This is a genomic window from Bacillus cereus group sp. MG4, from assembly GCF_040460055.1.
Lineage (GTDB): Bacteria > Bacillota > Bacilli > Bacillales > Bacillaceae_G > Bacillus_A > Bacillus_A wiedmannii.
Genome location: NZ_JARVGZ010000001.1, coordinates 3,048,371 through 3,106,041, shown reverse-complemented (window position 1 = coordinate 3,106,041; position 57,671 = coordinate 3,048,371). Strand labels below are relative to the sequence as shown.

Genomic DNA, 57,671 nt, shown 5'->3' with positions numbered 1-57,671 from the left:
TTAATCCACCTGCGCCAAGTTTGATGCCACCAAAATAGCGTGTGACGACAACGACGGTATCTTTTAAACCGCGTTTTTTTAGTACCTCTAACATAGGTACGCCAGCTGTGCCGCTAGGTTCTCCATCATCATTTGCTTTTTGGATTTGATCTTGTTCGCCAATCAAATACGCAGAACAATTATGTGTGGCATTCCAATTTTGTTTTTTTATTTTTTGTATAAATTCTTGAGCTTCTGCTTCGGTTGTAGCTCTGCTAACGTAACAAATAAATCTTGATTTTTGAATGACAATTTCGTGCTCACCGTAGTCTTTGATTGTTAAATATTGTAATAACACTCGTATACGCCCCTATCTACCAAAATGACTAGTACTTTACATTTTAAAAGCGAGCGTTTTTATATTCAAACATTTTTTATAAATAAGTTGAAATTTTTGGTGAGTATTTCACCTTTTTGTTGTAATTTGTCGAGATGGTAAGTGTTATTTCAAATTGGCATTTTCATGTATGGATGCACCATTTTTAGTTTTCGTGTAAACTTAGGGAATAAAAACTTTTTTATAAGGCAGGTACGCAAATGAAAACAGCTATTGTTACTGATAGTACAGCATATATACCGAAGCATATTCGTGATGAACTCAATATATATATGATTCCATTAAACGTTGTGTTTGGAACGGAATCTTATCAAGAAGAAGCTGAAATTTCAGTAGATGATTTCTATGTAAAAGTACGTGAGCAAGAAGAACTTCCGAAAACTTCTCAGCCAGCAATCGGAAAGTTTGTTGAGTTATTTGAAGAACTATCTAAGGATTATGATGCGGTTATTAGCATTCATCTTTCAAGTGGGATTAGTGGTACATATCAAACGGCAACGACAGCCGGGCAAATGGTAGAGGGTATTGATGTATATACGTACGACTCTGAAATTAGTTGTGAAGTACAAGGATTCTATGTACGTGAAGGGGCAAAATTAGCAAGCGAAGGAAAAGATCCGAAAGAGATCGTTGCCCGTTTTGATGAAATGAAGAAAACGATGGACGCTTATTTTGTAGTGGATGATTTACATCATTTACAACGTGGAGGACGATTAAATAGTGCACAAGCTTTCATTGGTAGTTTGTTACAAGTGAAGCCCGTTTTATATTTTAGAGATAAAATCATTATTCCATTTGAAAAGATTCGTACACGTAAAAAAGCGTTAAAACGAATTGTTGAAATTTTTGATGAGCAAGCAAGTCAAGGTGTACCTATGGAAGCAGTTATCATTCATGCACAACGTGAAGAGGAAGCGAATGAATGGAAGGCAGAATTAGAAGCAAAATATCCTCATGTTACAATCCGCACAGGTTATTTCGGTGCTGTAATCGGTACGCATTTAGGTGAAGGTGCACTAGGACTTGGATGGTATACGAAGTAATAAGATATAAAAAGCTCTCTTTTTGAAGAGGGTTTTTTTACGGATATTTTACGTGTAGTTGACAAGTTAATATTTGGAAATGGTAAAATGTACGTAAAATAAAATAATGAGGAAAGTTTTATAACTTACTTTTTACAAGAAACTATATTATAATAGAAGAGAGGTGAAACATATGGAGCATAATTCTTGTTTATGTCCAAAGTTTGAGTCAGCTTTTACTTTGCTTAGTAAAAAATGGACTGGCTTAATTATTAAATCTTTGCTTGAAGAGTCAAAACGTTTTAGAGAAATCGCAGATATTATACCGAATATGAGCGATCGTATGTTATCAGAGCGTTTAAAGGAATTGGAAAGTGAAGGCATTGTAGTTCGTAATGTTTATCCAGAAGTACCAGTTCGAATCGAGTACGGCTTAACTGAAAAAGGGAAAGCATTAGAAAGTGTTATGGATGAAGTCCAAAATTGGGCTGAGAAATGGATGAAATAACGTTTTAATTTCATTCGTATTAGTGTATGTAACAAAACGTAAGGGAAACCTTGCGTTTTTTCTTTGCTTATAAAAAGCTTTTAAAATTCTACACATATATACAAAAATATGCATATTTTGCGATAGAGTTACATATAATATTACATTTGTTTTACAATAGCGTAACATTAGCAAAAAAAATCCCGAAATATGGTATAAATTTTATAGGTTATATACGGAAAAAAGACAAAAGAAAGCGGTGTAAAAAATAAAATGAAAAAGCTAAAAATGGCATCTTGCGCATTAGTTGCAGGGTTAATGTTTTCAGGACTAACACCAAATGTATTTGCAGAAGATAAAATTTCTGACGTGAAATCACAAATTAATACACAAAATGACACTTTACATAAACAACAACAAGAACGTGATGTATTACAAAAGCAAATGAATGACTTAAACAAAACAATTCAAGGTTTGGATAAATCTGTTCAAGAGAATGCTTCAAAACTTGATGAAACAACGAAAAAAGTTGCGGATACTGAGCAATTAATCGAAAATAAAAATAAAGATATTGCAGAACTACAAACGAAAATTGCAAAACGTGAAGAGTTATTAAGAAAACGTTTAGTTGCACTTCAAGAGCAACCAAACACGAACGTTGTAACAGAAGTTCTTGTAAACTCTAAAAACGTTGCAGATTTAGTTGATCGTTTAACTTCTGTTTCTAAAATTCTTGAGTCTGACGAAGATATCATGAAAACACAACAAGAAGACCAAGCGAACGTGAAAAAAGATGTTGAAACGGTAAAAACAAAGCAAAAAGAACTAAAAGAAGCACAAGCTCAAATTGAAACTGCTAAGAAAGAACTTGACGCTGAAAAAGCGAAAAAAGCAACAGCAGTAAACGATTTAAGTGGTAAAATGGATACAGTTGTAACTTCAATGACAAGTACGGAAAGTCAATTGAAAGATCTTGAAAAACAAGCATTACAATTACAACGTATTGCTGAACAAGAAGCACAAGAGAAAGCGGCACAAGAAGCTGCTGATCAAAAACAAGCGGAACAAGCTGCTAAAGATGCGCAAGCACAGCCAGCACAAGCACCTGCTCAGCAAGCTGCACCAGCAAACAACGGTGGACAAGCTCAAAAAGAAGAGCCTAAAAAGGAAGAACCTAAAAAAGAAGAGCCTAAAAAAGAAGCACCTAAGCAAGAAACGAAAAAACCAGAGCCAGCACCAACTCCAAATGCGGGTGGCGTAATTGGTAAAGCACAAGGTTACTTAGGCTTACCATATGTTTGGGGAAGTGCATCTCCATCAAACGGTGGTTTTGACTGTAGTGGATTCATTTCTTACATCTATGGTGTAGGGCGTCAAGACGTTGCAGGTTACTGGAATTCAGTTTCTCGAGTAAGTAGCCCACAACCTGGAGATTTAGTATTCTTCCAAGGTACTTATAAACCAGGTCCATCTCACATCGGTATTTACGTTGGTAATGGCCAAATGATTCATGCTGGTGATAAAGGGATTGCTTACGCTAGCTTAAGCAGTAGTTACAACCAAAAACATTTCTTAGGTTACGGAAGATTATAGGATTATAATTTAATAAAAAAACGTGTATAAAGTCGATAGCTTACTATTTTATAAGTAGGTTATCGACTTTTTTGAGTTTTTACGAGATTATGAGAAAGGTTTATAGTAGTGCTGGAGGTGGTTGCTGATGTTAGCAGGGAAACAGTTACTATTAGAGGAACTCTCTTCAGATTTACGGGATACATTACAAGATTTGAAAAAGAAGAGGGAGGTCGTATGTGTACAAGGTGTAAAAAAGAAAGCTTCTAAATATATGTGTCAGCGCTGCGGAAATATAGAGCAGCGACTATTTGCGTCATTTTTATGTAAAAGGTGCAGTAAAGTATGTACGTATTGCCGGAAGTGTATAACGATGGGGAGAGTTAGTGAATGTGCTGTACTCGTTCGTGGGATCGCTGAAAGAAAAGGAGAAAAAGGTTTAAATTCGTTACAGTGGAACGGGGTCTTGTCTACTGGTCAGGAGTTGGCGGCGCAAGGTGTTATAGAAGCTATTAAGAAGAAAGACTCTTTTTTTATTTGGGCTGTGTGCGGGGCTGGAAAAACTGAAATGCTATTTTACGGTATTGCAGAGGCACTTCAAAAAGGAGAAAGAGTTTGTATCGCAACACCAAGAACAGATGTTGTACTAGAATTAGCGCCGAGATTACAAAAAGTGTTTCCAAATGTAAATGTAGCGTCCTTATACAGAGGAAGTGAAGATAGGGACAAAGATGCAGCGTTAGTCGTTGCAACGACTCATCAACTGTTACGTTACTATAGAGCGTTTCATGTCATGGTTGTAGATGAGATAGATGCCTTCCCGTATTATGCGGATCAAATGTTACAGTATGCAGTGCAACAAGCGATGAAAGAGAAAGCGGCGCGTATTTATTTAACGGCAACTCCCGATGAAAAGTGGAAACATAATTTCAGAAGTGGTAAACAAAAAGGTATCATTGTCTCTGGACGATACCATCGTCATCCGTTATCAGTTCCTTTATTTTGCTGGTGCGGAAATTGGAAGAAAAGTCTCCACCATAAAAGAATTCCTCGAGTGTTACTACAATGGTTAAAAATGTACGTAAGCAAAAAGTATCCCATTTTTTTATTTGTTCCTCATGTGCGATATATAGAAGAATTGAGCCTGATATTGAAAACGTTGGATCCTAGAATCGATGGTGTACATGCAGAAGATCCGATGAGAAAAGAAAAAGTAGCAGCTTTCAGAAAGGGAGAAATTCCGTTATTAGTTACAACGACAATTTTAGAGAGAGGAGTAACTGTGAAGAATTTACAAGTTGCGGTGTTAGGGGCGGAAGAAGAAATCTTTTCAGAAAGTGCGCTCGTACAAATTGCCGGCCGAGCAGGTCGTAGTTTTGAAGAACCTTATGGCGAGGTCGTTTATTTTCATTGCGGTAAGACAGAGGCGATGGTACGTGCGAAAAGGCATATTCAAAGTATGAACAAAAAGGCGAAAGAACAAGGATTAATCGATTAATGCATTGTCTACTTTGCGATGAGTATATGTTGGAAACAGTTAGTTGGTACACCTTCTTTGTAAAGTCTCACAAAAAATATATATGTGATAGGTGTGAGCGGAAACCTTCCTATATTATAGGAGAGATTTGCATGGAGTGTGGGCGACCTTTAGAGGACTTGACTTCCGAATATAAAGAAAATGATATTTGTGTGGATTGCATAAGGTGGATAAAAGAGGAGAAGTATCGTCCTTTTAAAAATCGTTCTTTGCACGTGTACGATGATGAGATGAAAGAAATATTAGCACAGTTTAAGTTTCGGGGAGATGCGGAGTTAGTTCATATTTTTTATCGATCCTTTCGGGAGCTGTTTCAAAAGCATTTTACGAGTATTTCAAGTGTTATTGCTGTTCCGCTTAGTAGGGAACGGGAATATGAACGTGGTTTTAATCAGGCAGAGTTATTAGCAGCTTGTTTGCCTGTCAAAATTTCTTATCCCTCATTAAGAAGAAGGGAAACAGAAAAGCAAAGTAAGAAGACACGTAAAGAAAGGCTTTCGGGAAGTAATCCTTTTTATTTTCAGGGAGAAGAGATGTTTCATGATCAACATATTTTACTCGTTGATGATGTATATACGACAGGAATTACAGTTAGACAAATTGGAAGTCTTTTATACGATAGAGGAGCAAAGGAAGTTTCTAGTTTGACGCTCTGTAGAAGTTGATCTGTAACTGTCGAAAGGGATAATAAAAAGACGATAAGTCTTCTTTGACTTCGTAAGTTGTCATTCGTTATAGTCAAAGTATGGGGCGAATGCCCTGATTTTTAGAGTGAAGGGAATGGAATGAACATGCAAGGAAGAGTGAAATGGTTCAATGCAGAAAAGGGATTTGGGTTTATTGAGCGTGAAGATGGTGATGATGTGTTTGTTCATTTTTCTGCTATTCAACAAGATGGATATAAGTCATTAGAAGAAGGGCAACAAGTTGAGTTTGACATTGTAGATGGAGCACGTGGGCCACAAGCAGCTAATGTTGTAAAACTGTAGGAATATTGTTTTTGGGTAGAGAAAGCTGCGTTTGTGGCAACGTTATATATATGTAGTAGAACCTCCTGTTTTTTGCAAGAGGTTTTTGTTATGAATCAAGTTGTCAAAAAGTTGTTTCTTTTCTGTAACGAATTGTCCACAGTTATATTCGTTATTCACGATGTTAATAGGATAAAATAAAGATAGAAACGATGCATCTTTTCATTTCAACAAAAAACGATAAAAAAATCGCAATTCCACTAATTTTTTTAAAAAAGTTAGAAGGAGTTTTTAAGCCAATGTCGAAATTATAGTACATAGGCTTGAAAGGAGGAATTCATCTATGAAATTCAACATTCGTGGTGAAAATATTGAAGTAACTCCAGCATTAAAGGAATATGTAGAGAAAAAACTAAGTAAGTTAGAGCGTTATTTTGATACATTCCCAGAGATTAAAGTTAATTTAAAAGTATACTCTGACAAGCAACGTGTCGAGGTAACAATTCCATTTACTGATTTATTACTTCGTGCAGAAGAAACTAATAGCGATATGTACGCTGCTATCGATTTAGTAGTTGATAAACTTGAGCGACAAATTCGTAAACATAAAACAAAGGTAAATCGTAAGTTACGTGAGAAAGGTTCTGTGAAAACGAACTTTATCCTTCCAGAAGCAGTAGCTGTTCTGGATGCGGTAGAAGAGGATGAATTAGAACTTGTACGTACAAAACGATTTGATTTAAAACCGATGGACGTTGAAGAAGCGATCCTACAAATGGATATGCTAGGGCATAATTTCTTCGTCTTCACAAATGCTGATACAAATGAAACTAATGTTGTATATGGCCGTAAAGATGGGAAATATGGTTTAATCGAAACTAAATAATAATTCAAAAGCGCAGCCGAAATGGCTGCGCTTTTTTTGCTGAAAATAGATTTTTTTTAAAAGTTTTCTTAATTTAGAACGAGACATTCGGCTGATTGTTGTCATAGTTATAAGACAAGTGTTACAATTATCATTAGGTATATACATTTTAGTTTTTTTAATTAGGAGAAAAATTGGCATAACATACATTTGATTTTTATAACGACTGATTGTAATAGAAAAAGAAAAAACAATCGGAAGTTTTATTTTAATAAAAAAGAGGAGCGTATTTCCTATGATCGGTATTTTAAAAAAGGTATTTGATGTAAATCAACGCCAAATTAAACGTATGCAGAAGACAGTTGAGCAAATTGATGCATTAGAATCATCCATTAAGCCACTAACAGATGAACAATTAAAAGGAAAGACGCTTGAATTTAAAGAACGTCTGACAAAAGGTGAAACAGTAGATGATCTACTTCCTGAAGCTTTTGCAGTTGTTCGCGAAGCTGCGACTCGTGTTCTTGGAATGCGTCCGTACGGCGTACAGTTAATGGGTGGTATTGCCTTACATGAAGGGAATATCTCTGAGATGAAAACGGGTGAAGGTAAAACGTTAACATCTACATTACCTGTATATTTAAATGCTTTAACAGGAAAAGGTGTTCACGTTGTTACGGTCAATGAATACTTAGCACAACGTGATGCGAGCGAAATGGGACAACTTCATGAGTTCCTTGGCTTAACAGTAGGAATTAACTTAAACAGTATGTCACGCGAAGAGAAACAAGAGGCTTATGCTGCTGATATTACGTATAGCACAAATAATGAGCTTGGATTCGATTACTTACGTGACAACATGGTTTTATATAGAGAACAGTGCGTTCAGCGTCCACTTCATTTTGCTATTATCGATGAAGTTGATTCTATTTTAGTCGATGAAGCACGTACGCCGCTTATTATTTCGGGACAAGCTCAAAAATCAACAGAGCTATACATGTTTGCAAATGCATTCGTTCGTACATTAGAAAATGAAAAAGAGTATTCATTTGATGTGAAAACGAAAAATGTAATGCTAACTGAAGATGGTATTACGAAAGCAGAGAAAGCTTTCCATATTGAAAACTTATTCGATTTAAAACATGTCGCACTTCTTCACCATATTAATCAGGCGCTTCGTGCACACGTTGTTATGCACCTTGATACAGATTATGTTGTACAAGAAGGCGAAATCGTAATTGTAGACCAATTCACTGGTCGTCTTATGAAAGGTCGTCGCTATAGCGAAGGTTTGCACCAAGCTATTGAAGCAAAAGAAGGCGTAGAAATTCAAAATGAAAGTATGACACTCGCAACAATTACGTTCCAGAACTATTTCCGTATGTATGAAAAGTTATCTGGTATGACTGGTACAGCGAAAACGGAAGAAGAAGAATTCCGTAGTATTTACAATATGAATGTTATCGTAATTCCAACGAACAAAGATATTATTCGTGATGACCGTGCTGATTTAATCTTCAAATCAATGGAAGGCAAATTCAATGCAGTTGTTGAGGATATTGTAAATCGTCATAAACAAGGGCAACCTATTCTTGTCGGTACAGTTGCAATTGAAACGTCAGAGCTTATTTCAAAAATGTTAACACGTAAAGGTGTACGCCATAACATTTTAAACGCGAAAAACCATGCGCGTGAAGCAGATATCATTGCAGAAGCTGGTATGAAAGGTGCTGTAACGATTGCGACGAATATGGCTGGTCGTGGTACGGATATTAAGCTTGGAGACGATATTAAAAACGTTGGTCTAGCAGTTATCGGTACAGAGCGTCACGAAAGCCGTCGTATTGATAATCAGTTACGTGGTCGTGCTGGTCGTCAAGGGGACCCTGGTGTAACACAGTTCTACTTGTCTATGGAAGATGAGCTAATGCGCCGCTTCGGTTCTGATAATATGAAAGCGATGATGGATCGTCTTGGTATGGATGATTCACAGCCGATTGAAAGTAAAATGGTTTCTCGTGCGGTAGAATCTGCACAAAAACGTGTAGAAGGAAATAACTATGATGCACGTAAGCAGTTACTGCAGTACGATGATGTACTTCGTCAGCAACGTGAAGTTATTTACAAACAGCGTCAAGAAGTAATGGATTCTGAGAACTTACGCAGTATTATTGAAGGTATGATGAAATCTACAGTAGAACGTGCTGTTGCGCTTCATACACAAGAGGAAATTGAAGAAGATTGGAACATTAAAGGTCTTGTTGACTACTTAAATACAAACCTTCTGCAAGAAGGCGATATAAAAGAAGAAGAGTTACGTCGTCTTGCTCCAGAGGAAATGAGCGAGCCAATTATCGCGAAATTAATAGAGCGTTACAACGACAAAGAAAAGCTTCTGCCAGAAGAGCAAATGCGTGAGTTTGAAAAAGTTGTTGTATTCCGTGTAGTAGATACGAAATGGACAGAGCATATCGATGCGATGGATCACCTTCGTGAAGGTATTCATTTACGTGCTTACGGTCAAATTGATCCACTTCGTGAGTATCAAATGGAAGGATTCGCAATGTTCGAATCGATGATTGCTTCTATTGAAGAGGAAATCTCTCGTTACATTATGAAAGCTGAAATTGAACAAAACTTAGAGCGTCAAGAAGTTGTTCAAGGTGAAGCTGTTCATCCATCTAGCGATGGCGAAGAAGCGAAGAAAAAACCAGTTGTAAAAGGTGACCAAGTAGGCCGCAACGATTTATGTAAATGTGGTAGCGGTAAAAAATATAAAAACTGCTGTGGTATCGGGAAGTAATACAGGGCGGTAGCCCAAACTGCTTTGCAAACTTTTACATCAAAAATGTATAATTAAGAAAGATTAAACTCTCTCCGTCATAAGTGGAGAGAGTTTCCCTTGTTTTCATACGAAAGTAAAAGCAATTACATAGAGGTGAAGGAAATGGAATTAGTAGAAATTAGACAAGAATTAGAGAAAATGGCTAAGAGATTAGCGGCTTTTAGGGGGTCTCTTTGACCTTCCTACTAAGGAAAAACAAATTGCAGAGTTAGAAGAGAAAATGATGGGCGCGGGATTTTGGGATGATCAACAAGGCGCACAAACTGTAATTAATGAAGCAAATGCACTAAAAGATATGGTTGGAAAGTTCCGTCAGTTAGATGAGACATTCGAAAATTTAGAAATCACGCATGAGCTTTTAAAAGAAGAGTATGATGAAGATTTACATGAGGAGCTTGAATCAGAAGTGAGAGGCTTAATTCAAGAAATGAATGAGTATGAGCTTCAGTTACTACTAAGCGATCCTTATGATAAAAATAACGCTATTTTAGAATTACACCCAGGTGCTGGTGGAACAGAGTCACAAGACTGGGGTTCTATGCTATTACGTATGTACACACGTTGGGCTGAAAAACGTGGGTTTAAAGTAGAAACGGTTGACTACTTACCAGGTGATGAAGCTGGTATTAAGAGTGTTACTTTATTAATTAAAGGTCATAACGCTTACGGTTATTTAAAGGCAGAGAAAGGTGTACATCGTCTTGTACGTATTTCGCCATTCGATTCTTCAGGCCGTCGTCATACATCGTTCGTATCTTGTGAAGTTGTACCTGAGTTCAATGATGAAGTTGAAATCGAAATACGTTCAGAAGACTTAAAAGTTGATACGTACCGTGCAAGTGGTGCAGGTGGACAGCATATTAATACGACAGACTCAGCAGTTCGTATTACACATACACCAACAAACACAGTTGTAACATGTCAGTCAGAGCGTTCACAAATTAAAAACCGTGAGCACGCGATGAAGATGTTAAAAGCAAAATTGTATCAAAAGAAATTAGAAGAGCAACAAGCGGAGTTAGATGAAATTCGCGGTGAACAAAAAGAAATCGGATGGGGTAGCCAAATTCGTTCTTACGTATTCCACCCGTATTCTCTTGTGAAAGACCACCGTACAAATACAGAGGTTGGTAACGTACAAGCAGTTATGGATGGAGAAATTGATCCATTTATTGATGCTTACTTACGTTCTCGCATCTAATAAGCGAAAAAAAGCCAACAAAGTTGTCGGCGTATGCTGAGGATAATCGAGGATATAAAGAATTTGATTTTATTTCTATAGATGAAGTAAAGAGGAAGAGAAGTTGGAAACGACAACTTCTCTTTTTGATGAGATTATATGTAGCATACAATGTTGTATATTGTATTGTAAAAAGTAGAGAATAGTAAAACAGAGCGGCAATAGAGTAAGACTTGAACAGAACTTTTCTGATTTTCTGTTCAACAAGAATTCTTTATAGAAGTTTTTACGTTGTTCACAGAATTGAAACAACTTATGAAAGCTCTATATTATCAGGGTTTTTACTGTGTTTTTGAAAAATATGAAATATACCTTAGTTTTTCTATATAAAGATAATGCTTATAATGAAAATGAGTGTGTTAGGAATGAAAAGAATATCAACAATGGGGAGCGATAGAAGTGAAAAAGAAATTGTTGGCTATTGCGTTAGGAACATCAGTCGTTTTTGCTTTAGGAGCATGTGGAAATAAAGAAGAGAGTAAGCCTTCGAAACAATCTGCAAGCACAGATAGCGCAGAGCAAATTTACCAAAAAAGTTGTATAGGCTGTCACGCGAAAGATTTATCGGGAGCAACTGGACCGGATTTACGAAAAGTGGGACAGAAATATGATGCAGCAGAGATTGAAAAGATTATTGAAAAAGGTCGCGGTTCCATGTCACCAGGAATTATTCAAGGTGAGGATGCGAAAAAAGTAGCTGAGTGGTTAGCTGAACATAAATAAAAAGGGTGAACTGGACGAGTTGGTTATATAATCTTATCCCAAAATGATTTTGGGTAAGAACTATGACAACTCGTTTCTTTTTCTGGAGTGTAACATAACTGTAACAAAAATGTATCCGAACTGGAAACCGTTTGATGTTACAATGGGGTTTGTAGAATTTTGCTGAAATATATTACATAGAGTAGCGCTGCTAATAAAAAGCATGAATGGAAGCTACCTTCAACAAGAGTGGTTAAGTGAGAATAAAGTTTTTATTTTCAGATGTACAGAAAAGTATTTCGAAAAAAATCATTAAGTATTGGGTGATAAATAATGATAAAAATGACGAATGTTTATAAGGAGTACCCGAATGGTATGAAAGCCATTGCTGGTCTTACAGTTAACATTAAACAAGGTGAGTTTGTATACGTAGTTGGACCGAGTGGAGCCGGGAAATCTACATTTATTAAAATGATGTATCGTGAAGAGAAGCCATCTACAGGATCAATTAATGTAAATGGTCTTACTATCGAGTCGTTAGCAGAAAGAGACGTTCCATATTTCCGTCGTCAATTAGGCGTAATTTTCCAAGACTTTAAATTACTACCTAAATTAACGGTATATGAGAATGTTGCGTTTGCCTTAGAAGTAATTGAAGAAGAGCCAGATGCAATTCGTGAGCGTGTAACAGAAGTGTTAGGTCTTGTAGGTCTTGAAGATCGTGCAGACGCACTTCCAGGCGAACTTTCAGGCGGGGAGCAGCAACGTGTTGCGATTGCGAGAGCAATTGTTAATAGACCAAAGGTTGTAATTGCCGATGAGCCAACAGGTAACTTAGATATTGAAACAGCTCTTGATATTATGAAGATTTTTACGCGTATTAACGAGCGTGGTACAACGATTGTTATGGCGACGCATAACTCAGATATCGTAAATACAATCCGCCATCGTGTAATCGCGATTGAAGGCGGAAAAATTGTTCGAGATGAGATTGAGGGAGGATACGGATATGAAGGCTAAGACCCTTAGTCGACATTTGCGAGAAGGTGTAAAGAATCTATCACGTAATGGATGGATGACATTTGCTTCTGTTAGTGCAGTAACAGTTACATTATTACTTGTAGGTGTCTTTTTAACAGCGATTATGAATATGAACCATTTTGCGACGAAAGTAGAGCAAGATGTAGAAATTCGTGTACACATTGATCCAGCAGCAAAAGAAGCTGATCAAAAGAAATTAGAAGATGATATGAGTAAGATTGCGAAAGTAGAATCTATTAAATATTCTTCTAAAGAAGAAGAGCTAAAACGCTTAATTAAAAGCTTAGGTGATAGCGGAAAAACGTTTGAGTTATTTGAACAAGATAACCCACTTAAAAACGTATTTATTGTAAAAGCAAAAGAACCAACAGATACAGCGACAATCGCGAAAAAGATTGAGAAAATGCAGTTTGTAAGTAATGTTCAATATGGTAAAGGCCAAGTTGAAAAATTATTTGATACTGTAAAAACAGGACGTAATATCGGGATTGCGTTAATTGCAGGTCTTTTATTCACAGCAATGTTCTTAATCTCTAATACAATTAAAATTACAATTTATGCTCGTAGTACAGAAATCGAAATTATGAAACTGGTAGGTGCGACAAACTGGTTTATTCGTTGGCCGTTCTTATTAGAGGGATTATTCCTAGGAGTATTAGGATCAATTATTCCAATTGGCTTAATTCTAGTTACGTATAATTCACTGCAAAGTGTGTTTAACGAAAAACTTGGCGGAACAATTTTCGAACTTCTACCATACAGTCCTTTCGTATTCCAATTAGCTGGTTTACTAGTGTTAATCGGGGCTTTAATCGGTATGTGGGGAAGTGTAATGTCAATTCGTCGCTTCTTAAAAGTATAAAAAGTTGCAAACATAATTCGTACAAGCTTATCATATAGTAGAAATAGGTAAAGGCATCACACACTGTGTGATGCCTTTTGCTACACCACCTGTGTGTTTTGGAAAGGGGAATTCCGCATTGAAACGTAGAGTTGCAATTATTGGAATGGTTGTTGCATTTTTAATTGGTGCTGGCGGAATGTTTGCAGGTATGTCTTTATTTGGGGTTAACCCATCAGAAGTAACGCAAACAATTTCGAGTGGAAACGCTAGCACCGTGCAAGGGAATTTGGCAAAAATTAATGAGGCGTATGCACTAATTGATTCACGTTATGTGGAAGACGTGAAGGATGACAAGTTAGTCGAAGGTGCAATACAAGGCATGTTGTCTACGCTGAAGGACCCTTATTCCACGTATATGGATAAAGAAACGGCTAAACAGTTTAGTGAATCACTTGATCCTGAGCTAGAGGGGATCGGGGCTGAGGTGAACAAAACCGACGGTAAGCTTATTATCGTATCTCCAATTAAAGGTTCACCGGCAGAAAAGATTGGAATTAAACCGAATGACCAAATTTTATCTGTAGATGGAAATAGTGTGAAAGATTTATCACGTGAAGAAGCAGTATTAAAGATTCGTGGTAAAAAAGGAACGACTGTCGCGATTGAAATTAAGCGTGCAGGAGTAGCTGATCCGATTGTATTTAAAATTAAGCGTGAAAAAATTCCAATCTTCACAGTGTTTAGTTCTGTGAAACAAGATAGTGGAAAAGATATCGGTTATATGCAAATCACTTCTTTTGCTGAAAATACGGCGAAAGAATTTAAGGATCAGTTAAAAGAGTTAGAGAAGAAAAATATCAAAGGCTTAGTTATTGATGTGCGTGGTAATCCTGGTGGCTACTTAAATAGTGTAGAAGAGATACTAGGGGAAATTATGACGGATAAAAAGCCGATGCTACAAGTAGAGCAACGAAATGGTGAGAAAAAGAAATTCTCTACGGAACTGAAAGAGAAAAAGCCATATCCAATTTCAGTATTAATTGATAACGGAAGTGCTTCTGCTTCAGAGATTTTAGCGGGTGCGCTAAAAGAGGGAGAAGGATACGATTTAATTGGTGAAAAAACGTTTGGTAAAGGTACTGTTCAGCAAGCCGTTCCATTTAAAGATGGCAGCAACATTAAATTAACGATGTTTAAATGGTTAACACCGGATGGGAACTGGATTCATAAAAAAGGAATCGCGCCAACAGTAGAAGTGAAGCAACCGGATTATTATCATGCGACACCAATTCAAATTGAAAAAACACTTTCATACAATTCAAATGATGTGCAAGTAAAACATGCGCAAGAAATGCTTAAGAGTTTAGGATATGTACCGGGGCGTGAAGATGGATACTTTAGTAAAGAGACAGAATCAGCGCTGAAAGCATTCCAAAATGCGAATAAGATGGAAGCGACAGGACAGTTGGATAAAAAGACAGCTGAGGCGATTCAAACTAAAATTATTGAAAAAATCCGTTCTGGAGAAAATGATTTACAATTACAGTCAGCATTAAAATTAATGGCGAAATAAAAAGAAATACAGGCAGTTTGCTGCCTGTATTTTTTTGTGTTAAACAAACGTTTGTCCAGTTATGATAATATAAAAAGAAAGAATGATATAAATGGTGGTGAATGGGTTCGTGGAGGCATGGATTTTTGAAATAATGCGGGCAGTTGGACGTTTTTTCTTACACCCTGCTGTCTATGTATTTTTAATAAGTAGTATCTTCGTTGGATACTTACGTATGTTACGAGAACGAAAGGATTTTTCCTTTAAAGTTTATGATGTTTGGTTTGAACTGCGAACATCTCTATTTGCGGGAGTTGGATACGGATTAATCGTATCTATTATTACAATTGGACTTGGGCTTGTTGTTTCCAAAGCGAGCTTATGGGTCATCTTACTTTGGACGTTATTATTTGGATTAACTGCTATGTATCGATATTTATCAGCAGCTTATACATTTAGTATCGCAATTGTATGCGTTCTATTATCTTCTAAGCTACCAGTTTCCTTCTTACAGCTTGGGGAAGGTGAAGAGAGTACGATTGTATCTCTTGCTATTTTACTAGGCGTCATGCTTGTTGTAGAGGGCTTGTTGATTTCTAAAAATGCAGTAGGATATTCTACGCCGAAGATTAGGAAGGGTAAGCGTGGGCTAAAGATTGGTTTACACGAATCAAAGCGTTTATGGGTTGTGCCTATTTTTATTCTTGTACCAGGTGATGCAGTAACGCAGTTTATTTCATGGTGGCCTGTCGTTTCAATCGGTTCAGATACTTATTCTCTATTCCTCGTTCCATTTTTAATTGGATTTATGAGAAAGATTAGAAGTTATGAGCCAACGGAAGCTTTATTATTTACAGGAAGACGTGTCTACGGATTAGCAGGAATTGTACTTGTTTTAGGAATTGCAAGTTATTGGTGGCACGTACTTGCCATTATCGCAATGGGAGTCGCAATGCTTGGGCGTTTCACAATTTCCATGCAAGAAAAAATTGCTGATGAGACAAGACCGGCGTACTTCGCTGCACGTAATGATGGGCTTGTTGTATTAGATACAATCCCGAATACAATTGGGGCAGAGCTGAATTTACTGCCTGGAGAAGTAATTACGAAAGTAAATGGAGTCATTCCAGGAAGCGCTGAGGAGTTTTATGATGCGCTTCAAACGAAGACGACAGGAGCATTTTGTAAGTTAGAAGTATTAGATACAAATGGAGAGCTTCGTCTTGCTCAAACGGCATTATACGCCGGAGGACATCACGAATTAGGAATTGTGTTTGTTCAGCAGGAGCATGAGTGGGATTCGGAAGCGATGTAATAGAAGTGAGGGTGTCACCTATAGGTGACACCCTTTTTTTGTGTGTGAGTGGTGATGGCAGTAGCAAATGAAATTTATATCGACTTTTCTGCAAAAAACAACAACTAGCGTAAATCTTATGTAACTACTCAGCTTCTTCAAATAAAAAAACAGGCCAAATACATGTTTCCGATTCGAAAACATGAAAAGAAAATACTCCAATAAGAGAAAGAATCTAGATCAAATAGAGAATTTCTCTTATGAAGTTGTGCGATTCAAAGGAACCGTTCCGGTTTCTATAACCTGGCCTATTGCTCGTAAGACAGATTGTTTTTGTTTTTTCATGGTAGTTATAAAGCTTCGTATCTGACAAAAGGATTCTGCGCCTTTCTTACTTCGAAAAGTCCCAGACACTTTCTGTTTGACTTTCGTCATTCGAATATCCCGTTCCGCTTGATTATTGTCAAATGGAATGTCTGGATGTTCCAAGAATGCTAGAATTCTATCAGCATATTTGACGAAGCGATTCCATAAATTTTGAGCAGGCGTCTGCTTTCCTTTCTTTTTTAATTTTGCAGAAAAGACTGGTTGTTCTTTCAATATGGCTTGATAGACAGTAAACAGATTCTGTTGCTTTGCTTTTGGCAGACTTCCTTTGTATTGTTTTTTCAGCGTTAAAGCTTGCGTGAGAAATTTCTGCATCTGTTGAGCCCATTTTTGCCCCGTACTATCTATAATTCCTTGCAAATCTCGTAAGAGATGGGCATTGCATAATACATGTCGACAATCTGTATACGCATCATACGATTTCCAACCATCATGCATCGCAATTCCAGAAAAAGACGGTAAAATTCCGCCTGCATCCATTGCTTCTTTTCCGCGTTTTTGATGAATATGTTGCAAGGTCACCTCCGGTGTACTAGCGGTATGTAACCATTGTGTTTTATTTTTTACTCGCATACCGGTTTCATCAAAATGGACAACAGAAGACTGAAGGATCTTGTCTTTTACTTCTTGAAGAAAGGGCTGCAATTGAGCCGAAAAACTGTTTGTATGATTGACTAACGTTCCTTCACTAATCGAATGCCCAAAATAATCTTGAAAGAATTCTTTCGTTCGTTTCAAAGAAAGACACTGATAATGCGTTAAATAGGGAATCAGTCTTTTTATATTTGGACCATATTGAACAGGACGAGAGACAGTAGAAGGAAATTGTGATTCTTGGATAGAATGGCAATGTGGGCATTCTTTTTGTGACACTTTATGTTCTGTCACTTCTATCTGGATAGGTGGTAAATCATACACTTGGCGAATGCGGTATCCTTTTACAGGTTCTTGGTGTAAGGAAGTGTTACAACAAGTACAATGTGTAGGAGAATAGGTAATCGTATGGTCCGGAGTCGTTGTCAAATAAAGCGTATGTCCTTTGTGGCCCAACTGGCCACCGGTTTGACGATGAGACGGTTTGCGCAAACTTTTTGTAACGGGCTTACCCAAACCATCTGTAGAAGGTGGATTATGACTATTTTTGGAGTTTTTTTTTGAAGCATTTTCTAGTTCTTGTATACGTTTTTCTAACTTAGAAAATGTTTCTTCAAATAAAGAAATAACAGCTTCAGGTCCTTTTTTATATGCATCTAAAATGATTTTTCGATGGATCATCCTATTCACCTCCCTGTTTGATATACTCAGTATTTACAAATGGGAGGCATATGAAACAAGTAAAATAAAAAAAGACACCAAAAGGTGGCTGAGTAGTTACAATCTTATTTTCAGTTTCATAGACGGATAACTTGAATAATTATTTGATAATGGTTATCATTTAGGGAGTCTTTTTAATTTTGGAAAATGGAGGGAAGATATGTTACGTAAATTTTTTTCTTACTATAAACCGTATAAAGGTTTATTTATACTCGACTTTTCTTGTGCAGTCGTCGCAGGATTACTAGAACTTGGCTTCCCGCTTATCGTAAATCAATTTATTGATAAGTTATTGCCAGGGCAAAACTGGACGCTTATTTTATGGGCTTGTTTCGGTTTACTTGCAGTGTATATATTAAATGCAGGCTTACAATATGTCGTTACATATTGGGGACATATGCTTGGTGTTAACATTGAAACGGATATGAGGCAGAAGTTATTTGATCACATTCAAAAGCTATCATTCAGATTTTTTGACAATAATAAAACAGGTCATTTAATTTCACGTCTTACAAATGATTTAATGGAAATTGGTGAAATTGCTCACCACGGACCAGAAGATTTATTTATCGCTGTTATGACCTTAGTTGGAGCATTCTCATTTATGATGATGATCAACTGGAAGTTAGCGCTATTAACGTTCTTCGTCATTCCATTCTTACTATGGTTGGCACTTTATTTCAACAAAAAAATGACAGGTACGTTTAGACGTTTATTCTCAGACGTTGCTGATTTTAATGCATGTATTGAGAACAACGTTGGTGGTATCCGCGTTGTACAAGCATTCGGAAATGAAAAGTTTGAGAAAGAGCAATTTGCTGTAAATAATGCTCGTTTCCGTACAACGAAATTAATGGCGTATAAAATTATGGCGTTAAATTCATCGATTAGTTATATGCTCATGCGTCTCGTAACGCTTTTCGTCTTAATATGCGGTACATGGTTTGTTCTGCAAGGTGAATTAACGTACGGTGGATTTATCGGATTTGTTCTATTAACAAATATTTTCTTCCGCCCAATTGAAAAAATTAATGCGGTAATCGAAAGCTATCCGAAGGGGATTGCTGGTTTTAAGAGATATGTAGAGCTTCTTGAAACAGAGCCAGATATTGTAGATTCTAAAGATGCGATGGAAGTGAAGCATGTACATGGTGATATTCAATATAGCAATATTACATTCGGATATGAAAATAAAGAACCGATTTTAAATGATATTAGTTTAAAAATACATGCAGGTGAAACAGTTGCGTTCGTTGGACCATCAGGAGCAGGGAAAACAACGTTATGTAGTTTACTCCCACGTTTTTATGAACAATCGTCTGGTTCAATCCAAATTGATGGTATTGATACGAAAGATATGACGTTATCTTCACTTCGTAAGCAAATCGGAATTGTGCAGCAAGATGTGTTCTTATTCTCAGGAACGATTCGTGAAAATATTGCTTACGGAAACTTAAAGGCGTCAGAAGCTGACATTTGGCAGGCAGTAAAACGTGCGCAGTTAGAAGATTTAATTTACTCACAACCAGACGGTTTAGATACCGTTATCGGTGAGCGTGGTGTGAAACTTTCTGGTGGACAGAAGCAGCGTCTAGCAATTGCTCGTATGTTCTTGAAAAACCCGCCAATTTTAATATTAGATGAAGCGACTTCTGCACTAGATACAGAGACAGAACTAGCAATTCAAAAATCACTTGCTGAACTATCTGTCGGCCGTACAACATTAGTTATCGCTCATAGACTTGCAACGATTAAAAATGCAGATCGCATCGTCGTTGTAAATAAAGATGGTATTGCGGAACAAGGTTCACATGATGAGTTAATTGAGCAAGGCGGAGGATACAGTAGGTTATACGAAGCTCAGTTTAGTTCGTAAATATAATTTGTACTGAATTAGTGCACCATAAGTAGGTGGAAATCTCATATGGGAGGCTATAAAGTATGATTGTAACAACAACGTCTACAATTCAAGGAAAAGAAATTATTGAGTATATCGATATCGTGAATGGAGAAGCGATTATGGGCGCGAATATCGTTCGTGACCTTTTCGCCTCTGTCCGTGACGTTGTCGGTGGTCGTGCAGGTGCTTATGAAAGTAAATTAAAAGAAGCACGCGACATCGCAATGGAAGAGATGAAAACTTTCGCAAGACAAAAAAATGCAAATGCAATTGTTGGTATCGACGTGGATTACGAAGTAGTTCGCGAAGGGATGCTAATGGTTGCGGTGAGCGGGACTGCTGTTCGTATATAAAGTAAAAGGCCGTGCTGATGCACGGCTTTTTGTATGCTATGTCGAAGTTTCAATATTTCTTGGGAAATGCGGAAGGTCCCGTCGATATATAGGGAAGACATTAGAGTGCTTCTTTACATTTCCAGATTTGAACTAATACTGTTTCGTATTCTTGTTCGAGAGATGTGATGTCATCGTTTTTGTCAAACTTATTTCTATTTACTATTTTTGAAGTTATTATTATACAATTGTGCTTTTGCTAGCGCCTCAGCATCGTTTTTGATTTCATCCAATCCATTCGCATCTCCAATAACATAACCTTCAAATGATGAACCAACAAAATCAAAGATATATTGAAACTGGGAGATAAGCGGTAATGCTTTCAGCTTTGGATTGTCTCCGCCAACGATGACAACGTACATTTTTTTACCTTTCATTTTTTCTTTGAAATGAAGGGATGTATCGCGTAAGCTTTGTGACCAGCGATCGACGAAGTTTTTCATATGACCGTTCATTCCATACCAGTATAGCGGTGTAGCAAAGATAATTGTGTCGTGCTCTAACATACGCTCGATTAACTGCTCGCAGTCATCATTTACAGGTTGGAATCCTTCTGCATCATGGCGCTGATCTATGATTGAGTGGACGATATGATCACGCAAGTAAATTTGTTCTGTTTCAATTCCATCAATCACCATATGTGTTAAAGCTTCTGTATTTCCGTTTTGTCTTGAACTGCCATGTATAACAAACATGTAATCATCCCTTTTCTTTTGTTTGCTTTAGGAGTGAAACGTGTTTTTGCAAATTCGTTTGAATGCTAGAAAGTAATGAGATTTGCTTCGTTACTTCATTAAGTTTATCTTCATAAAGTGTAAGGATACTGCTGCAAGGATTTTCGTACAGGTGCGGCTCTATTTCGAGGCAGCGCAGCATCCTTGCCGTCTCTTCTAAATTTAAGCCAATTTGTAAGTACATTTGAATAAGCTCCACTTTTTCGATGGCACTTTCATCAAAGTTACGGTAGCCATTTGCGAGGCGCTTAGAAGGGAGTAATCCCTTTTCTTCATAATGTCTTAGTGATCTTTCGCTAACCCCGGTTTCTTTTGATAACTCTCCAATTCGCAATGTGTTTCACTCCTTTTACATGTATTGTAAACCTTCACACTAATGTGAAGGTCAATGCTGTTTTTTCGCAAAAGAGTCTACATGATTTAAAAACACTTGAATAGCTTTAGAGGGGATGAAATATTTGCCGCGCACGATGGAGAATGGACGGATAAGTTGTTCATTTGGAACTTCGACGTGGAAGAGTTCTTTTGCCAGTAGCTCTTTCCGTACAGTCCAATCAGAAAGTATAGCAATGCCAAGCCCGGCACTAACTGCTTCTTTCACGCTTTGGATACTACTGAATGTAAAGAAGCGCTTCAATTTTAAATGGTGTTGATGAATAAAGCGGTCACTATAAGCGCGTGTTCCAGAACCACTTTCTCTTAATACCCATACTTGATCTTGGAGTGTGCTTTCATTTATTTCATTTGTGCGGAGCAGTGGATGATTTGGCGGGACGACGAGCTTCATTTCATCTTGCATAAACGTTTCAACGTCAACGTCGGCGTATACGACTTGCCCTTCCACTAAGCCGATATCGATTTGATTAGAGCGAAGGCTTTGTAAAACGTCTTCTGTATTTGAGATAAAGGTATGAACTTCGACGTGTGGATTTTCATTCGCGTAGTTAGCCAGTATTTTTGGAAGTAAGTATTCGCCAATTGTAAAACTAGCACCGATGCGAAGAGTTCCTGTTACAACGTTATGTAGTTCGTTAATTTCTTGTTTGGCTTCTTCGTAAAGAGAGAGCATTTGCTTTGCATGTATATATAATATGTTTCCAGCCTCCGTCACTTGGACATGCTTTGGGGAGCGCTGAATAAGAGTAGTGCCAAATTCGTTTTCTAAGTTGCGTATGTGCATACTTACGCCAGGCTGTGAAAGGTTTAATAATTCTGCTGCACGGGAGAAGTGCTTCTGTTCAACGACAGTAACAAATATTTTTAAAATGTCTACGTTCATGTAATGGGCTCCTTTCTTTTTCTATCATCTTATCATAAGTATTTCTAATGATAGAGATTCAATATTGGTATTAAACTTATTATAGAAACTCTCTTATAATATAAGTAGATAGAACATGCATGTTCCAATACGATTATTGGAGTGGTACAAAGTGGAACAAACACTTGTCATACAAAAGAAGAAGGGCTTTGGGTTTTCGCAAGGTATTGGGATTACGTTATTAATCGCAATTGCCGCGAAATATTTAGCAGAGCTTCCATTTTTAAATATTATGGGACAATTAGTAATTGCTATTCTAATTGGGATGATTTGGCGCGCAGTCATTGGAGTGCCACAAGAAGCGATAGCTGGAACGAACTTTGCGAGTAAGAAGTTGCTGCGCTTTGGGATTATCTTACTTGGAATGCGGTTAAATCTTGTTGATATTGCGAAGGCAGGGCCGAAAGTATTAATCATCGCTGCGGTTGTTATTACATTTACGATTTTCGTTGTATATGGGTTAACGAAAGTATTTAAGGTAGAAAAGAAACTCGGAATTTTAACAGCGTGTGGAACAGCAATTTGCGGCGCGGCTGCGGTCGTAGCAATTGCACCGCAAGTGAAAGCGAAGGATGAAGAAACGGCAGTTGGGGCAGCGATTATTGCAATTTTAGGTACAATATTTACACTTATTTATACGCTATTATACCCAGTGCTTGGCTTCTCACCGTACGGTTACGGTGTATTCTCAGGTGCGACGCTGCACGAAATCGCTCATGTCATCGCAGCTGCGGCGCCAGGAGGCAGTACGGCTGTAGACATCGCAGTTATCGTGAAATTAACGCGCGTTGCAATGCTTGTGCCAGTGGCGATTTTAATTGGATTATGGTTTGGTAAGAGTGAAGATAGCGAGGAAAAAAGATCGTGGCGCGACCTTCCAATTCCGTGGTTCATCTTCGGATTTTTAGCGATGAGTGCAGTGCATTCGCTCGGGATTATCCCAGAAGTTGTCGCTGGATATATTGTTGTCATTGCTTACATGCTTATAGCAATGGCGATGGCGGGGCTTGGTTTAAATGTAGAGTTTAAAACGTTCCGTAAGTTAGGAAGCAAAGCATTCGTGGCGGGGTTGATTGGCTCGGTTTGCCTTTCTATTCTTGGATACGTTCTTGTATATGCGTTAGGGTTTATGTAGTAGGACGAAGAAGCTGTTCCAAAAGATATTTTGGGACAGCTTTTTTTATGTTTATAGTGCTACGGGTGTCGATATATTAAAAAAATAGCTGATATAAATTGAATTACTCTTGTACTTTGTTAGAGAAGGTGATCAGTGAAACGTTTTTCTAAAATTTGTAAAGATATCTTTACTTATAACTGGAAAATATTTATAATTAAAGTAAAGATATCTTTACTTTCGAAGGTGGAGCCTATGGGTGTGAAAAATAAAATAAAAGAGTTAAGAAAGCAACATCATATAACGCAAGTTGAAATGGCAAAGGCGATGCAGGTGACGCGGCAGACGATTGTGGCGATTGAAAACCATCATTATAACCCGAGTCTAGAGTTATCCCTAAAAATCGCCAAATATTTTGGGGTGAAGGTGGAGGAAATATTTACGCTAGAGTAAGGGAAGAAAAAATGGAAGATACTAAAAAGTTATTTATCGGTGCGACTTTTGGATTGTTTTTGGGAGACATTGTAGTTCATATTATGAATCCAGCTATACCAATTTTACCGCTCGTATTGAGTAACGTTTTAGCAATTGTCTTTTTGATAGTGTATTCGTATTACAAAAAGCGTAAGTACAAAAAAGAAGAACTTCCAGATATAGATGAGCGAGTAAATGAAAACATAAAAAAGTATGTAAATGTCTCATTTGTATTCGCGTTTCTATTGCTTATTGTTTATATTGTTGCGAGTAAAGCGATAGGTAGAGCTGTTATACCAGTGCAAGAAATATTTCTGATATGTAGTTCCTTATTTGCGGGTAGTCTCATCATAGGGGTTATGGTAGGAAAACGAGCATAGTGATAGGAGGAATGAAAAAATGCAGGATGAGTTTGAGAGATTCCAGTCAGATAAAGCGTTTAAATATGTAGGGTTATTTTTTACGATTAGTTTAGCGGTATGGAGTTTGTACAATTTAATTGTTGATGGAAATGCTGGTATGCCGTTTGTTTTATTTGTACTAGGGCAGTTTGTTTATTTCTTTGTGAACTATTGGCCAAAATGGAGATATAGAAATAGTGAAGAGGCTGATCGTGTATGAGTAAGCAAGAAGTTATACGGTTCATAGGAAGTTTATTTTTAGCGGGGCTTGTTTTAAATGTGAGTTTAATGATTTTAAGTATTTCGTGGGGAACGATCTTCATATCGAATGTAGCACTAGTCATTTTATATGGAATTGCGGAATATAAAGAACAAAAGCGTTTGAAAGAAGAGGGAGTACCGTCCATTGATGAGCGAGTTGTGAATAAGATGAAGTCGTATTTTACGATTTGTATTACAGGCTTCGTTTTTTTGCTCACTATGTATCTTTGTGTAAATAAGTATTTAGATAGGCAAGCAGTACATGTAAATGAGTTATTATATACTGCTATTTTTGGTTTATTAATAAGTATGGCATCGACGAGTGTGTTAGCAACAAGGAATAGATAGAAAAAGGGGAACTGGGATGGGATTACCAGTATTATGTGTCGCTACGGCTATTTTTTCTTTGTTTTGGGGAATGCAGAACTTCTCTCGTAATCCAGTGCCAAGTATTTGTATTATGATTGGTACTGTAGGTTTATCGTATTATTTATTACTATCAGCCCATTATCATAAAACAGCAACGAGTGTTGTTGTTGGAGCACTTATTTTATTTTGCGGGCGTGCTGTACAAAAAGGATTATTTCCGTAAAAGCTGTTTATACAAAGGGTATAAACAGCTTTTTGTATTTTTTTTACAAAAGTCTTGAAAGTTACGTAACGTCATCTTTTATAATGAAGGGGAAGAGGTGATGGTAGTGATTTCAATACAACAATTGACGAAGGAAACAGGGGTAACAGTACGTACATTACGTTATTATGATCAAATAGATTTATTAAAACCGAGCGGGAAAACAGAAGGTGGGCATCGTTTATATAGTGAGGCTGACGTCATTCGTCTGCAACAAATTTTATTTTTAAAGGAAATGGGATTTTCATTAAAAGAAGCTGCGAATATGTTAGTAAAAGGTGAGCTGGATTTAAAAAATTCGCTTGAAAAACAACTTCGATTTGTACAGGAAGAACAAAAGAAATTTAATCAAATGGAGCGTGTTTTACAAGCAGTTGTTTATTCGGTAGATGTGGAGGGAGAACTTGATTGGAAAGTTATGTTTGAACTCATTCAGCTTTCGAAACAGTCTTCTCGTATACGTGAAATATTTCAAAATGAATTATTTTCAAAGGAAGAACAAAAGTTGCTTCATAACTTGCCAAATATGAGTGAAGAAGATCCGAATGTTTTAGAATGGGTAGATTTATTAAAGCAATTACGTACTTTTATGAAAGACGGCAAAGAAGTCGCGAGTGATGAGGTACAAGGGGCAACGAAGAGATTAATGCAGAAGTGTTTAGAAATGGCCAATGGTGATGAAGCGTTTTTAGATAAGTTATGGGAAGTTAGAAAATCGAAGGAAGATTCACAGAAAATGAGCATGTATCCAATTGAAGAAGAACTTTTATTATATATGGATGAAGCTTTTCGTATATATGATGAAAAGGAGAGGGATAAATGAGTATACTTGCAGAATATCGTTGGTACTTTTTAATTGGGGCAGAAATTGTATTTTGGTTATCGGCTATCGGTTTCTTTTTACTTCGTTACGGATTCCGTTTGAAAAAGGCAAGTTTTATTATGGGGATTGTACTCCTCGTAAATGAAGTGTTTATTTTAACTTTAGGGGTAGTGGACTATTATCAAACAGGGAAGTTCTCTAATTTTCAAATCATTACTGTAATTATTTTATTGTATGCAGTTTTCTACGGGAAAAAGGATTTGAAGAAGCTTGATATATTTGCGCAAAATCTAGTTGCGAAATGGCGGAATGAACCAGCGCCTATTATTGAAGAACATATAGAATTAACAGGTATGGCCTATGCGAAGCAGGAAATAAAAAATTGGATATTGCATCTTGTTTTATTCGTTGTTGTGCATATTTTCTTTTTCTTTCTGTACGGTTTTGTCCCGTTTGAACAATGGCGTAATTGGTTAGAAACGGGGATTATTTTAAATAAAACAGCTAATCGCGTTAGTCAAGTTTGGGCGATTATACTTTTAGTGGATACAGTTATTTCGTTTTCATATGTTCTTTTCCCGAAGAAGGAGAAAGGAAAAGAGAAGCTACTTTCGTAGAGGAAAGTAGCTTTTTCTAGTATACCAATAGTTTGTATAGGAGAGGGTAACAATAGGAAAAACAGGTTTTATATGCTTATTTCTCTTTAGTTTAGTAGCATGCTCACAACCTAACATTACAATTGATAAGAAGAATGATGTTGTTGTAAAGGGAACAGAAATTTCTAATCTAGATAAATTTGAAAAGTTCGTTTTGAATGTGGAACAAGGGGAAGTTGATAAAATAAGAATTGTACATTATACACATGAAGATGATCCAGTTTTTCAAACGTTAGAGTATAGTGGGACAGATATAATTCGTATATTAGATAATAAGCAAGATCGATTTGCTGGTAATCATACAGATATAGATGAAGATAGCTGTAAAAGGATTGTTAAAGAGCAGCGTGAATTACAAACGGCTTATAGGTTAATAGACTGTGTGAATGAAAATGGGCGCAATGGATATGATTTATTATATGTACCTAAAAAATAGAGTTAGTAGAGGAAGGAAGTTTTGGCTCCTTCCTTTTTCTATGTATATATTGTCGAAAGTTTTACCGAATATCTGTTCGTTTTCTTGGTTTTTTTATGAGCATTCGTGGTAAAATGGGAATACAGATTTTTTACGAGGAGGTCGGTTTTGTTTGGAACATCAATTTGAAATTATCTCAGCGTATTCCCCGCAAGGTGATCAGCCGGTAGCTATAGAGAAGCTTGTAGAGGGAATTAATAGTGGGAAGAAAAAGCAAGTGTTGCTTGGAGCAACAGGAACGGGTAAGACATTTACAATTTCAAATGTCATTAAAGAAGTGCAGAAGCCAACACTTGTTATGGCTCATAATAAAACGTTAGCAGGGCAGTTATATAGTGAGTTGAAAGACTTTTTTCCGAATAATGCAGTTGAATATTTTGTTAGTTATTACGATTATTATCAGCCAGAAGCTTATGTGCCGCAAACAGATACGTTTATTGAAAAAGATGCGCAGATTAATGATGAAATTGATAAATTGCGTCACTCAGCAACATCTGCACTATTTGAACGGGATGATGTAATTATTGTTGCGAGTGTTTCGTGTATATATGGTTTAGGTTCTCCAGAAGAATACCGCGAGTTAGTTGTTTCACTTCGAGTTGGTATGGAAAAGGACCGCAATCAATTGCTTCGTGAACTTGTTGATGTGCAGTATGGACGTAATGATATTGATTTCAAGCGTGGTACATTCCGTGTGCGCGGAGATGTAGTTGAAATCTTCCCAGCATCACTTGACGAGCATTGTATTCGAATTGAGTTTTTCGGCGATGAAATTGATCGTATTCGCGAAGTAAATGCATTAACAGGTGAAGTATTAGCAGAACGTGATCATGTAGCAATCTTCCCAGCATCTCACTTCGTTACACGTGAGGAAAAAATGAAGGTCGCTATTGAAAATATCGAAAAAGAATTAGAAGAGCGTTTAAAGGAATTAAATGATAATGGCAAGTTGTTAGAAGCGCAGCGTATAGAGCAACGTACACGTTATGATTTAGAAATGATGCGTGAGATGGGCTTTTGTTCAGGGATTGAAAATTATTCCCGTCATTTAACACTTCGTCCGGCGGGGGCAACGCCATATACGTTAATAGACTATTTCCCGAAAGATTTCTTAATTGTTATGGATGAGTCACACGTATCAGTACCACAAGTAAGAGCGATGTATAACGGGGACCAAGCACGTAAGCAAGTACTTGTGGATCATGGGTTCCGTTTGCCATCAGCTTTAGATAATAGACCGCTTACGTTTGATGAGTTTGAAGGGAAAACGAATCAAGTTATTTACGTTTCGGCAACGCCAGGACCGTACGAGTTAGAGCAGGCACCGGAGGTAATAGAACAAATTATTCGTCCAACAGGGCTTTTAGATCCACCAATTGATATACGACCAATTGAAGGGCAAATTGATGATTTATTAGGAGAAATTCAAGATCGCATTGCAAAAAATGAACGTGTATTAATTACGACTTTAACGAAGAAAATGTCAGAGGATTTAACAGACTACTTAAAAGATGTAGGAATTAAAGTGAACTATCTCCACTCTGAAATTAAAACGTTAGAACGTATTGAAATTATCCGTGACCTTCGCCTTGGTAAGTTTGACGTACTTGTCGGTATTAACTTATTACGAGAAGGATTAGATATTCCAGAAGTATCACTTGTAGCTATTTTAGATGCTGATAAGGAAGGATTCTTGCGTTCAGAGCGTTCATTAATTCAAACAATCGGTCGTGCAGCACGTAATGAAAACGGCCGCGTTATTATGTATGCAGATCGTATAACGAGATCGATGGGAATTGCGATTGAAGAAACACAACGTCGTCGTACTATACAAGAAGCTTACAATAAAGAGCATGGTATTACGCCGAAGACGATTCAAAAAGGCGTGCGTGATGTTATCCGTGCAACGACAGCTGCTGAAGAGCCGGAAACATATGAAGCAGTACCAGCCAAGAAGATGACGAAAAAAGAGCGTGAAAAGACAATTGCGAAGATGGAAGCAGAGATGAAAGAAGCAGCAAAAGCGTTAGATTTCGAGCGTGCAGCTGAATTAAGAGATTTACTATTAGAATTAAAAGCGGAAGGGTGAACAGAGTGAGCATAAGCAAGGATTTTATTGTTGTAAAAGGTGCTAGAGCACATAATTTGAAAAATATTGATGTAACCATTCCGAGAAATCAGCTTGTTGTTGTGACGGGATTGTCTGGTTCAGGGAAATCATCATTAGCGTTTGATACGATTTATGCAGAAGGGCAGCGCAGATACGTAGAATCGTTATCTGCGTATGCGCGTCAGTTTTTAGGACAAATGGATAAGCCGGATGTAGATACGATTGAAGGTTTATCTCCAGCGATTTCAATCGATCAAAAAACGACAAGTCGTAATCCACGTTCAACAGTTGGAACGGTCACGGAGATTTATGATTATTTACGTTTATTATTTGCGCGAATTGGTACGCCAATTTGTCCGAATCATGGTATTGAAATTACATCACAAACAGTAGAGCAGATGGTAGACCGTGTACTTGAATATCCTGAACGTACGAAATTACAAGTGTTAGCTCCTATCGTTTCTGGGCGTAAAGGTGCACATGTGAAAGTGCTTGAAGACATTAAGAAGCAAGGATATGTTCGTGTACGTGTTGATGGTGAAATGCTTGATGTATCTGAAGATATTGCGTTAGATAAAAATAAGAAGCATTCTATTGAAGTTGTAATTGACCGTATTGTTGTAAAAGAAGGGATTGCAGGCCGTCTTGCGGATTCACTTGAAAGTGCATTAAAGCTTGGCGGGGGCCGAGTGTTAATTGATGTAATGGGAGAAGAGGAACTTCTATTTAGTGAACATCATGCTTGTCCGCATTGTGGCTTTTCAATCGGAGAATTAGAGCCGCGCATGTTCTCATTCAATAGTCCATTCGGGGCGTGTCCTTCTTGTGATGGACTTGGTTCAAAGTTAGAGGTGGATTTAGAACTTGTCATTCCGAATTGGGATTTATCATTAAATGAACATGCGATTGCGCCTTGGGAGCCGACAAGCTCACAATATTACCCACAGCTTTTACAATCTGTATGTAATCATTACGGCATTGATATGGATATACCTGTGAAAGATATACCGAAAGATTTATTTGATAAAGTGTTATACGGAAGCGGTGAAGAGAAAGTTTATTTCCGCTATGTAAATGAGTTTGGTCAAGTAAAGGAAAATGAGATTTTATTTGAAGGTGTTATTCCAAATATCGAACGTCGTTATCGTGAAACGAGTTCTGATTATGTCCGTGAGCAAATGGAAAAGTATATGGCAGAGCAAGCTTGTCCGAAGTGTAAAGGTGGACGCTTAAAGCCTGAGAGTTTAGCTGTTTTCGTTGGTGATAAAACGATTGCTGATGTAACGAAGTATTCTGTTCAAGAAGTACAGGAATTCTTCTCGAATGTGGAGCTAACGGAGAAACAACGAACAATTGCTCATTTAATTTTAAGAGAAATCCAGGAGCGCGTTGGATTCTTAGTGAACGTCGGTTTAGATTATTTAACGTTAAGTCGTGCTGCAGGAACTTTATCAGGTGGTGAGGCGCAGCGTATTCGTTTAGCGACACAAATCGGTTCTCGTCTTACTGGCGTACTTTACATTCTTGATGAGCCTTCAATCGGTTTGCATCAGCGCGATAACGATCGTCTTATTCGTACGTTGCAAGAAATGCGCGATTTAGGAAATACGTTAATTGTCGTTGAACATGATGAAGATACGATGATGGCTGCTGATTATTTACTTGATATCGGACCTGGTGCAGGTATTCACGGTGGCCAAGTTGTATCAGCGGGTACACCAGCTGAAGTGATGCAAGATGAGAATTCGCTAACAGGGAAGTATTTAAGCGGTAAAGAGTTTATTCCGGTTCCACTTGAAAGACGTAAAGGTGACGGACGTAAAGTGGAAATTGTCGGTGCAAAAGAGAATAACTTAAAGAATGCAAAGATGTCATTCCCGCTTGGTACGTTTGTAGCGATAACGGGTGTATCTGGATCAGGTAAAAGTACGATGATTAATGAAGTATTATATAAATCGTTAGCGCAAAAGTTATATAAAGCGAAAGCGAAGCCAGGTACTCATAAAGAAATTAAAGGTCTTGAGCATTTAGATAAAGTAATCGATATCGATCAATCGCCAATCGGGCGTACACCACGTTCTAATCCAGCGACGTATACAGGTGTATTCGATGATATTCGTGATGTGTTTGCACAAACGAATGAAGCGAAAGTGCGTGGATATCAAAAAGGACGCTTCAGCTTTAATGTAAAAGGTGGACGTTGTGAAGCGTGCCGTGGTGATGGGATTATTAAAATCGAAATGCACTTCTTACCAGACGTATACGTTCCATGTGAAGTTTGTCATGGGAAACGTTATAACCGCGAAACGTTAGAAGTGAAGTATAAAGATAAGAACATTTCTGAAGTGTTAGGGATGACAATTGAAGATGGAGTAGAGTTCTTCGCTAATATCCCAAAAATTAAGCATAAACTTCAAACGCTTGTAGATGTAGGGCTTGGTTATATGAAATTAGGACAGCCAGCTACTACGTTATCTGGAGGAGAAGCACAGCGCGTGAAATTAGCTTCTGAATTACACCGTCGCTCTACAGGGCGTACGTTATATATTTTAGATGAGCCAACGACGGGTTTGCATGCCCATGATATCGCGCGTCTTCTAGAAGTTCTGCAACGCCTTGTTGAGAGTGGTGAGACAGTACTTGTTATTGAACATAATTTAGATGTAATTAAAACAGCTGATTATATCGTTGACCTTGGACCAGAGGGCGGAGATAAAGGTGGGCAAATCGTTGCTTCCGGAACGCCAGAGCAAGTAGTGAAAGAAGAGCGCTCGTATACAGGTAAGTATTTAAAAGAGATTTTAGTTCGTGATAAAGCAAGAATGAAAGAGAAAATAAAAGAAGTAGAGTTATCTCAATAAGTGTATTACGAAAAACCGAGTGGAAATGACACTCGGTTTTTCGTTCATAGGGGGAGAAGATGGAGTTTACCCCGCATTAACGGGCAGTAGGATCCCCACCTCAAAATTCAGCGGAAGCAAAGCAGTTAGATGGGAGATCAACTGCCCGTAAAAGCCCGATTGGTTCAACTAATAATCAGTGGGAGATGAACAAAACCCCCACTGATTAAAGTTTCACTTTACAGATGTTTTAAGAAAGAAAAACATGAAGGTAAGAGAGTTTCAAAGTTGGGGTGTATATTTTCGGAAGCGCTGGGAGGATCATTTTGCGAATCATTTAAGCGATGAAGAAAAAGAAGATATTTTCCTTTACGGAGATAAGTATGCGTGTGGGTATCTTTGGCGCATATTTAGTTATGAAAAAAAGAAGTGTTTAGAGGGGAAAGAAGCAGAGAACGCGTTTCATAATGAAGTGAAAAAGGATTGCTATATCTTCTATCAACACTGTGATGATGTATTGCTAATAAAAGATGCGAGTTTATTAATTATGGATGATATATTACGTGAAACAGATGATATGTATAAAGGGGATATCTATATTGTAGACAAAGATTTCACTTGGACCTTTGTGAAAACTCATGAACATAGATGGTGTGGCCCTTATTTTGCGGGGGAAATGTTAGTAGGTATACAAGCATGAAGAGTAGAATAAATTGATATAAGTGTTTGTATGATACTTGCGTTTATTATCTATTAGCGTATGATGAAATATATATGTCAAAAGGATGTGTAAGAAAATGAGATGGATTGTATCACTTCTTGTAAATAGCGTTGTGTTAATCGCTGTATCGGGACTTTTAAAAGGGATTGCACCAGACGCGTTTTACGTAGCAAATATACAGACTGCAATTATTGCGAGTATTATCTTGGCTGTTTTAAATGTGTTCGTAAAACCGTTTTTAATTTTAATTACGCTACCGATTACTCTTGTAACTTTCGGGTTCTTCTTAATTGTTATTAATGCGATTACGTTAAAAATAGCAGATTCATTATTAGGAGATGCATTTAATATATCAGGGTTTGGTGTAGCAATCGTTGCGGCAATTTGTATTTCTATTTTTAATATGATTATTGAAAAGGCAATTGTGGAGCCACTATATGAAAAAAAGAGAAAATGACAAAAGGAAAAACATTTCATGATGTATATGAAATGTTTTTTTCTATTTATTAGAAACCGTATTTCTTGTTTCCAGAAAAAAATGGTACAATATCCGGTAGAATGGAATTTTACATCAAATGAGACTGAACCCGCAGCGGAGTGGAGGTTTATACATATGCCGAAAGTAAGGACAAAAGATTTAATTGAACAATTTCAATTGGAGTTAATAAGTGGTGAAGAAGGAATTCATCGTCCGATTGATACAAGTGATTTATCACGACCTGGAATTGAAATGGCAGGGTTTTTTACATATTATCCAGCTGATCGCGTGCAGCTTCTTGGAAAAACGGAGCTTACGTTCTTTGACACATTAACGTCAGAGCAAAAGCAAGAGAGAATGAAAGCGCTTTGTACTGAGGAGACGCCATGTATCATTATAACTCGTAATCAAGATGTACCAGATGAGTTACTGCATGCATCACGTGAATCAGGCATGCCTTTATTACGTTCTGCTCAAACGACAACAAGATTATCAAGTCGTTTAACAAATTATTTAGAAGGTAAGTTAGCACCAACAACAGCTGTACATGGTGTGTTAGTAGATATTTACGGTGTTGGTGTTTTAATTACAGGTCAAAGTGGTGTCGGTAAAAGTGAGACAGCTCTTGAGCTTGTAAAACGTGGTCACCGTCTTGTTGCGGATGATAGTGTAGAAATTCGCCAAGAAGATGAAGACACATTAGTAGGAAGCTCACCAGATTTAATTGAGCATTTATTAGAAATTCGTGGTCTAGGTATCATTAACGTTATGACGTTATTCGGTGCAGGGGCAGTGCGAAATTATAAGCGTATTACACTTGTTATTAATCTTGAAATTTGGGATCAAAAGAAAAATTACGATCGCTTAGGTCTTGATGAAGAGAAGATGAAGATTATTGATACAGAGCTTACGAAGATTACACTTCCAGTTCGTCCTGGTCGAAACTTGGCTGTTATTATTGAAGTAGCAGCGATGAACTTCCGTTTAAAACGTATGGGAGTCAATGCAGCACAACAGTTCTCTGAACGATTAATGAGTGCGATTGAGTTAGGGAATCAGGAGTAAACTTTGGAGAGGGGGGTCATACATATGCTGTTAGGTTCTGTACCACAGCTTGACCGTGTAGCGATTCAACTTGGGCCGTTTCCTGTATATTGGTACGGGATTATTATCGGTACAGGCGTGCTATTAGGTCTTTGGCTAGCAACTCGCGAGGGAGAAAGATTAGGTATTCCAAAAGATACATTTGTTGACCTTGTATTAATTGCAGTACCGATCGCTATTCTATTTGCGAGAATGTACTATGTTATTTTTGAATGGGAATATTACGCGCAAAACCCGAGTCAAATTATTAATATTCGTCAAGGTGGCTTGGCGATTCATGGTGGTTTAATCGGGGCTGTTATTACAGGGATTCTTTTTGCGAAACGACGCGGGGTTTCATTCTGGAAGTTGGCTGATATTGCTGCGCCAAGTATTTTACTAGGACAAGCAATTGGTCGATGGGGAAACTTTATGAACCAAGAGGCGCATGGTGATGAAGTAACGAGACAGTTTTTAGAAGGACTTCATTTACCGGATTTCATTATTAATCAAATGTATATTGAGGGTGTTTACTATCACCCAACGTTTTTATATGAATCATTATGGAATTTTGCAGGTGTCATTTTATTACTTGCATTACGAAAAGTGAATTTACGACGCGGGGAATTATTCTTCACATATTTAATTTGGTATTCAATAGGGCGCTTCTTCGTAGAAGGCTTACGTACAGATAGTTTAATGTTAGGACCACTTCGTATCGCACAAGTAATGTCAATTGGACTTGTTGTTATTTCTATTATTTTCATTATTGTGAGACGAAAAATGGGGCAAGCTGATAAAAGATATTCGGAAAATTAGAGAAAAGTAGCATCTTATTATAAGATGCTGCTTCTTTCATATTCAGGAAAGAGAAGGGGCTAAGGCAATGAAAATAAATACAGTGTTATTTGATTTAGATGGAACTTTAATTAATACAAACGAACTTATTATTTCTTCTTTTTTACATACGTTACATACATATTATCCAAGTCAATATAAGCGTGAAGATGTATTGTCATTTATTGGCCCTTCTTTACATGATACTTTCAGCAAGATTGATGAAAACAAGGTTGAAGAGATGATTACATGTTATCGTCAATTTAACCATGATCATCACGATGAATTAGTGGAAGAATATGAAACTGTATATGAAACAGTTCAAGAGTTGAAGAAGCAAGGCTATAAAGTTGGTATTGTTACAACGAAAGCGAGACAAACAGTTGAGATGGGATTAAAGTTGTCAAAGCTTGATGAATTTTTTGATGTTGTCGTGACAATTGATGATGTAGAGCATGTGAAACCACATCCAGAGCCACTTCAAAAAGCGCTTGAGTTATTGGATGCAAAACCGGAAGAAGCATTGATGGTTGGGGATAATCATCATGATGTTGTCGGCGGACAAAATGCGGGCACGAAAACAGCTGCGGTTTCATGGACGCTGAAAGGTAGAGCGTATTTAGAGGCTTACAAGCCGGACTTTATGTTAGATAAAATGAGTGATTTACTACCGATTTTGTCTAATATGAACCGTTCATAAAGGTCCAAGTAAGTTAGTAGGGGTCTGTTTCTCTACTAACTTACAGTTTCACTTTTTAGTAGAGGGGCGAGCTAAGTGCGACGGACAACGCGCTATCCTGTTTCAGGAGAAAATTCATTATGGAATGTGTATAAAACAGTGTCTTTTTGGAAGGTGATGAAGAACTTTATTATTATAAAAATTGCGCGTTATACGCCATTTTTATCCGTCAAGAATTGGTTGTACCGCACGTTTTTACGGATGAAAGTCGGAGAGAAAACATCATTTGCGCTTATGGTAATGCCGGACATTATGTTCCCAGAAAAGATAACTGTGGGAGAAAATTCGATTATCGGCTATAATACAACGCTTTTAGCACATGAATATTTAATTCGCGAATATCGACTTGGAGAGATCGTCATAGGAAATGAAGTGATGATTGGAGCAAATACAACTATATTACCAGGTGTGGAAATTGGGGATGGCGCGATTATTTCAGCTGGCACACTTGTTCATAGAGATGTACCAAGCGGCGCTTTCGTGGGTGGAAATCCAATGCGTGTTATTTATACGAAAGAAGAAATGGATGCTAGAGAAGGTTGATGCTAAAAATGTAACATTTCTCTTCTTTTTTAATGAATAAAAAGGAAATAATTGAGTATAATATACTGTTTTGTTTTTTACGGAATCGTTTATACTTATAGATAGAAGAATGTGTGAACGAAGAAAACAAAAAACTGGAGGATATATGGGGAAAAATCAAGGAATATATAAGGAGAACGGACAAGTTATCTCTTTTAATCAATTAGCGGACTTCTTTTATAAAAAAGGGATGAGAGCTTACAAAGGGCAAAAATTGCAAGATGCAATTAAATATTTTCGAAGAGCGGCACAAAGTGAGAAGGAGCCGTTTATTTTATGCCAATTAGCAACAGTATTATCTGAGGCTGGTGAATATCAAGAGTCGAATCAAATCTTCTTTAAGCTTGTTAGATCTAATCCAGAACTTGAACAATGCTATTATTTTATTGCAAATAATTATGCATATATGGGGCTATTTCAGCAGGCGAAAAAGTATGCGGATCGCTATTTAGAAGTTGCAGAAGAGAAGGAATTTGTAGAAGATACATTAGAATTACTTGAAATTATGGAAGAAGAAGCGATGGGTGAGGAAGAGATTGAGGATGAAGACGATCTAATTGTTATGCAAGAAGAAGCGAATCGTTATATTCGTAACGGACAATTGGAAGAAGCAATTGCTACATTGGAAATTGTTACAAAAGATTATCCGGAATTTTGGTCGGGTCATAATAATTTAGCCATTGCACATTTTCAATCTGGTAATGTAGATAAAGCTCTGAAGTTAACGGAAATGATTTTAGAGAAAAATCCTGGTAATATACATGCGCTTTGTAATACGCTTATTTTCCTATATTCAATTGGAGAGCATAAACAAGTAGAAGCGTTAGCGGAGCAGTTAGTTTCAGTATATCCGATTTCGTTCGAGCATCGTTTGAAACTTGGAACGACACTTGCAACAATTGGTCATTTTGAGCCTGCATATAAATGGTTCAAAGTATTAAAGCGTCAAGGATATGAGGGAGACGTTAGTTTTTATTATTGGTTTGCATATTCTGCTTATATGGTGAAAGATCAGCAAGTAGCTGAAAAAATGTGGCAGCATGTTGTAGAATTGCACCCTGATAAAAAGGGAAAAGAACCGTGGAATGCGCTGAATTTAGCAGATGAAGGACAAAACGTATTATTTGAAGAATTACGAAAATCATTTCAACAAAGTGCGACGCTAGAGGAACAAATGCTAGCTTTATATTTAATGAATGAATTGTCAACGCCAGAGAAGGTGGGATTCTTCTTTGATGTAACGCAGGCGAAGAACGGTGTTCCAATCGTATCTCAACTTGCAAAGTATTTCTTTTTACTTAATAGCCATAAGAGCATTCCAGCTGATTTACAGCAATTTGAACAGTGCGCGCAAATTGCGGATGCTTTATATAATTATACGAAAAAAGATGATGAATTAATCGAAGAGTGTTTACAATTTTGGTTTTGTACGTTCATACGTTTATATACATCTGGGGCAGTTTTTACAAATGTATACGGCTGGTCAGCTGCGGTTGAATATATTGTACGCAGCGAACAAGGAAATAAGATGACACAGTCGGAGCTTGGGGATGTATATAATGTATCTGTAGCGACTGTTCGAAAGTATGTGCAGGCTGTTAAACGTACGCACACATAGGGTAAGCAAATCATTGGGAAAAAAATGATGCTAACAGTATAATGAGGGTAACTTAATTGTGTAGGAATGAATAGGAGTGAATAGTGTGTCAGAAGAAAAAATTTATGATGTCATTATTATTGGTGCAGGACCAGCTGGTATGACAGCTGCAGTATATACATCTCGTGCGAATTTAAGCACATTAATGCTTGAGCGTGGTATCCCAGGTGGCCAAATGGCAAACACAGAGGATGTAGAGAACTATCCAGGTTATGAGTCTATTTTAGGACCAGACTTATCAAATAAAATGTTCGAGCATGCGAAGAAATTTGGTGCTGAATATGCATACGGTGATGTGAAAGCAGTCATCGATGGTAAAGAATACAAAACAATTATTGCTGGTAAAAAAGAATATAAAGCACGTGCAATTATCGTTGCAAGCGGTGCAGAGTATAAAAAAATTGGTGTGCCAGGCGAAACAGAACTTGGCGGCCGTGGTGTATCATATTGTGCAGTATGTGATGGGGCTTTCTTTAAAGGAAAAGAACTTGTAGTTATTGGTGGTGGAGATTCTGCTGTTGAAGAGGGTGTGTTCTTAACACGCTTCGCATCAAAGGTAACAATCGTTCACCGTCGTGACACTCTTCGTGCACAGAAAATTTTACAAGATCGTGCTTTCCAAAACGAGAAAGTTGATTTCATTTGGAATCACACTATAAAAGAAATTAACGATGCAAATGGTAAAGTGGGAAGCGTAACACTTGTAGACGTAAACAGTGGAGAAGAGAAAGAAGTCAAAACTGATGGCGTGTTCATATACATCGGTATGTTACCACTATCAAAACCATTTGTTGAACTAGGTATTACAAATGAAAATGGTTACCTTGAAACAAATGAGCGTATGGAAACGAAAGTTCCTGGTATTTTCGCCGCTGGAGATGTTCGTGAAAAAATGCTACGTCAAATTGTAACTGCAACAGGTGATGGTAGTATCGCAGCACAAAGTGCACAACATTACGTAGAAGAATTATTAGAAGAACTAAAAACAGTATCAGAAAAATAAGGGATAATATGCCTTTTAAAAAGAAAGCTACCAATAGGAGCTTTCTTCTTTTTTTTGAAAATGTCAAAGTTTTGTCAAAAAATATTAGGATTATAAGCTTTCTTATTGATATACTGGACTTTACGGAAAAATTACTATAAGAAATGAGGAATTTATTCAGTATGGAATGGCGTAATATATATCGTGGATTTTGTATGGGCGTTAGTGATTTAATTCCTGGTGTGAGCGGCGGTACAATCGCTGTTGTGTTAGGGATTTATGAACAATTGCTTGCGGCAATTAGTGGGTTTTTTAGTCGTGAATGGAAAAAACATTTAGGCTTTTTAATTCCCCTTGCAGCTGGTGTGGCAGCAGCGTTTTTAACGTTAAGTCACGTTATTAAATATTTACTTGCAAATCATTATGAACCGACTCAATTTTTCTTCCTCGGTTTAATTATTAGTATATTACCGATGTTAATGAGGGAAGCTGATGCAAAGTCGTCGTTTAAAGGTAAGCACATTGTTTTATTAATAGTTGCAGCAATTCTTGTTGCGATCACAGCTTTCTTTAAACCAGATAAGGCAGCAGATCCAATTACGACGTTAACAATTTTAAATGCAATTGGTTTATTTTTCGCGGGCTGGATGGCTAGTATGGCTATGTTGCTTCCTGGAATTAGCGGATCATTTATTTTATTAATTATTGGTGTGTATCCGACAGCAATTAATGCTTTAACTACACTGAACTTACCTTTAATCGTAGTTATCGGTGCCGGTGTTATGGCGGGGTTTGTTGTAAGTAGTAAAGGAATTAGTTTCTTGTTAGATCGTTATAAAAGTATGACATTTGCGGCAATTATTGGACTTGTTATCGGCTCGATTGTAATTGTGTTCCCTGGTATTCCAACTGGAGGATTTTCAATTATAAGTTCAATTATTACCTTTATTTTAGGATTTGCGATTGTTACTTATTTCGGTAAGAAATAAGGACTTTAATCCCCTTGGCGATAAAAATCGTTAAGGGGATTTTTCATGCTATTCATTGAAAGTCTAGGCATTTACATTGCTTGTTCTAAAAAGCTTTTTTAAAATTGTTGAGTAGCATGTGCTTAGCGAAAGAGGACTGGCTCCTTCGTTGTAGCAAACTGTTTTTGATAGTATAATGAAATGAGTATGCAGTGAGAAATTTACTGCAAGTAGCTGAGGTGAAGAAACATGCAAAGAGTGACAAACTGTGTGTTAATTAGAGATAATGAAGTACTCTTACTCCAAAAACCTCGCCGAAATTGGTGGGTTGCACCAGGCGGGAAAATGGAGCGTGGTGAGACAGTAAGAGATTCCGTTGTTCGCGAGTATCGTGAAGAAACAGGTATTTATTTAAAGAACCCAGCGTTAAAAGGGGTCTTCACCTTTGTCATCCAAGAAGGTGATAAAGTTGTTTCTGAATGGATGATGTTCTCCTTTTTAGCGACAGATTTTGCAGGAGAAAACAAACTAGAGAGCGAAGAAGGCATCATTGGTTGGCATACATTTGACAAAATTGATGATTTAGCAATGGCACCAGGAGATTATCACATTATTGATTATTTAATTAAAGGAAATGGCATAATCTACGGTACATTTGTATATACCCCAGATTTTGAGTTGCTTTCATATCGATTAGATCCGAGTTAAACCGTCAAGGAGAGGATACGATGACAGAGAATAATGATATAAAAATGGTAATTATTACAGGAATGTCTGGAGCTGGAAAGACAGTAGCTTTACAAAGTTTTGAAGATTTAGGATATTTCTGTGTAGATAATTTACCACCGATGTTATTGCCGAAGTTTATTGAACTTATGGCGGATTCAAAAGGGAAAATGAATAAAGTAGCACTTGGTGTTGATTTACGTGGCCGAGAGTTTTTCGAACATTTATGGGGAGCACTTGATGATTTATCAGAACGTACATGGATTATTCCTCATATTTTATTCTTAGATGCGAAAGATGGCACGCTTGTAACTCGTTATAAAGAAACGAGACGTTCGCATCCACTTGCACCTACTGGTTTGCCGTTAAAGGGAATCGAGATGGAGCGTGGCTTATTAACTGATATGAAGGCACGAGCGAATATTGTGCTGGATACATCGGATTTAAAACCGAAAGAATTACGTGAAAAAATTGTTCATCTGTTTTCAACTGAAACTGAGCAAGCATTTCGTGTAAATGTTATGTCATTTGGATTTAAGTACGGTATTCCAATTGATGCAGATTTAGTATTTGATGTTCGTTTTTTACCAAATCCATATTACATTCCACATATGAAGCCATTAACAGGACTAGATGAAGAAGTTTCGTCGTATGTACTGAAATTTAATGAGACACATAAGTTTTTAGAAAAATTGACGGATCTTATTACTTTCATGCTGCCTCATTATAAAAGAGAAGGCAAGAGTCAACTTGTAATTGCAATTGGATGTACAGGTGGACAGCATCGTTCTGTTACGCTTACAGAATACCTTGGGAAACATTTGAAACCAGAGTATAGCGTTCATGTATCTCATCGTGATGTGGAGAAGAGAAAGGGCCATTAAGGGATGAAAAAAGAGAGAAAACCCAAAATTGTTATCATGGGAGGCGGTACTGGACTCTCTGTTTTATTAAGAGGATTAAAACAATATCCGGTTGATATTACAGCAGTTGTTACAATCGCTGATGATGGTGGCAGTTCAGGTAGATTACGTGATGAGCTCGAAATTCCACCCCCAGGTGACATTCGTAACGTACTTGTTGCGTTATCAGATGTAGAGCCGCTGGTGGAAGCTTTATTTCAGCATCGTTTCACAACGGGAGACGGGCTGAAAGGTCATGCGTTAGGAAATTTATTATTAGCGGGTATGACCTCGATTACAGGAGACTTCTTCCATGCGATTACGGAAACGAGTAAAGTGTTAAATGTCAGAGGACGTGTGTTACCTGCAGCGAACCAAAGTGCGGTACTTCATGCGGAACTAGAAGATGGAGAAATTGTAACAGGTGAATCAAAGATTCCTTATTCTGGGAAGAAGATTAACCGCGTCTTTTTAACTCCAGAAGATGTAGAGCCGTTACATGAAACGTTGGCTGAGATTAAACGAGCTGATTTACTTGTTTTTGGTCCAGGAAGTTTGTATACGAGTATATTACCGAATTTAGTTGTTAACAAAATCGGGAACGCTGTTCTTGCTGCAAAAGCGAAGAAGGTATATGTGTGTAATGTTATGACGCAAGCTGGTGAAACGATGGGATATACTGCTTTTGACCATGTGCAGGCGTTACACGATCATTTAGGTAAACCATTTATCGATACTGCAATTGTAAATAACCGTGATATTCCTTGTGAATTACGTCAGTTGTATGAGGAAGAAATGTCGGCACCAGTTGTAGTAGATGAAGAGCGTTTTACAGAGAGCAATATTGATATCATTCAAGATCAATTAGCGAAGTATGATGATCGTGTTGTAAGGCACGATACATTAAAACTAGCTTCTATTTTATATTCACTGTTGTAGATGTGCGTTGCCTCGTTTGAGGTAACGCTCATCATTTCATATAGGACAAGATTTTTGTTCCAAAGTAATCGTATAAGGAGGTGTTGACTGTGTCATTTGCATCAGAAACAAAGAAAGAGCTAACGAATCTTGAGGTGAAGGAATGCTGTGAGAAAGCAGAATTATCAGCGTTACTTCGAATGAACGGATCGCTTTCTTTTTCAAACCGTCGTCTATCTATCGATATTCAAACGGAGAATGCGGCAATCGCAAGAAGGATTTATACGCTTTTGAAAAAAGGATATGACGTGACGGTAGAATTACTTGTTCGTAAAAAAATGCGATTGAAGAAAAATAATGTATATATTGTGCGGCTTGTTGAGAAGTCTCGCGAAATATTAGCTGATCTTCATATTGTTCGAGACGACTTTTCGTTTATCCGAAATATATCACAAGAATTGATTGAGAAGAAATGTTGTAAACGATCGTATTTACGTGGTGCATTTTTAGCAGGTGGTTCAGTAAATAACCCAGAAACATCATCTTATCATTTAGAGGTCTTTTCGTTATATAAGGAACATAATGATGCTATATGTGAATTGATGAACGGATTTGATTTAAATAGTAAGACGTTGGAAAGAAGAAAAGGGTACATTACGTATTTGAAAGAAGCAGAAAAGATTACGGAGTTTTTAAATATTATAGGCGCTCATAATGCACTTTTAAGATTTGAAGACATTCGAATCGTTCGCGATATGCGTAATTCAGTAAATCGTTTAGTGAACTGCGAAACAGCCAATTTAAATAAAACAATTGGTGCAGCGCTAAGGCAGATTGAAAATATCCGTTATATTGATGAGACAGTTGGTCTTGATATATTACCAGATAAACTGCGAGAAATTGCACAATTACGAAGAGATTATCAAGATGTAACATTGAAAGAGTTAGGCGAGATGGTATCCGGGGGGAAAATTAGTAAATCGGGTATTAATCATCGTTTGCGTAAAATCGATGAGATTGCAGAGAAACTACGCGCGGGGGAAGCGGTAGCAAAAAAATAAGAGGTTAAAGGGGAAATGGAGCTGTGGTTCAAAAACGAGTTAAGGTTTCATTAAAAAACGGTTTACAAGCACGTCCGGCTGCGTTGTTTGTACAAGAGGCCAATCGCTTTCATGCGGATATCTTCATCGAGAAAGATGGAAAGACAGTGAATGCAAAGAGCATAATGGGGATTATGAGCTTAGCAATTGGAACTGGTAGCATGATAACAATTACAACAGAAGGTTCAGATGCAGAAGAAGCTTTAGAAGCATTAGCTGCATATATACAATAAGAAGCTATCGCGCATGTGCGATAGCTTTTTTGTTTTGTTGTTTGTTGGGGGGGCGGGTATGTAGGCGGTGCATGCTTGTCGAGGATTGTCGGTAAGTCGATAAGTTGTGTCGAATCGTCGATATATTAAAATAATCGCCGATATAATTGGAGTTACGGTCGATATATTTGAAAAATCGTTGATATATTTAGAAGGATACTAGCTGGGGTATGCACGTGCGGAGGTTTAATCATAAAAAAAGCGCCCTGTAAGAGGGCGCTTCCGCTTTTAGTTGTATCTAGCTCCAGCGGCTAGAATGGTCGGTGGCTTCGCTTCTTCCGACGAGGTAAAAAGCACCTCTTTGTCAGAAGCTCCATCCTCCTCCCATTCTAAACGAGCCGCTTCCGCTTTTAGTTGTATCTAGCTCCAGCGGCTAGAATCTCCGGTCGTTTCACCCCTTCATTCGAGGCAAAAAGCGCCTCGGAATCAGGGGCTCCATCGCCCTGCGATTCTAAACGAGCCGCTTCCGCTTTTAAGTATTAACGATTTGTAAAGATCTTATCGATTAAGCCGTATTCTAGAGCTCTTTCAGCTGTCATGAAGTTGTCGCGGTCTGTGTCGCGTTGTAGTACTTCAAGTGGTTGACCTGTGCGGTCAGCAAGAATTTGGTTTAGTTTTTCACGTAAGAATAGGATACGTTTTGCAGCGATTTCGATTTCAGTCGCTTGACCTTGTGCTCCGCCAAGTGGTTGGTGAATCATTACTTCACTGTTTGGAAGTGCATAACGTTTTCCTTTTTCACCTGCTGCAAGTAAGAATGCACCCATAGATGCAGCCATACCGATACAGATTGTTGATACTTGTGGTTTAATAAATTGCATTGTATCGTAAATTGCCATACCTGCTGTGATAGAACCACCAGGGCTATTGATGTAGATGTGAATATCTTTTTCTGGATCTTGAGATTCCAAGAATAAAAGCTGGGAAACGATTGAGTTAGCTACGTTGTCATCAATTGCACTACCAAGCATAATGATGCGGTCTTTTAATAGTCGAGAGTAAATATCGTAAGCGCGTTCTCCACGATTTGTTTGTTCAATTACTGTAGGAATTAAATTCATCTGTTATTTCCTCCTTCTAAAGCTTTCTTAGTCTTATAATACAATTATGGTCAATAAAGGTCAAACGAAACCACTTTAAATCAAAAAAATATGTAGTTGTACCATGAATTATTCGCTATGTTTTTGAAATTCCCTGCTTATGTATCTTCAACATCATAACCGAATTACATAAATTTAAACGTCATGAAATCTGTAGTAAAAAGAAAAGAACGCCTTTTTAATGAAGCGTTCTTGTGATATCTATTCTTTTAAAAGATAGGTTACTTTATTTAAAATCTTTTCGATGTGTTTCGCGTTTTTACTATACATTTCGCTTGCTGATTTCGACTTTGTTTCTAGGGAAAATAGTTCAAGATCAGCATGACATTTTTTTAAAGATGCTAATAATAAAGGCTTGTTTTGAGGAGAGGGCATTTGTAGTTTGTCATTATAAATGTCGATAGTAAGTTGTCCGTATGAATCCACTTGACCGAGAAAGACATTTTCAATAACAACACCGAGCTTTTCTAGTTCAGAATGTAACCAAGCGCGGTTATGTCCACTAGAGGATAGAGGTTCATCTAAGACATTGCCATCCATAATAACAGTTTGTGGTTCTTTTTCATTCGGTACTTTTAACCCGATGTCTTTTGCTGTAAGTGGCTGAGAATCTTTCTTTAATAATACATTTAATTCTCCGCTCGGTTCTAAGACAGCAAATTCGACTTCAGCTATACTGAATGCACCATTTCCTCTAAGAAGTTCAAGTAACTCATCACTTGTGTATTTTTCTTTCTTTAAATTATCCTCAAGTACTTTGCCATCTTTTATTAACACTGTAGATTTTCCTTCAAAAAAATCTCTAGCAGTTTTGTTTTTCAAGGAAAGAATTCCAACGAAAAAAGGTACCGAGGCGAAAATAAGTATCGCAAAGACGCCGTGGAAAAATTTTGAATCGAGCCCCGTAGATACTTGGGCAGCGATGTCACCGATTGTCATTCCGGCTATGTATTCAAAAAAGGAGAGCTGAGAGATTTGTCTTTTCCCTAACCATTTCGTAATAGCGAATAAAATAATTAATATGAATACAGAGCGAAGAATGACAAGTGTCCATTCCGGCAGGTGAGACATAGTCATTTCCTCCAGTCTACTTAAAACCCTTTATATTGAGGTTCTTCACGTTCTAATAATGAAACTCTATTCTGTAAATCAGCGATGATGCTGTCCATTTTTAACATACATTCATGAAATACGCGTTTTGATTCCGCGTCCTGTGAATGTAGTGAAAGGGAGCTTAAACTTGCTTGAGCGCCCCTTACACTAGCAAGGCAGGTTTTAACGCTCGCGATAACTGTCATACAAACACCTCTTATCCTTTCGGTTTGAATAGTAATGCACCAATGAATCCGAATATGATAGCAGCTGAAATACCAGCGCTTGTTACTTTAAACATTCCGGTAATGACGCCAACGATGCCGTGTTTTGCAGCTTCTTCCATTGCGCCGTGAACGAGGGCATTACCGAAACTTGTAATAGGTACAGTTGCCCCGGCTCCAGCAAAGTCGATTAATGGTTCATACAGGTTGAATCCGTCCAGTATAGCACCGGCAACAACGAGTGTTGCCATTGTATGAGCGGGTGTTAGCTTGCCAACATCAAACATAAGTTGGCCAATTACACATATGAGTCCGCCGATGACGAAAGCCCAGAAAAAAATCATTGCGTTGCACCTCCAAATTCAATCGAAACGGCGTGAGCGATACACGGAATCGTTTCTTCTTGTTGGAATGTAAGTGGAGATAGTAAAGCGCCTGTCGCAACGACAAGTATTTTTTTGAATTCTCCTCTTTTCATTCGGTTTAATAAATGACCGTACACGACTGTTGCGGAACATCCCGGTCCGCTAGCACCAGCTATGACAGGTTGCCCTTCTCTATAAATGAGTATGCCGCAATCTTGAAACTGTTCGCTCGTTACTTTTGTTCCGTGTTTATGTAGTAAGTCATAAGCAATTTCGCGACCGACATGTCCAAGATCACCTGTTACAATTAAGTCGTAATAAGAGGCGTCAATTTGTCGTTCGCGTAAATGGGCCTCAATCGTATCGACAGCTGCTGGGGCCATCGCACCACCCATATTAAAAGGATCTGTTAATCCCATATCAATCACTCGTCCGATTGTTGCAGATGTTACTCTAGGACCATGTCCAGTGTCACTTAAAATGGCCGCACCTGCCCCGGTTACTGTCCATTGTGCGGTAGGAGGTTTTTGACCGCCGTATTCAGTTGGATATCGGAACTGCTTCTCTACAGCAGCGTTATGACTAGATGCCCCGGTTAATAAATATTTTGCGCCTTTTGCATTTACAATACTTGCCCCGAGTGCCAATCCTTCCATAGAAGTAGAACAAGCGCCAAATAATCCGAGATATGGTGTTCCGAGTGTACGGCAGGCAAAGCTTGTTGGAGTGATTTGATTAATTAAATCTCCTGCAAGTACGAATTGAATATCGTCTTTACGAAGTTTGGCTTTTTCAGTAGCGCGACTACAAGCTTCTTCGAATAAAATTTTATGGGCTTTTTCATAGGAATCCTGTCCGAGCCATAAATCTTCATGAAGGATATCGAAGTCTTCTGGAATGTTTCCTTTTGCTTCAAACGGTCCACCAACGATTCCTGTCGAAATAATAACGGGTTTATTTTCAAATACCCATGTTCGGTGTCCTTGTAACATTTATAGCCCTCCCCATTGAACGAGAATCGTTTTAATAAGTGCGATGACGAAAGCTGAAAATACACCAAACAAAATAACAGAGCCGGCTAATTTAAACATATTTCCTCCTACGCCGAGTACGAACCCTTCTGTTCGGTGTTCGATACATGCGGCAATAACAGAGTTACCAAAGCCAGTAACGGGTACAGCTGTGCCTGCTCCAGCAAACTGCCCAAAGCGGTCATATATACCGAAACCAGTTAGTAACATGGAAATGAAAATGAGAGTTGCGACTGTTGGATTTCCTGCTGAACGCTCAGTGAAATCAAAATATGTGATATAAAACGTAGAAATGAGTTGTCCGATGAAGCAAATAAAACCACCGACGAAAAAGGCTTTAATACAATTTTTCAAGACAGGGCGCTTCGGTTCGCGTTCTTGCTCGAATTTTTTATACTCTTGTTGCACAGGGGTTAAGTTCTTATCTTTACTAGACATTGCGATCCTTCCTTTTCTATTAAAAAGCGTTAAGTGTTAGACTCCATTTTTTTCCCAATGAGTTTTAATTGCTTATTGATCTCGTCTTTAGATACTTCTTTTTTCTTAATTTTGCTCTCAAGCTTTTCGAGTAACATAAAGATTTTTTTATCAGTACTTACACGAACATCGAAAGTAGGATGCTCATCACTTAGCTGCTTTTGAAGCTTCTTACGCAGAGGCTTTAATCCAAACCTTTCGTGATGCTCAGGTAGAACTGCTATGTAGAGATCCAAATTTGAATTCACTGCTGTGCTTTTTGTAATTTCATCCATAGCGAGAGCCCTTTTCTTGGCTCCTTGTGATATAGATTGATTAAAGGATTCCGTACTCGTCTTTGTTAGTTTGGGACCTTTTTCTTTCTCCGTTCGTTTTGCTTCTTCCTTCACTTTTTTATCTAAGGGACTATTATCACATCCGGTAAAAGAGCTAAATAGAAGGGCAAATAATGCGGTTATGAGACCGAGTTTTCGCATGATTATCATTCCATTTCTATTGCAATATGTAATGTGATAGAAAAAGGATGACTGCATATCATCCTTTTTCTATTTCACAGCATGACTAATCCGTTATTGCTGTGAGTATTGTGGTTCTTCTTGTTGGACTTCTTCAACGCGTGGATTTAAAGAATCGATAATCGTTTGCGTTTGCTCTGCAGCTGTTTGGAAAAGTTGCTTCGCTTGTTGGTTATCCGTATCAAGAGCGAATCCCTCTAAGCTAGCTTGTGCACTTTTTAATCCAGAAACAGTTTGCTTTAGTTTAGTAATTACAGTCATTGAATGAAGCCCCCTTTGGAATATCAATTCAAAGGTTATAATTTGTGAGTTGGGGTAAATTTATGATTGGAAAATTTAGGTGTGTTACATGTGTGGATTACAATTTTGTAATGAATATGTAAGGAAAAGCGATAGTGGAAAAAAACTCTTTCTCCTAGAATAAAGAAAGTAAAGCAAGTCAAAAGGACATTTGAAGGAGAGAAAAATGAAGAAATTATTATTAGGTTTAATTGGATTTTTTATATTAGTTATTGGTGTGGCAAGCTTTTCTCATAATGAGGTGACTGATAGATATAATCCGCTTGTGAAAGAAGAATTTGTATATGTAAAAGCGAAAGAATCTGGCCGACTATCTACAGTTGGAGAGGTAGCTGGAGACTATAAACTTACTGGTTATTACGCTTCGGGCGAAGGAAGAGATGTTAAGTTTTATGCACCTCGTGGGCTTAGAGAAGGAGCATATGTAAAGGTTAAAACGAAAGGTGAGTATATCGAAACATACCAAGAAGTACAACCGGATGAAATTCCAAAAGAGATTAAAGAGAAACTAGATAAATAAGACCGTTAAGAATTGCCTCCTAAATGTAGAAAATAGGGGGCGTTTTTATGCAGAAAATATCGTATATACAATGTGCTATCAAAGAGTTTTTATTGATTTAAATGGTTTTTATTGCTATTATTATGGAGAGAAAATGAAGTATATTTTATAATCATGCGCCCATAGCTCAGTCGGATAGAGCGGTGGTTTCCGGTACCACGTCTGCCGGGGGTTCGAATCCCTCTGGGCGCGTCAAATACCGTGAAAGCCTTACTGTATCTATATTCCTTTGCGAAACCTTTTGGATAAACGTCATGTATTATACGTAATGATGACACGTTCTAGTCTAAAACGGAAAGGTTTATGATATTAAGTAAGTGTCACTCAATAACGTTAATAACACGTAGAAAAAAATAGTAGTAAGATTAGAGAAACCCCTTGTATGTGATTAGAAATAATCGTGTACAGGGGGGTTTTTCGTTATGAAAAGAGTTAAAAGACGTGCGATTGGAAAGCGTCGTGACATCGATACAGATACCGTTCTTTTTAAGCCTTCTATTACGATTAATAGGGCGTTAGAACGTGTTATGGATATTTATGTGTCAGAAGGATACAGAGAACGTACTATAAGCGATTATAGAATGTTTTGGTCGGAGTTCATTAATGTTATTAATCGTCAACTTATTACCGAAGTTACGAAAGAAGATATAAGGAAATATGTGAATCATTTATTGAAAATTAGAAAGTTATCGCCTGTAACGGTTAATATTCGATTGTCTGCTATTAGGGCGATTTTTAATCGTTTAGAAAAAGAAACGGTTATCGAAAACAATCCCGTGATGGGTGTTAGAAAATTAAAAGTCGATGAACAAAAGATTTATACTTTGACCGACAATCAAATAAAACGTCTATTTGCGATGGTCGATAAGACCTCTTATGCAGGATATAGGGATTATGTAGCCATGTTAGTAATGCTTAAATGTGGTTTACGTATTAACGAAATTAATGCCTTAGAAATCGACGACGTTGATTTTGATAACGGGGTTATTTTATTACCGGGTAGGAAAAACAAGAACCGAAAGAGTCGAGTAATTCCGATGTCTAAAAAAGTTCAAAATGAATTAGCCCAACTAGTAACAGAAACAGGAGAGTATTTTGAAGGACTAGGAACATCTGTATTCGTTAACTCGTTTGGTGACCCTTTGAATCCTGACCATATACGAAAAAGAATGAACTATTACGGGAAACAAGCAAGTTTAACAATCGTATAATTCAAGGTTAAATATTACAGCCATACCTAGGTAGCCTATAGTAGTCATCACTGTAGATAAAACCAAGTCCCAAAAGCGTAATTTTACTTGAGTAGCCTTATCTAGATATAATCTATCAGTCTCCCTAGTTGTTGTTACTAGAACAAATTGCCTAACACTATATAATATAGCTGGTATAAGTAAGGTGGCTATAATTGTAGTGAATACAGGTGCAAACTTGCCCATTGCCTCTATGGTTAGTCCGTCAAACATACTTTGTATTCAGTCCTTTCAAAGTTAAAGTTGATAAAAAAGAACGCACTTTTAAGGGTGACGTTCTTTTTCTTTCATTAAATGGTTTATTGTGTTTAAACTAAGTCAGGTTTTTGTGGTGCTGGCGGTCGTCCGTGGTCGTAAGCAGGTGCACCAGTATTACCGTCAGCTATACCCCAAGGTTCCCCGTGTGTGTAAGATGGAGGCCAACCTTCTCCATATGTATATTCAGGTGCACCGCTGCCATCGCCTATATTTACTGCTAAATCTGGTCTTTGTGGTGACCAGGTATCGCCTATATTTACTGCTATTAGTTTTTGTTTCGTTTTTACTATTTCATTTGTATGTCCTAATCCTAAAGACGTAATTCCTAATACGGATAATCCAACTATTGTTAATCCAATCTTTTTCATTACTTTAACGCCCCTTTTTCTTCATATTTTCTCCTTGCTTCATTACTCATATAAAAATACTTACTAGCTTGTACATGATTTTCTTCTTGATAGAATGCATTTGCTAAAATTTCAGTGTATTCTTGCACGCAATCCCATAGTTTTTCTTTTTTAAAGTAAGAAATCCCTTTTAAAATTACTTTTTCTAAAGATAATGCGGAAGTTTTATTATTTAGTTCTTTTAGAATCGTAAAATGAGGTAGAAGTTCTTTGTTTTCAAGTTCATTACAAATACGTAGACCGTTTTCAATCAATTCTTCGGCAAGAGTATGTTCGCCTAATTTATAATACTCACGTGCTTCTACAAAAATAGCTTTGAAATGTTTGGGGTTCTTTTTTGTCACTTTGGATACATGTCGAATTGCTAAATTTGAAAGATTTTGATTCGCGTATAACCACGCTAAGTTGTGTCGTACTCTAAGGACTAGAGATTCTTCATTGTGTTTTTGTAGAATATCTAACGCAGAATTTAGATTGATTTCCGCTTGTTCAAATTGTCTTAAATCTATGCAGGATAGCCCATAAACATTGTTACAGGAAGCGACATTAACTTCATATCCCGTATGTTTAGAAAAGATATCTTTTGCCTTCGTTACATATTGAATTGCAACTAAAGGTTGGTATGTTTGATAGTGAAATGAAGCAATGCGGTAATTAAATTCAGCTTCCTCTAATTCATTCAGTACGTACATTAAAAGTTTTTCCGCTTGTTCAAATTCTTCTCTAGCTTTAGTGTAATTAGAAATCATGGCTTCATGAATGCCTTTAAAGAAGTGATAATAATAGGATAAAAAGCCGCTATCAGGTACATCAAAGGAGTTAATTTCATTAAAGCTATCTTTTGTAATGTTAAATCCATCTGTCAGCATTTCATATCTAAAGTTTAATAATGAATAGTATAATAATAAATTTTTATCTTCTTTTATACTGGAAAGCTTATCTTCAACTTCTTGTTTTAAGTTTGTTGCTTGTATACTTTGATGTTGTAGTATAGCTTGATACCAGTCATTAAGTAACTTTGTAACCTTTTCATTCCCCTTCACTGGAACATGCATATAATCCCTTCCTTTTCTGAATAGTCTTACATTAAATGATAGCAAGAATAGAATATAATGGAAATTAAATTTTGATATTTCTCAACATTTGTTTAACAATTTTATTTTAAAAGAAGAAATTCATTACTTCATTGTGTTTAGTAAATTCAAACATTTGGCACAGTGGGGAATTTAGTACACAAGGGTTGAATATGGAATGGACAACTTCAATTCAAGCAATTACAGAAGAGAGGGCACGACAAGCTGCCAATTCAATTGAAGCAGGTGCGATGTGTGGTAAGCTACCTGAAAAATCTACTGGTGAAAAAATTTGGGACGGTATTGTAGATGGTACGGGACAAGCAGTTAGCGATACAATAGACGGAATAAAAGCTTTAGGAGATTGGGAAACGTGGGAAAACATGGGGAACGCTGCTTTGCACCCTATTGATACCCTTAGTACCATGTATAATGCATTGTCGGATTCATTTATTAATGATGTAATAAATGGTGACGCAGAAAGTCGGGCAAAGTGGGGAAGTTATGCTTTAACTCAAGTTGGGTTAGGTCTTATTGGTGATAAAGGGTTAAGTAAAGTTACTACAATAGCAAAGGGTGCAAAGTTTTCCACAGGCATCTCTGCTGTTGCGAATAAATTACCGCTGACAGACCGCGTTGCATTCGCAGGTGCTAGTGGCTTTGGAAGTAATCAGATAAAAACTTTTGAAGCTTTACAAGAAGCCCGTGATACATTTATATTTTCCAAAACTGGTGGAAAAACTAGAGTTAAAGATGTACAAGAGGTAATCCAAGATTACGCAGATAAGGTTCTTGATAAAGTAGATGTAAAAAATGAGTATCCCGATTCGTATACAGCATCTCAAAAATTGCGTGCAGAACTTAAAGAAGCAGGAATTGAACCACCACCGTATCCTAATGCGGCACATCATATTGTACCTTGGAATGATGGTAGGGCTGTGGAAGTACAGGAATTATTAAAAGAGATTGGAATACACCATGATGCTGCTGTTAATGGGGTATTTTTACCGTATAAAGTGAATGATTATGTGACCACTGAAGTATTGCATATAGGTAGTCATTCTAAAGAGTATATAAGAGAAGTAACAGAACGACTAAATAGTGTTATGGAAATGGGTGGTACTCAAGCTGATGTAGCTGAAGTTTTACACAAAATAAGACAAGATCTATTAGAAGGTAAGATAAGATTAAATGAACCAAAGAAATAATTATATATCAGTTAACAAATTGTAAAGGAGAATATACATATGAAAATTTGGCGATTAAAAAGTTCAACTGATGATTATCAAACTTTTCAATTATTAAATTATGAAGAGGACAAGAAATATTTTAAAAACGATTTTAATTCCAAAGTAAGTTTGTCAGATTCATGGACAGTTAAATTTATTGAGATTATAGATGAAGGGTATCAAAGTGATTGTCCTATTTTTTGGGGGAAATCTGGTGTACAAATAATTAGTGAGAAAGCTAAAGGAGTATTAGAACCCTTAGTAGGCAATAATGTTGAATTTTTACCATTAATTCATAAAACAACAAACGAAAAGTACTATGCTATTCATGTTTTACGTGTATTAAATGCACTTGATATTAATAATACAATATTTGAAAAGTTAAGTTCGGGTTTAATAATAGGCTGTGAAAAATTTGTATTTATTCCTAGTGTTGTTCAAAATGAAACGATTTTTAAATTGTATATAAATGAAAAAATTCATCCGAACTATCTGTTGGTATCAGATGAATTTAGAAATGCAGTTTTAGAGAGTGATTTAAAAGGCTTTGAATTTGTAGAGGTATGGGATTCAAAAGCGGACATGTAAAAGAAAGTCCTTAAAATAACTGATAGGAGTTAACAGCATGGACACAAAAGTTTCAGAAATCCTAAGAATGTTAGACAATTATGAGGGGAATGAGAAAGAAATTTTTGAACAGATTCAAGCTGAAGCAATGGTTAAATATAAACAATGTGAAGAAATGATAGATACGATACTTAATAATAAGTCTAGAACTGAAACAGAAAAACATGAAGCTATAATGAATATGATAGGGCATATCTTCACTTGTGGGGTTTCTTATGGAACTGTTCAAATTCCATTAGCAATGATTGAGAAACATCAATCGTCTACGCATTAATTTATATTTTAAAATAAAGGTGAAACAATAGAAGAAATGAAATTAATATTGAAAAAAGTACGTAAGCGATTTATAATCGAAATAGTTTAGCATACATAACGTTGTATGTTCATGTCAAAAAAATTCATTTCTAAATTACATGCAAGGTAAAACCTTGATTTTACTGATAATTTTACATAACCGTTACCGTTTGGTTTCCGGTACCACGTCTGCCGGGGGTTCGAATCCCTCTGGGCGCGTCAAAAAGTCCTAACTTACGTTTTGTAGGTTAGGACTTTTTTTATTTCTCTCTTGTTATATCTAGTAATAAGATTTACTATTAGTACTTGATAATAATTAAACGAATTATTATTTTCTTTCAATATTATTCAAATTTCGGTTGTAAGTTGTAAATCTCATTAATACATATAAATTAATAATATTTTGGAATGGGTGTCTGTGATAGCATTCTCCTTTTACCAAACTTATTGTACAATAGAAACAAGGGGGAGATTAGTTTGAAGGCAAGTCTTTTACAAGAACAAAGCTTACGTTTGGCAATGACACAAGAGTTAAGGCAAGCGATTACAATGCTCCAGTATAATGTACAAGAATTATCGGAGTTTTTGTATGAGCAATCGTTAGAGAATCCCCTTATTGAGTTAGGTGGTTTTGAGAGGGAGAAGAAAAAGAGCTCTAACAACAGTAAAAGTACCAGCAAACAAGTCGAGAATCAGATGGAAATCTACAGTGTGGATTCAACAACGATTCAGCAACATTTATTAAATCAAATACAGTATTATAAAATAGATGAAGAAGAGCGAAAAATAGCTTCTTTCATTATTATGAACATGGATGGAAATGGGTATTTACAAGAAACGAACGAAGAGTTAGCGGATCTCCTTTCCGCACCGATTCATGAAGTCGCCCGTTTTGTAGAGCTTGTCCAATCACTCGAGCCAGCAGGGGTAGGAGCGCGTAATATTCAGGAATGTCTAACTTTGCAATTGAAGCGCTTACAAAGACGGAATGGATTAGCGGAAGAGGTTATAGATGATCACTTCGCTTATTTCGTGAAGAAAGATTGGCGAAAGCTCGTTCAAGTGTTGAAGTGTAGTAATGAAGAATTGCAATCAGCAGTGAACTGTATTACGTCATTACAGCCGAAACCAGGTCTTGCGTTTTCTTCTGATAAACCACTGTATATCGTGCCTGATATGGCGGTGAAAAAAGATGGTGATCGTCTCGTTTTACAAATGAACGAGAGAAATATGCCGAGAATTGAAATTCATTCTGAGTATAGTGCGCTTCTGAATAATAGTGAAAGTGAAGTAGCATCTTATGTATCAGAAAAGTATCAGCATGTGCAGTGGATTATGCGCAGTTTAAAACAGAGAAAACAAACGCTTCTGCAAGTGATGACTATTATTATGGAAAAACAATGTGATTTCTTCTGGGAAGGTCCAGAATATTTAAAACCGCTTGCTTTAAAAGAGGTAGCGGAAGAGTTAAGTGTGCATGAATCTACAATTAGTCGTGTAACGCGAAATAAATATGTGCAAACACCACATGGTTTATTTGAGATGAAATCTTTCTTTAGTAATGCTGTTTCGACTACTGAAGATGAAGCAGTTTCTACAAAGCGTGTGAAACGATTTATCCAAAAGCTTGTTGAGGCGGAGAATAAGAAAAAGCCACTTTCAGATCAGAAGATTTCAAAATTATTAGAAGAAGAGCATGAAATCGTTATTTCTCGAAGAACAGTGGCGAAGTATAGAGAACAAATGCACATTCCAGCGTCATCATTACGAAAAACGATCGGATAGGTGAAGAATATGAAAGTTGTACTGTATACAAAAAAAGATTGTGGCCTTTGCGTGCAGGCGAAACAAGTTTTAGAGGAAGTACAATGTGAATATTCTTTTCAAATCGAGGAAATAAATATATATGAAGATAATGACCTTTTAGAAAAATATCACCTAATGATTCCGGTGGTAGAAATAGGCGGAAAACAAGTAGAATATGGTAACATTCACAAAGGTGTCATAATAAACTATATAAAGAATGCAGTTAAGAGTTGAATAAGTTTCTATCTCCTGTTACAATAATACACGTAGCAGGGATTATTTTTTTAACCTACGTGGGACACAAAATGTCACTACGGGACGTAAAGTGACCACGGAGAAAAATGAACCAATGTAGTGAGGAGAAAAGATATGCGCTCATGGATTCAGAACACAAAAAAATTATTACCTGATCTGCTACCTGTTATGCAAACGAGAATGCAAATTCTTCAATACATTAGGCTCATGCAGCCGATTGGAAGAAGAAACTTGTCAGCAAGTCTCGGTATGACAGAACGAGTATTGCGAAGTGAAGTTCAAGTTTTGAAAGAACAAAACTTAGTTCACGTCGCTTCTTCTGGAATGACTTTGACAGAAGAAGGAACAGCTTTAGTTCTTGCTTTGGAAGACTTTATGAAAGAAATTTCCGGGTTAAAGGTTTTAGAAAAGCAACTTAAGGAAACATTAGACTTGGATGAAGTTTTCGTTGTCCCTGGTGATAGTGATGAATCACCTTGGGTCAAACTGGAGATGGGCCGTGCTTGTGTGACTTGTATAAAAGACCGTCTGACAGCGAATAATATCGTTGCTGTGGCTGGAGGAACTACGCTAGCTGCTGCTGCGGACATGATGCAGCTTGATTGCAAAGATTTACATATGCTATTTGTCCCAGCGCGTGGTGGAATTGGAGAGGGTGTCGAATTAGAA

The 57,671-nt window shown here is 37.2% G+C and carries 62 protein-coding genes, 1 tRNA gene and 3 pseudogenes (2 of these 66 running past the window's edge); 50 read left to right on the top strand and 16 right to left on the bottom strand.

The window, feature by feature from the left end; genetic code table 11:
* Window positions 1-337, bottom strand: partial view of a YigZ family protein gene (locus tag QCI41_RS16500; protein ID WP_000926678.1) — the 5' portion only. Its footprint begins 299 nt before the window's first position; 337 of the gene's 636 nt are visible here — the first part of the coding sequence; the start codon lies at window positions 335-337; its stop codon lies off the left edge, out of view.
* Between the two features lie 239 nt (window positions 338-576).
* On the opposite strand from QCI41_RS16500, the gene QCI41_RS16495 reads away from it, so the two are divergent.
* The 14 genes and pseudogenes from QCI41_RS16495 (at window position 577) to QCI41_RS16430 (ending at window position 16,366) form a co-directional block, all read left to right on the top strand.
* Complete coding sequence (locus QCI41_RS16495) at window positions 577-1,419, top strand: DegV family protein (protein WP_000844775.1); 843 nt, start codon at window positions 577-579, stop codon at window positions 1,417-1,419.
* 172 nt (window positions 1,420-1,591) lie between these two features.
* On the top strand, window positions 1,592-1,906 hold the full coding sequence (locus tag QCI41_RS16490) for a winged helix-turn-helix transcriptional regulator (RefSeq protein ID WP_000400858.1): 315 nt from the start codon (window positions 1,592-1,594) through the stop codon (window positions 1,904-1,906).
* A gap of 146 nt (window positions 1,907-2,052) precedes the next feature.
* Window positions 2,053-3,478: pseudogene (locus tag QCI41_RS16485) on the top strand (C40 family peptidase).
* A gap of 127 nt (window positions 3,479-3,605) precedes the next feature.
* Window positions 3,606-4,955 (top strand): ATP-dependent helicase ComFA, encoded by a 1,350-nt coding sequence (gene comFA / locus QCI41_RS16480; protein ID WP_353837085.1) that lies wholly within the window; start codon window positions 3,606-3,608, stop codon window positions 4,953-4,955.
* On the top strand, window positions 4,955-5,659 hold the full coding sequence (locus QCI41_RS16475; protein ID WP_353837086.1) for a ComFC family protein: 705 nt from the start codon (window positions 4,955-4,957) through the stop codon (window positions 5,657-5,659). The genes comFA and QCI41_RS16475 overlap by 1 nt, the downstream gene beginning before the upstream one ends.
* Before the next feature lie 126 nt (window positions 5,660-5,785).
* On the top strand, window positions 5,786-5,983 hold the full coding sequence (gene cspC, locus QCI41_RS16470) for a cold shock protein CspC (RefSeq protein WP_001990088.1): 198 nt from the start codon (window positions 5,786-5,788) through the stop codon (window positions 5,981-5,983).
* A gap of 322 nt (window positions 5,984-6,305) precedes the next feature.
* A complete protein-coding gene (gene hpf, locus QCI41_RS16465) occupies window positions 6,306-6,848 on the top strand; it encodes a ribosome hibernation-promoting factor, HPF/YfiA family (protein WP_000671193.1) in 543 nt (180 codons plus the stop codon).
* Between the two features lie 274 nt (window positions 6,849-7,122).
* Window positions 7,123-9,630 (top strand): preprotein translocase subunit SecA, encoded by a 2,508-nt coding sequence (secA, locus tag QCI41_RS16460; RefSeq protein ID WP_000579393.1) that lies wholly within the window; start codon window positions 7,123-7,125, stop codon window positions 9,628-9,630.
* Between the two features lie 144 nt (window positions 9,631-9,774).
* Window positions 9,775-10,873, top strand: a protein-coding gene (prfB, locus tag QCI41_RS16455) for a peptide chain release factor 2 (protein ID WP_353837087.1) whose coding sequence is annotated in 2 segments (ribosomal slippage) — window positions 9,775-9,846 and window positions 9,848-10,873 — 1,098 coding nt in all. Because the reading frame shifts where the segments join, the coding sequence is not laid out codon by codon here.
* A 438-nt stretch (window positions 10,874-11,311) separates the two neighbouring features.
* Entirely contained in the window at window positions 11,312-11,635 is a 324-nt protein-coding gene (gene cccB, locus QCI41_RS16450; protein ID WP_000727965.1) for a cytochrome c551, read from the top strand.
* A gap of 312 nt (window positions 11,636-11,947) precedes the next feature.
* The gene (gene ftsE / locus QCI41_RS16445) at window positions 11,948-12,634 is read left to right on the top strand and encodes a cell division ATP-binding protein FtsE (protein ID WP_353837088.1); all 687 of its coding nucleotides are present in this window, start codon (window positions 11,948-11,950) and stop codon (window positions 12,632-12,634) included.
* Complete coding sequence (ftsX, locus tag QCI41_RS16440; RefSeq protein ID WP_000645020.1) at window positions 12,624-13,517, top strand: permease-like cell division protein FtsX; 894 nt, start codon at window positions 12,624-12,626, stop codon at window positions 13,515-13,517. Before ftsE ends, ftsX begins: the two co-directional genes overlap by 11 nt.
* A 118-nt stretch (window positions 13,518-13,635) precedes the next feature.
* A complete protein-coding gene (locus QCI41_RS16435) occupies window positions 13,636-15,072 on the top strand; it encodes a S41 family peptidase (protein WP_483299047.1) in 1,437 nt (478 codons plus the stop codon).
* Window positions 15,073-15,163: 91 nt separating this feature from the next.
* A complete protein-coding gene (locus QCI41_RS16430) occupies window positions 15,164-16,366 on the top strand; it encodes a PDZ domain-containing protein (protein ID WP_060488043.1) in 1,203 nt (400 codons plus the stop codon).
* 237 nt (window positions 16,367-16,603) lie between these two features.
* On the opposite strand, the gene tnpC is transcribed toward QCI41_RS16430, so the two are convergent.
* On the bottom strand, window positions 16,604-18,007 hold the full coding sequence (gene tnpC, locus QCI41_RS16425) for an IS66 family transposase (RefSeq protein ID WP_353836579.1): 1,404 nt from the start codon (window positions 18,005-18,007) through the stop codon (window positions 16,604-16,606).
* Between the two features lie 199 nt (window positions 18,008-18,206).
* Between tnpC and QCI41_RS16420 the strand changes: the two genes are divergently transcribed.
* A complete protein-coding gene (locus QCI41_RS16420; RefSeq protein ID WP_353837089.1) occupies window positions 18,207-19,922 on the top strand; it encodes an ABC transporter ATP-binding protein in 1,716 nt (571 codons plus the stop codon).
* 65 nt (window positions 19,923-19,987) lie between these two features.
* Complete coding sequence (locus QCI41_RS16415) at window positions 19,988-20,299, top strand: heavy metal-binding domain-containing protein (protein WP_000637523.1); 312 nt, start codon at window positions 19,988-19,990, stop codon at window positions 20,297-20,299.
* 100 nt (window positions 20,300-20,399) lie between these two features.
* Here QCI41_RS16415 and QCI41_RS30700 read toward each other — a convergent pair.
* The 4 genes and pseudogenes from QCI41_RS30700 to QCI41_RS16400 all read right to left on the bottom strand — a co-directional run.
* A pseudogene (locus tag QCI41_RS30700) lies at window positions 20,400-20,477 on the bottom strand (macrolide transporter); the annotation flags it as partial.
* A 16-nt stretch (window positions 20,478-20,493) separates the two neighbouring features.
* Entirely contained in the window at window positions 20,494-21,033 is a 540-nt protein-coding gene (locus QCI41_RS16410; protein ID WP_353837090.1) for a flavodoxin family protein, read from the bottom strand.
* A gap of 4 nt (window positions 21,034-21,037) precedes the next feature.
* Window positions 21,038-21,406, bottom strand: a complete 369-nt coding sequence (locus tag QCI41_RS16405) for a MerR family transcriptional regulator (RefSeq protein ID WP_001219217.1) — start codon at window positions 21,404-21,406, stop codon at window positions 21,038-21,040.
* Between the two features lie 51 nt (window positions 21,407-21,457).
* Window positions 21,458-22,351: a LysR family transcriptional regulator gene (locus QCI41_RS16400; protein ID WP_088080853.1), complete on the bottom strand. Its 894-nt coding sequence runs from the start codon at window positions 22,349-22,351 to the stop codon at window positions 21,458-21,460.
* 151 nt (window positions 22,352-22,502) lie between these two features.
* On the opposite strand from QCI41_RS16400, the gene QCI41_RS16395 reads away from it, so the two are divergent.
* The 25 genes from QCI41_RS16395 (at window position 22,503) to QCI41_RS16275 (ending at window position 44,101) form a co-directional block, all read left to right on the top strand.
* Window positions 22,503-23,525, top strand: a complete 1,023-nt coding sequence (locus QCI41_RS16395; protein ID WP_353837091.1) for a YeiH family protein — start codon at window positions 22,503-22,505, stop codon at window positions 23,523-23,525.
* Between the two features lie 234 nt (window positions 23,526-23,759).
* Window positions 23,760-23,957 (top strand): helix-turn-helix transcriptional regulator, encoded by a 198-nt coding sequence (locus tag QCI41_RS16390; protein ID WP_000538359.1) that lies wholly within the window; start codon window positions 23,760-23,762, stop codon window positions 23,955-23,957.
* Window positions 23,958-23,968: 11 nt separating this feature from the next.
* Window positions 23,969-24,358, top strand: coding sequence for a hypothetical protein (locus tag QCI41_RS16385; protein ID WP_353837092.1), 390 nt, complete (start codon window positions 23,969-23,971; stop codon window positions 24,356-24,358).
* A 19-nt stretch (window positions 24,359-24,377) separates the two neighbouring features.
* The gene (locus QCI41_RS16380) at window positions 24,378-24,599 is read left to right on the top strand and encodes a hypothetical protein (RefSeq protein ID WP_353837093.1); all 222 of its coding nucleotides are present in this window, start codon (window positions 24,378-24,380) and stop codon (window positions 24,597-24,599) included.
* The gene (locus QCI41_RS16375; RefSeq protein WP_353837094.1) at window positions 24,596-24,988 is read left to right on the top strand and encodes an ATPase; all 393 of its coding nucleotides are present in this window, start codon (window positions 24,596-24,598) and stop codon (window positions 24,986-24,988) included. Before QCI41_RS16380 ends, QCI41_RS16375 begins: the two co-directional genes overlap by 4 nt.
* Before the next feature lie 16 nt (window positions 24,989-25,004).
* The gene (locus QCI41_RS16370; protein WP_353837095.1) at window positions 25,005-25,232 is read left to right on the top strand and encodes a hypothetical protein; all 228 of its coding nucleotides are present in this window, start codon (window positions 25,005-25,007) and stop codon (window positions 25,230-25,232) included.
* Between the two features lie 100 nt (window positions 25,233-25,332).
* Window positions 25,333-26,094, top strand: coding sequence for a MerR family transcriptional regulator (locus QCI41_RS16365; RefSeq protein ID WP_353837096.1), 762 nt, complete (start codon window positions 25,333-25,335; stop codon window positions 26,092-26,094).
* Window positions 26,091-26,711 (top strand): hypothetical protein, encoded by a 621-nt coding sequence (locus tag QCI41_RS16360; protein ID WP_353837097.1) that lies wholly within the window; start codon window positions 26,091-26,093, stop codon window positions 26,709-26,711. Before QCI41_RS16365 ends, QCI41_RS16360 begins: the two co-directional genes overlap by 4 nt.
* A 52-nt stretch (window positions 26,712-26,763) precedes the next feature.
* Window positions 26,764-27,186, top strand: a complete 423-nt coding sequence (locus QCI41_RS16355; RefSeq protein WP_353838822.1) for a DUF4362 domain-containing protein — start codon at window positions 26,764-26,766, stop codon at window positions 27,184-27,186.
* Window positions 27,187-27,337: 151 nt separating this feature from the next.
* Window positions 27,338-29,314, top strand: a complete 1,977-nt coding sequence (uvrB, locus tag QCI41_RS16350; protein WP_000400988.1) for an excinuclease ABC subunit B — start codon at window positions 27,338-27,340, stop codon at window positions 29,312-29,314.
* An 11-nt stretch (window positions 29,315-29,325) separates the two neighbouring features.
* Window positions 29,326-32,196 carry an excinuclease ABC subunit UvrA gene (gene uvrA, locus QCI41_RS16345; protein WP_353838823.1) on the top strand — a complete coding sequence of 957 codons (2,871 nt, stop codon included), beginning with the start codon at window positions 29,326-29,328 and terminating at the stop codon, window positions 32,194-32,196.
* Window positions 32,197-32,440: 244 nt separating this feature from the next.
* Window positions 32,441-32,875 (top strand): DUF4275 family protein, encoded by a 435-nt coding sequence (locus QCI41_RS16340; protein WP_353837098.1) that lies wholly within the window; start codon window positions 32,441-32,443, stop codon window positions 32,873-32,875.
* A gap of 97 nt (window positions 32,876-32,972) precedes the next feature.
* On the top strand, window positions 32,973-33,353 hold the full coding sequence (locus tag QCI41_RS16335) for a phage holin family protein (protein ID WP_001267307.1): 381 nt from the start codon (window positions 32,973-32,975) through the stop codon (window positions 33,351-33,353).
* A 156-nt stretch (window positions 33,354-33,509) separates the two neighbouring features.
* On the top strand, window positions 33,510-34,439 hold the full coding sequence (gene hprK / locus QCI41_RS16330; protein WP_001127245.1) for an HPr(Ser) kinase/phosphatase: 930 nt from the start codon (window positions 33,510-33,512) through the stop codon (window positions 34,437-34,439).
* Window positions 34,440-34,463: 24 nt separating this feature from the next.
* Window positions 34,464-35,276, top strand: coding sequence for a prolipoprotein diacylglyceryl transferase (gene lgt / locus QCI41_RS16325; protein ID WP_000924234.1), 813 nt, complete (start codon window positions 34,464-34,466; stop codon window positions 35,274-35,276).
* Between the two features lie 67 nt (window positions 35,277-35,343).
* Window positions 35,344-35,994: a pyrophosphatase PpaX gene (ppaX, locus tag QCI41_RS16320; RefSeq protein WP_353837099.1), complete on the top strand. Its 651-nt coding sequence runs from the start codon at window positions 35,344-35,346 to the stop codon at window positions 35,992-35,994.
* Window positions 35,995-36,069: 75 nt separating this feature from the next.
* On the top strand, window positions 36,070-36,576 hold the full coding sequence (locus QCI41_RS16315) for an acyltransferase (RefSeq protein ID WP_353837100.1): 507 nt from the start codon (window positions 36,070-36,072) through the stop codon (window positions 36,574-36,576).
* A 145-nt stretch (window positions 36,577-36,721) separates the two neighbouring features.
* Window positions 36,722-38,233, top strand: coding sequence for a tetratricopeptide repeat protein (locus tag QCI41_RS16310; protein WP_000517701.1), 1,512 nt, complete (start codon window positions 36,722-36,724; stop codon window positions 38,231-38,233).
* Window positions 38,234-38,318: 85 nt separating this feature from the next.
* Window positions 38,319-39,275, top strand: coding sequence for a thioredoxin-disulfide reductase (gene trxB, locus QCI41_RS16305; RefSeq protein ID WP_001288065.1), 957 nt, complete (start codon window positions 38,319-38,321; stop codon window positions 39,273-39,275).
* A gap of 161 nt (window positions 39,276-39,436) precedes the next feature.
* Window positions 39,437-40,243 carry a DUF368 domain-containing protein gene (locus QCI41_RS16300; RefSeq protein WP_000455195.1) on the top strand — a complete coding sequence of 269 codons (807 nt, stop codon included), beginning with the start codon at window positions 39,437-39,439 and terminating at the stop codon, window positions 40,241-40,243.
* 228 nt (window positions 40,244-40,471) lie between these two features.
* Complete coding sequence (locus QCI41_RS16295) at window positions 40,472-40,930, top strand: NUDIX hydrolase (protein WP_001190080.1); 459 nt, start codon at window positions 40,472-40,474, stop codon at window positions 40,928-40,930.
* 20 nt (window positions 40,931-40,950) lie between these two features.
* Window positions 40,951-41,832 carry an RNase adapter RapZ gene (gene rapZ / locus QCI41_RS16290; protein ID WP_000138461.1) on the top strand — a complete coding sequence of 294 codons (882 nt, stop codon included), beginning with the start codon at window positions 40,951-40,953 and terminating at the stop codon, window positions 41,830-41,832.
* A 3-nt stretch (window positions 41,833-41,835) separates the two neighbouring features.
* Window positions 41,836-42,789, top strand: coding sequence for a gluconeogenesis factor YvcK family protein (locus QCI41_RS16285; RefSeq protein ID WP_353837101.1), 954 nt, complete (start codon window positions 41,836-41,838; stop codon window positions 42,787-42,789).
* A gap of 89 nt (window positions 42,790-42,878) precedes the next feature.
* Window positions 42,879-43,829, top strand: a complete 951-nt coding sequence (gene whiA / locus QCI41_RS16280) for a DNA-binding protein WhiA (RefSeq protein WP_000006567.1) — start codon at window positions 42,879-42,881, stop codon at window positions 43,827-43,829.
* Window positions 43,830-43,852: 23 nt separating this feature from the next.
* Window positions 43,853-44,101, top strand: coding sequence for an HPr family phosphocarrier protein (locus tag QCI41_RS16275; protein WP_000250305.1), 249 nt, complete (start codon window positions 43,853-43,855; stop codon window positions 44,099-44,101).
* Between the two features lie 518 nt (window positions 44,102-44,619).
* Here the strand turns inward: QCI41_RS16275 and clpP are convergent.
* The 8 genes from clpP to QCI41_RS16235 all read right to left on the bottom strand — a co-directional run bounded on the left by clpP (window position 44,620) and on the right by QCI41_RS16235 (window position 49,205).
* Complete coding sequence (clpP, locus tag QCI41_RS16270; protein WP_001049163.1) at window positions 44,620-45,201, bottom strand: ATP-dependent Clp endopeptidase proteolytic subunit ClpP; 582 nt, start codon at window positions 45,199-45,201, stop codon at window positions 44,620-44,622.
* Between the two features lie 240 nt (window positions 45,202-45,441).
* Window positions 45,442-46,311 (bottom strand): DUF421 domain-containing protein, encoded by an 870-nt coding sequence (locus QCI41_RS16265; RefSeq protein ID WP_000018900.1) that lies wholly within the window; start codon window positions 46,309-46,311, stop codon window positions 45,442-45,444.
* A gap of 20 nt (window positions 46,312-46,331) precedes the next feature.
* Window positions 46,332-46,538 carry a DUF1657 domain-containing protein gene (locus tag QCI41_RS16260; RefSeq protein WP_353837102.1) on the bottom strand — a complete coding sequence of 69 codons (207 nt, stop codon included), beginning with the start codon at window positions 46,536-46,538 and terminating at the stop codon, window positions 46,332-46,334.
* Window positions 46,539-46,549: 11 nt separating this feature from the next.
* Window positions 46,550-46,900 (bottom strand): stage V sporulation protein AE, encoded by a 351-nt coding sequence (gene spoVAE / locus QCI41_RS16255; RefSeq protein ID WP_000575918.1) that lies wholly within the window; start codon window positions 46,898-46,900, stop codon window positions 46,550-46,552.
* Window positions 46,897-47,913: a stage V sporulation protein AD gene (gene spoVAD / locus QCI41_RS16250; protein WP_353837103.1), complete on the bottom strand. Its 1,017-nt coding sequence runs from the start codon at window positions 47,911-47,913 to the stop codon at window positions 46,897-46,899. Before spoVAD ends, spoVAE begins: the two co-directional genes overlap by 4 nt.
* Window positions 47,914-48,390 carry a stage V sporulation protein AC gene (gene spoVAC / locus QCI41_RS16245; RefSeq protein WP_000095399.1) on the bottom strand — a complete coding sequence of 159 codons (477 nt, stop codon included), beginning with the start codon at window positions 48,388-48,390 and terminating at the stop codon, window positions 47,914-47,916.
* A 29-nt stretch (window positions 48,391-48,419) separates the two neighbouring features.
* Window positions 48,420-48,905: a YhcN/YlaJ family sporulation lipoprotein gene (locus QCI41_RS16240; protein WP_046955592.1), complete on the bottom strand. Its 486-nt coding sequence runs from the start codon at window positions 48,903-48,905 to the stop codon at window positions 48,420-48,422.
* 93 nt (window positions 48,906-48,998) lie between these two features.
* Window positions 48,999-49,205, bottom strand: a complete 207-nt coding sequence (locus QCI41_RS16235; protein WP_000216160.1) for a DUF1657 domain-containing protein — start codon at window positions 49,203-49,205, stop codon at window positions 48,999-49,001.
* A gap of 205 nt (window positions 49,206-49,410) precedes the next feature.
* Here QCI41_RS16235 and QCI41_RS16230 point away from each other — a divergent pair, with 205 nt between their 5' ends.
* The 3 genes from QCI41_RS16230 (at window position 49,411) to QCI41_RS16220 (ending at window position 51,014) form a co-directional block, all read left to right on the top strand.
* Window positions 49,411-49,764, top strand: coding sequence for a YxeA family protein (locus QCI41_RS16230; RefSeq protein ID WP_353837104.1), 354 nt, complete (start codon window positions 49,411-49,413; stop codon window positions 49,762-49,764).
* 155 nt (window positions 49,765-49,919) lie between these two features.
* Window positions 49,920-49,995 (top strand) — tRNA-Arg (locus QCI41_RS16225).
* Window positions 49,996-50,225: 230 nt separating this feature from the next.
* Complete coding sequence (locus QCI41_RS16220) at window positions 50,226-51,014, top strand: tyrosine-type recombinase/integrase (RefSeq protein WP_353837105.1); 789 nt, start codon at window positions 50,226-50,228, stop codon at window positions 51,012-51,014.
* A 347-nt stretch (window positions 51,015-51,361) separates the two neighbouring features.
* Here QCI41_RS16220 and QCI41_RS16215 read toward each other — a convergent pair whose 3' ends face one another.
* Together QCI41_RS16215 and QCI41_RS16210 are read right to left on the bottom strand one after the other, a co-directional pair.
* Window positions 51,362-51,679 carry a hypothetical protein gene (locus QCI41_RS16215; protein ID WP_353837106.1) on the bottom strand — a complete coding sequence of 106 codons (318 nt, stop codon included), beginning with the start codon at window positions 51,677-51,679 and terminating at the stop codon, window positions 51,362-51,364.
* Entirely contained in the window at window positions 51,679-52,773 is a 1,095-nt protein-coding gene (locus tag QCI41_RS16210; protein ID WP_016514069.1) for a response regulator aspartate phosphatase, read from the bottom strand. The genes QCI41_RS16215 and QCI41_RS16210 overlap by 1 nt, the downstream gene beginning before the upstream one ends.
* A 161-nt stretch (window positions 52,774-52,934) precedes the next feature.
* Between QCI41_RS16210 and QCI41_RS16205 the strand changes: the two are divergent.
* From QCI41_RS16205 to cggR, 6 genes and pseudogenes are all read left to right on the top strand, one after another.
* A pseudogene (locus QCI41_RS16205) lies at window positions 52,935-53,999 on the top strand (AHH domain-containing protein); the annotation flags it as partial.
* 39 nt (window positions 54,000-54,038) lie between these two features.
* Window positions 54,039-54,608, top strand: a complete 570-nt coding sequence (locus QCI41_RS16200) for an imm11 family protein (protein WP_000708219.1) — start codon at window positions 54,039-54,041, stop codon at window positions 54,606-54,608.
* A 37-nt stretch (window positions 54,609-54,645) separates the two neighbouring features.
* Window positions 54,646-54,921, top strand: coding sequence for a hypothetical protein (locus QCI41_RS16195; RefSeq protein ID WP_016514067.1), 276 nt, complete (start codon window positions 54,646-54,648; stop codon window positions 54,919-54,921).
* Window positions 54,922-55,418: 497 nt separating this feature from the next.
* The gene (rpoN, locus tag QCI41_RS16190) at window positions 55,419-56,726 is read left to right on the top strand and encodes an RNA polymerase factor sigma-54 (protein WP_353837107.1); all 1,308 of its coding nucleotides are present in this window, start codon (window positions 55,419-55,421) and stop codon (window positions 56,724-56,726) included.
* Window positions 56,727-56,735: 9 nt separating this feature from the next.
* Entirely contained in the window at window positions 56,736-56,981 is a 246-nt protein-coding gene (locus QCI41_RS16185; RefSeq protein WP_000869731.1) for a glutaredoxin family protein, read from the top strand.
* Between the two features lie 135 nt (window positions 56,982-57,116).
* A protein-coding gene (cggR, locus tag QCI41_RS16180) for a gapA transcriptional regulator CggR (protein WP_001258183.1) crosses the window boundary here: on the top strand, window positions 57,117-57,671 show its 5' portion. The gene runs 474 nt beyond the window's last position; only the first 555 of its 1,029 coding nucleotides appear in the window; it begins with the start codon at window positions 57,117-57,119; its stop codon lies beyond the right edge, outside the window.

What these genes read in the sequence shown, in the direction of transcription:
- QCI41_RS16495 (WP_000844775.1), top strand. Translation starts at nt 577, where the DNA reads ATGAAAACAGCTATTGTTACTGATAGTACAGCATATATACCGAAGCAT.
- QCI41_RS16490 (WP_000400858.1), top strand. Translation starts at nt 1,592, where the DNA reads ATGGAGCATAATTCTTGTTTATGTCCAAAGTTTGAGTCAGCTTTTACT.
- comFA (WP_353837085.1), top strand. Translation starts at nt 3,606, where the DNA reads ATGTTAGCAGGGAAACAGTTACTATTAGAGGAACTCTCTTCAGATTTA.
- QCI41_RS16475 (WP_353837086.1), top strand. Translation starts at nt 4,955, where the DNA reads ATGCATTGTCTACTTTGCGATGAGTATATGTTGGAAACAGTTAGTTGG.
- cspC (WP_001990088.1), top strand. Translation starts at nt 5,786, where the DNA reads ATGCAAGGAAGAGTGAAATGGTTCAATGCAGAAAAGGGATTTGGGTTT.
- hpf (WP_000671193.1), top strand. Translation starts at nt 6,306, where the DNA reads ATGAAATTCAACATTCGTGGTGAAAATATTGAAGTAACTCCAGCATTA.
- secA (WP_000579393.1), top strand. Translation starts at nt 7,123, where the DNA reads ATGATCGGTATTTTAAAAAAGGTATTTGATGTAAATCAACGCCAAATT.
- ftsE (WP_353837088.1), top strand. Translation starts at nt 11,948, where the DNA reads ATGATAAAAATGACGAATGTTTATAAGGAGTACCCGAATGGTATGAAA.
- ftsX (WP_000645020.1), top strand. Translation starts at nt 12,624, where the DNA reads ATGAAGGCTAAGACCCTTAGTCGACATTTGCGAGAAGGTGTAAAGAAT.
- QCI41_RS16430 (WP_060488043.1), top strand. Translation starts at nt 15,164, where the DNA reads ATGGTGGTGAATGGGTTCGTGGAGGCATGGATTTTTGAAATAATGCGG.
- tnpC (WP_353836579.1), bottom strand. Translation starts at nt 18,007, where the DNA reads ATGATCCATCGAAAAATCATTTTAGATGCATATAAAAAAGGACCTGAA.
- QCI41_RS16420 (WP_353837089.1), top strand. Translation starts at nt 18,207, where the DNA reads ATGTTACGTAAATTTTTTTCTTACTATAAACCGTATAAAGGTTTATTT.
- QCI41_RS16415 (WP_000637523.1), top strand. Translation starts at nt 19,988, where the DNA reads ATGATTGTAACAACAACGTCTACAATTCAAGGAAAAGAAATTATTGAG.
- QCI41_RS16410 (WP_353837090.1), bottom strand. Translation starts at nt 21,033, where the DNA reads ATGTTTGTTATACATGGCAGTTCAAGACAAAACGGAAATACAGAAGCT.
- QCI41_RS16400 (WP_088080853.1), bottom strand. Translation starts at nt 22,351, where the DNA reads ATGAACGTAGACATTTTAAAAATATTTGTTACTGTCGTTGAACAGAAG.
- QCI41_RS16390 (WP_000538359.1), top strand. Translation starts at nt 23,760, where the DNA reads ATGGGTGTGAAAAATAAAATAAAAGAGTTAAGAAAGCAACATCATATA.
- QCI41_RS16385 (WP_353837092.1), top strand. Translation starts at nt 23,969, where the DNA reads ATGGAAGATACTAAAAAGTTATTTATCGGTGCGACTTTTGGATTGTTT.
- QCI41_RS16380 (WP_353837093.1), top strand. Translation starts at nt 24,378, where the DNA reads ATGCAGGATGAGTTTGAGAGATTCCAGTCAGATAAAGCGTTTAAATAT.
- QCI41_RS16375 (WP_353837094.1), top strand. Translation starts at nt 24,596, where the DNA reads ATGAGTAAGCAAGAAGTTATACGGTTCATAGGAAGTTTATTTTTAGCG.
- QCI41_RS16370 (WP_353837095.1), top strand. Translation starts at nt 25,005, where the DNA reads ATGGGATTACCAGTATTATGTGTCGCTACGGCTATTTTTTCTTTGTTT.
- QCI41_RS16365 (WP_353837096.1), top strand. Translation starts at nt 25,333, where the DNA reads ATGGTAGTGATTTCAATACAACAATTGACGAAGGAAACAGGGGTAACA.
- QCI41_RS16360 (WP_353837097.1), top strand. Translation starts at nt 26,091, where the DNA reads ATGAGTATACTTGCAGAATATCGTTGGTACTTTTTAATTGGGGCAGAA.
- QCI41_RS16340 (WP_353837098.1), top strand. Translation starts at nt 32,441, where the DNA reads ATGAAGGTAAGAGAGTTTCAAAGTTGGGGTGTATATTTTCGGAAGCGC.
- QCI41_RS16335 (WP_001267307.1), top strand. Translation starts at nt 32,973, where the DNA reads ATGAGATGGATTGTATCACTTCTTGTAAATAGCGTTGTGTTAATCGCT.
- hprK (WP_001127245.1), top strand. Translation starts at nt 33,510, where the DNA reads ATGCCGAAAGTAAGGACAAAAGATTTAATTGAACAATTTCAATTGGAG.
- lgt (WP_000924234.1), top strand. Translation starts at nt 34,464, where the DNA reads ATGCTGTTAGGTTCTGTACCACAGCTTGACCGTGTAGCGATTCAACTT.
- ppaX (WP_353837099.1), top strand. Translation starts at nt 35,344, where the DNA reads ATGAAAATAAATACAGTGTTATTTGATTTAGATGGAACTTTAATTAAT.
- QCI41_RS16310 (WP_000517701.1), top strand. Translation starts at nt 36,722, where the DNA reads ATGGGGAAAAATCAAGGAATATATAAGGAGAACGGACAAGTTATCTCT.
- QCI41_RS16300 (WP_000455195.1), top strand. Translation starts at nt 39,437, where the DNA reads ATGGAATGGCGTAATATATATCGTGGATTTTGTATGGGCGTTAGTGAT.
- QCI41_RS16295 (WP_001190080.1), top strand. Translation starts at nt 40,472, where the DNA reads ATGCAAAGAGTGACAAACTGTGTGTTAATTAGAGATAATGAAGTACTC.
- rapZ (WP_000138461.1), top strand. Translation starts at nt 40,951, where the DNA reads ATGACAGAGAATAATGATATAAAAATGGTAATTATTACAGGAATGTCT.
- QCI41_RS16285 (WP_353837101.1), top strand. Translation starts at nt 41,836, where the DNA reads ATGAAAAAAGAGAGAAAACCCAAAATTGTTATCATGGGAGGCGGTACT.
- clpP (WP_001049163.1), bottom strand. Translation starts at nt 45,201, where the DNA reads ATGAATTTAATTCCTACAGTAATTGAACAAACAAATCGTGGAGAACGC.
- QCI41_RS16265 (WP_000018900.1), bottom strand. Translation starts at nt 46,311, where the DNA reads ATGTCTCACCTGCCGGAATGGACACTTGTCATTCTTCGCTCTGTATTC.
- QCI41_RS16260 (WP_353837102.1), bottom strand. Translation starts at nt 46,538, where the DNA reads ATGACAGTTATCGCGAGCGTTAAAACCTGCCTTGCTAGTGTAAGGGGC.
- spoVAE (WP_000575918.1), bottom strand. Translation starts at nt 46,900, where the DNA reads ATGATTTTTTTCTGGGCTTTCGTCATCGGCGGACTCATATGTGTAATT.
- spoVAD (WP_353837103.1), bottom strand. Translation starts at nt 47,913, where the DNA reads ATGTTACAAGGACACCGAACATGGGTATTTGAAAATAAACCCGTTATT.
- spoVAC (WP_000095399.1), bottom strand. Translation starts at nt 48,390, where the DNA reads ATGTCTAGTAAAGATAAGAACTTAACCCCTGTGCAACAAGAGTATAAA.
- QCI41_RS16240 (WP_046955592.1), bottom strand. Translation starts at nt 48,905, where the DNA reads ATGCGAAAACTCGGTCTCATAACCGCATTATTTGCCCTTCTATTTAGC.
- QCI41_RS16235 (WP_000216160.1), bottom strand. Translation starts at nt 49,205, where the DNA reads ATGACTGTAATTACTAAACTAAAGCAAACTGTTTCTGGATTAAAAAGT.
- QCI41_RS16230 (WP_353837104.1), top strand. Translation starts at nt 49,411, where the DNA reads ATGAAGAAATTATTATTAGGTTTAATTGGATTTTTTATATTAGTTATT.
- QCI41_RS16220 (WP_353837105.1), top strand. Translation starts at nt 50,226, where the DNA reads ATGAAAAGAGTTAAAAGACGTGCGATTGGAAAGCGTCGTGACATCGAT.
- QCI41_RS16215 (WP_353837106.1), bottom strand. Translation starts at nt 51,679, where the DNA reads ATGAAAAAGATTGGATTAACAATAGTTGGATTATCCGTATTAGGAATT.
- QCI41_RS16210 (WP_016514069.1), bottom strand. Translation starts at nt 52,773, where the DNA reads ATGCATGTTCCAGTGAAGGGGAATGAAAAGGTTACAAAGTTACTTAAT.
- QCI41_RS16200 (WP_000708219.1), top strand. Translation starts at nt 54,039, where the DNA reads ATGAAAATTTGGCGATTAAAAAGTTCAACTGATGATTATCAAACTTTT.
- QCI41_RS16195 (WP_016514067.1), top strand. Translation starts at nt 54,646, where the DNA reads ATGGACACAAAAGTTTCAGAAATCCTAAGAATGTTAGACAATTATGAG.
- QCI41_RS16185 (WP_000869731.1), top strand. Translation starts at nt 56,736, where the DNA reads ATGAAAGTTGTACTGTATACAAAAAAAGATTGTGGCCTTTGCGTGCAG.